Consider the following 57,671-nt stretch of genomic DNA (forward strand, 5'->3'; position numbering starts at 1 on the left):
TGAGCAAGTCATTGATGAACCAGAAGCAGAAATACAAGATATAGCGTCGTTAGAAGAAGCCGAGTCACAAGATGACATTGACGGGTTTAACGAAGACGAAGTATTAGATGAAGCACCGCCTGCTGAAGCTCAGCTAGACTTTGATGGTGATGATGAAAGGGACGATGCTCTCGAGTCTGCTGAACCCGAAAATGTAGAAGTAGACGTAGACGGTGCCCACAGCGACGATGTAAGCCACAGCGACGATGTAAGCCACAGCGACGACGAAAGCCACAGCGACGACGAAAGCCACAGCTACGACGAAAGCCACAGCTACGACGAAAGCGATAGTGACGACGAAAGCGACAGTGATGTAGAAAACGACAGTGATGAAGACGAGTTACTGACTGACGATTTACTTTCTGAGCTTGATTCTGATATTGAAACAGGTCTAGACGTTGCGCCAGATGAGCCTCATGTTGCTGAAGAAGAAGATGTAGAAGATACTTTTGACATCGAGCCAGGTGCTGATGAGCCTCTTGCCGAAGCCGAAGCCGAAGCCGAAGCCGAAGCCGAAGCCGAAGCCGAAGCCGAAGCCGAAGCCGAAGCCGATCCACTTGACGATGCGTTAGCGGCGTTTGATAAACAAATGATGGATGATATTCCTACATTTGGTGAATCAAGCGATGATGCTGAAGAGCCAGAGCCAGAGCCAGAGCCAGAGCCAGAAAGCAACGATTACGATGACAGTATTCTTGATAGCGCTTTCGATGAAATTGATGAATTTGAATTAGAGCATGAAGTTGATGGCGTGGTGCCTGAGCCTTCAGCTAATGAAGAGCCCTCAGCCAATAAAGAGCCTTCTACCGATGAAAAAGACCCTAGCGACTTCGACGAATTAGAAGATGTGCCAGGGTTAGATGACTGGTTGTCAGGAACCGAAGAGTCAGAACAAGAAGAGATATTTGACGATTTAGATGGTGCAGAATTTGATGAGTTGCTGCAAAGCATTGAATCCGAGCAAGAAGATGAACCAAGCGTTGCAGCTGACACCACTGAATCGACAGAAAGCCTAAATCTTGAAGAAGGTCCCGAGCCTGAACTTAAGCTCGACAATCCAGATTTAGATTTAAGTGCACTACTAAACGATGTGGATCTTGATGCTGAAACCGAACCACGCACTCCACCAGAAGATTTCTTGGATGTGGAAGCGCTGATGGATGATGGTGAAGACAATGAAATAGATCCAGACAGTGCAGAACTTGATTTAGACGTAAGCCTATCTGATTTTACCGGTGTTAATGATGCCGATGATGTTATTGATATTGATAAAGATGCTGGGCAAAACGCTAACCTCGACCTCGCACGGGTTTATCTAGAAATGGATGATATCGTTGCCGCTAAAGAATTACTCGAAGATGTGATGAATCTTGGTAGTGAAGAGCAAAAGCAAGAAGCTGAAGGTATTTTAAAATCCATCAGTTAATTGCATGTTGAGTGCGGTATGACTACACTTAGCGGCTTTTCAATTTAGAGGTGTTTGAAACATGGGGCGAATCGCCTTAGGCATCGAGTATGATGGTGCATCGGTACATGGTTGGCAACGTCAAAAAGACGTGGCTAGCGTGCAAGAATACCTAGAGAAAGCACTCACCGTTATCGCAAATAAGCCTATTATAGTATTTTGTGCTGGTCGCACCGATGCTGGTGTACATGCAACTGGCCAGATAGTCCATTTTGATTGCGATGTAGAGCGTCCAGAGCGTGCTTGGACACTTGGTATCAACGCTAACATGCCTGACACGATAGCTGTAACCTGGGCCAAACCTGTCTCTGATGATTTTCATGCCCGCTTTTCGGCCACCCATCGTCGTTATCGCTACGTTATTTATAACTCCCGTATGCGACCTGCTATCCTGCACAATGGCGTTACTCACGAATACCGAGAGTTAGACGCAGAAAAAATGCATGAAGCCGCACAGGCGCTGGTAGGTGAGCACGATTTCACTACATTTAGGGCTTCGCTGTGCCAAAGCAAAACGCCTCACCGAACTGTGAGTAGCGTGAGTGTACATAGGCAAGGTCGTTATGTGGTGTTAGATATCCGTGCGAATGCGTTTTTGCATCATATGGTACGGAACATCACGGGTTCTCTGCTTTGCATTGGGGCAGGAGAGCAACCTGTCGATTGGATGGCGCATCTACTTACCTTAAAAGACCGTGCAAAAGCCGCTACCACTGCCAAACCTAATGGGTTGTATTTGGTAGATGTGACTTACCCTGAGCATTTCGGTATACCAAAATCACCTCTAGGGCCTCTTTTTCTTCCAGAATCTTAAGAGCGTGAACGGTAGCAATAGGTTACCGTTCAACTTCTTAGACCAGTTTTGTTTTTTCCATTTTACTGTATTGTGGTCTAATAGCGCGCTATATTAGGTGGTTGTACTAACGTAGTGCGTATTTTTCTCTTGCGCTACAATAAAGTAACCGAAATATTCATGTAGTATTGACACAAAGCACGAATGAAAAAACAGTGTCGGTGCGCTAATAAATATAAAGGATTCCTTTTCCATGAGCTGGATTCAAAAAATTCTTCCGCGTACGCAAACATCCACAAAAGGTAATGTACCTGAGGGGATTTGGACAAAATGCGGCTCTTGCCAAGCTGTGTTGTACAAAACTGAGTTGGAAAAACTTCAAGAAGTTTGCCCTAAGTGCGACCATCACATGCGTATTACGGCTCGTCGCCGTATAGACGGTTTTCTTGATGAGGGTGACCGCGTAGAACTTGGTGCTGAATTCGAACCACAAGATATCTTGAAATTTAAAGACTCAAAGCGTTATAAAGACCGTATTGTAGCCGCGCAAAAGCAAACTAATGAAAAAGACGCCTTGGTTGTTATGCAGGGCAAACTAAAAGGTATGCCGGTGGTAGTAGCCAGTTTCGAATTTGCCTTTATGGGTGGTTCAATGGCCTCTGTGGTAGGTGCTCGCTTTGTTGCTGCAGTAAATGCTTGTCTTGAAAACAACACACCACTAATTTGTTTCTCTGCCAGTGGCGGTGCTCGTATGCAAGAAGCGCTTATGTCGCTAATGCAAATGGCAAAAACATCTGCAGCATTGGCAAAAATGAGCAAGAAAGGTTTACCTTACATTTCTGTGTTAACAGACCCAACAATGGGCGGCGTTTCTGCCAGTTTAGCGATGCTAGGTGATGTTAACGTTGCCGAGCCAAAAGCCTTGATTGGTTTTGCTGGTCCTCGTGTTATCGAGCAAACAGTACGCGAAAAGTTACCACAAGGTTTCCAGCGTAGTGAGTTCCTTGTTGAGAAAGGCGCTATTGATATGATTGTTGACCGCAGAGAAATGCGTGATAAATTACACGGCTTGTTACTTAAGCTGCATCATCAGAATTAGTGAATACACAAAAAAATCAAAATACTGGCTCAACAACCACGTTGAGTCAGTGGCTTTCTCATCTTGAATCTATACATCCAAGCGCCATTGATATGGGGCTTGAGCGCGTTAAATCTGTGGCAAATGCCATGGGTATCCATCTAAAAGACGCTTTACTTATTACCGTTGCCGGTACTAATGGCAAAGGCACGACCTGTCGCTTGTTAGAGCAAGCTATGCTTGCGCAAGGTAAAACCGTTGCGGTGTTTAGTTCTCCTCATCTAGTGAGTTACTGCGAACGTGTGCGGCTAAACGGTGAATTGGCTGAAGAAAGCGCATTTTGCCGTGCTTTCGAGCTTATCGAAAAAGCCCGAGGCGATATCACGTTAACCTATTTTGAATTCGGCACCTTAGCTGCAATGAAAATGATGCAGGATTGGGGTGTTGATGTGGCCGTATTGGAAGTGGGACTAGGGGGAAGGTTAGATGCCGCTAATATTCTTGACCCAGATTTAGCCATTATTACGACTATTGATCTTGATCACCAAGACTGGCTGGGCGATACCCGCGAAGCAATTGCTCGTGAAAAAGCCGGTATCATGCGAAAAAATGGTAAAGCTGTTATTGGCGAGCTTTTACCGCCAAGTTCACTACGTGACGTTGTGTCTGAATTAGATGTTGATGCTCGATGGGCGCAGCAAGACTTTTTCATCGTTGAGAATACCGCGCCTGACAATAGCCTTAGCGCTAGCACCAGTCGAACGTGGCAATGGAAGGGTAAGCATACTGAATTTACCCAGCTGCCATACCCGCATATTCCGCAACAAAACGTGAGTACGGCACTTGCGGCACTAGAGTTATTAAACTTACTGCCAGATGAAGCAGCGATAAAGCACATTATCGCCAACACCCGTTTGCCTGGGCGCCAACAAGAAATTAGCCATAACCCGCTAGTGGTGGTGGATGTCGCGCATAACCCCCAAGCAACCAAAGCAATGCGGGAATGGCTTAAACGTTACCCCGCAAATAAAATACGCGTGGTAGCGGGTATGTTAAAAGACAAATCTATTGTAGAAACCCTTGCGCCTTTGTCGTCGCTGAATGCACAATGGTACTCAGCAAGCACATCAGGCCCTCGAGGCTGCAATGCAGACGTACTCGCGGGGGCGCTTTTGGATGCTCAGCTTGATAAAAGCTATATCAAAACCTTCAGCGATGTGACGAATGCTTATAAAGCAGCTCGTAATGATTACCAAGAAGGCGAACTTATATTGGTCTTTGGTTCCTTTGTTACCGTGGCTGAAGTGTTAGATTATACCAACGCAAATGAACAACAATAAAATCGAACAATAAGTTCAACAGGAGATAATAGTGACGTCGGCATTAAAGAATAGACTCGTGGGCACCATCATCATTGTGGCGCTGGCAGTTATTTTTTTACCAGACTTTCTCGATGGCAAGAAGCAAACCAATAAAGAACCGTTTGTATCTGTTCCTGCAAGTCCTCCTAAGAAACCCATTGTAGAGCCCGAAGCCTTTCCTAGTGAGCGGGTAGCTAAAGCGGCACAGTTGCCCGTTACGGTAACAGACGACAAAGCGCTGGATGATGAAGGCGCACCGTCTAATGTGCCTAGTGAGACTCAAGCGTTGCCTGAGCCGGTAGAGGCTAAAATAACGCCAGAAGACACTCTTGCCAGTCAAACCATTGTTGAAGCACCAGATTCATCTACTGTGGATGACGCAGGTTGGGTGATACAACTAGGCAGCTTTCGCCATGAGAAAAACGTAAAGTCATTATTGAATAAGCTTGAGAAAGCTGGGTATCGTGCGTTTAGTCGCCGGATAATGACTAACTCTGGTCCGCTCAACAAAGTGTTTGTTGGCCCAGACTTAGAAAAACAAAAATTAGAGGCAGCATTGCCCCATTTACGTGAACTCACCGACCTGAAAGGTAAGGTCACCACGTTTAAAGTAGAATAGTGTAAACCGATAGGTACACAGCACTTTCTACACCGTGAAAATCAGAAGCTAAAAATATTACACATTGGTAATTTTTCCGGCTTCTGTTAGAATGCGCGCCATCTCGCCAACGGCATGTCGCTACTAACAACTTCCGCGACTATAACGCAATTAAGAGACAATGAACTGGGTAGACTTTTCCATATTGGGTATCGTTGCGGTATCTACCTTAATAAGCCTTATTAGAGGGTTTGTTAAAGAAGCCATCTCTCTTGTGGTATGGTTTGGCGCACTCTTTATTGCCAGCCATTTTTATGCCGACTTAGCCGTATATTTTACTGCCATCGATGATGTGTATCTTCGAAATGGCGCTGCCATTGCCGCTTTATTTGTATCAACTCTGATGCTAGGCGGCATGTTAAATTTTGCAATTGGACAACTGGTTCAGGCTACAGGCTTGTCAGGTACCGATCGCGTTTTAGGCATTGTATTTGGAGCGCTCCGCGGCGTACTTATCGTTAGCGCGCTTCTCTTTTTCATGGACACTTTCTCTGCTGCTGCCTCATCGCAGTGGTGGCAAACGTCGGTACTTATTCCCGAATTTGGTGTCATTATTGAGTGGTTTTTCACGTATGTGAAAGGCTCCTCCAGTTTCTTAAATCCCGCTTGATATAGGTAACGCACATGTGTGGTATTGTCGGAATAGTTGGTAAAACACCAGTAGCTCAGTCTTTGTACGATGGTTTAACGGTAATCCAACATCGTGGACAGGATGCTGCTGGAATAATGACCATCGACCAAAATATGTTTAATTTGCGTAAGGCAAATGGTTTGGTTCGTGATGTATTTCATACGCGTCATATGAAGCGTTTATCGGGTAATATGGGTATTGGGCATGTTCGCTATCCTACTGCGGGCACCTCAAGTTCAGCCGAAGCTCAGCCTTTCTATGTGAACTCACCGTTTGGTATTGCGTTTGCACACAATGGTAACCTTACCAATGCACACGATTTGCAAGAAGAAGTATTTCGAATTGCCCGTCGTCATATTAACACCACATCTGATTCAGAATTGTTGTTAAACATTCTTGCTCACGAGCTACAGCAAGTGGCAGGGCTAAGTGTTACCGCTGAACATATCTTTGAAGTAGTTACTAAAGTACACAAGAAAATTCGCGGTGCGTACGCGGTTGTTGCCGCTATTATCGGCCAAGGTATTGTGGCATTTCGTGACCCACACGGCATTCGCCCGTTAGCGCTAGGTAAGCGTATGACAGAGCTTGGCGAAGAATGGATGGTAGCATCGGAAAGTGTGGCACTGGATGCCGTTGGCTTCCAATTTATCCGCGATGTGTCGCCAGGTGAAGCCGTGTACATTACTGAAAATGGCGAGCTTCATACCAGACAGTGTGCCGAGAACCCCATTACTTCGCCTTGTATTTTTGAGTTTGTGTATTTTGCACGCCCAGATAGCTTTATCGACGGTATCTCAGTTTATGCGTCTCGCGTGAATATGGGCCGCCGATTAGGTGAAAAAATTGCCCGTGAATGGAGCGATTTAGACATCGATGTTGTTATTCCTATCCCTGAAACGTCTATGGATGTGGCACTGCAAATTGCCAACACCTTAGAGTTGCCATACCGTCAGGGCTTTGTGAAGAATCGCTACATTGGTCGTACCTTTATAATGCCTGGCCAAACTATGCGTAAGAAGTCTGTACGCCGCAAGCTAAACGCTATCTCGTCTGAATTTAAAGGCAAGAACGTGTTGTTAGTTGATGACTCTATTGTTCGCGGTACTACATCTGGCCAAATTATTGAGATGGCCAGAGAATCTGGAGCTAAGAAGGTATACTTCGCCTCTGCAGCGCCTGAAATACGTTTCCCTAACGTATATGGTATCGACATGCCTTCAGCCAACGAACTGATTGCCTATGGCCGAGAAATCGATCAAATAGCCGACCTTATTCAAGCTGACGGTCTTATCTTCCAAGATATCACTGATTTAGTTGAAGCAGTTCGGGAAGAAAACGATTCAATTCAACGTTTTGAAACTTCAGTTTTCGACGGCAACTATATTACCGGTGATGTAGACCAAGACTACCTTGAACGTATTGATATTTCGCGTGGCGAGAAGTCTCGTGAAGCGCCCATTCTGCAAGCAGAGTTGAGCAATTTAGATATGCATAATATCGATTCTAACGACTAGGATAATCCTCAGCAGATAGTTTCGACTATGTGCTGAAGTCATCAAAAAAGCCGCTATTAAGCGGCTTTTTTTGTGTTTATTATTTTGTGGCTGAATGGGTAAAATAATTTACTATTTTTTTATTCGCTAGCTGGCGAAAATAGGGCCTGTTGTAATACCCCACAATAGTACCGCTCCAGTCATTAAAATAACCATTAACACTAGCCCACAGGTAACCACTGAGCTGGAATAGATAAACCCTTTTTCTTGTGGCAATTGTAATAACAAAGGCACACCAGAAAAAAGTAAGTAGACTGAATAGCTTACACCTACTAATAGTGCAGCCATTACCACCCAAAGCTCTGGATACAAACCAGCAAAACCTACCATAAATAATGGGGTAGCGGTGTAAGCGGCTAACTCTAGTGATTGCGTGAAAGTGGTGGTTGATTCAAACGCTTTAGCTAGCTCATGAATGACCACTGCCAAGGCCACTACGCCTGCAACTAAGCCGAAATACATACCCGTCGCCATTAATAGCGCACTGCTTTCGCTTAATTTGATGAGATCTCCGCCCATACTCCAACCTGTGTAAACGGTTGAGTAATACGCCACAATAGTGGGTATTAACGCAATAATAGCAATGTGGCTAAATGCGTAGAAAAAAGTTTCCTGGCGTCGATCGATATTACGGCATTCTTCTTTTGGATGTGTGTACATCCCAATAACATGGTTTAAAAGCATTGTCCTTCGCCTCTGAGAAAGTCTGAAGAGTATTATTTTTTATAAGAATCAATGTTAATACTAAAGTATAAAATGCAACATTTAATTTACACGACAATTTTGCTACAGGATGATGAATCAGTCAAATAAATAGTGTGAAAAATAGGTCTTAAAACGCACTTATTAGTCTAATTGTGTAGGGTGCACCAAGATGGGTCGAAATCAGGCAGGAATTTAAACGAATTGAAGGCTAAATAGGTTAATTAATATAAGGATTATCTTAGGTAAGGCGGTGCTATCGACCCGGTTAGCCAAGTAAAGAAGGGCAATTAGCTAAGTGCAACCAAGTAAAAGTAATCAGGTAACAGTATCAGGCGAGACCAATTAGTTGAGTGCAACCAGATAAGAGCGTTTAAATAACTAGAGAAGAACATCCAGACAAGAAAAAGGGTATGAATAAAAATAAGTAAACAATACTCAAAGAGAGAAGATGGTGATAAACGATGAGTTGAAAGCGTGGCATGGCGCCACGCATTATCAACTTCCAACCCTTCATTTTAGAAAGCCTGTAAGGGCGTTATAAATACCTTAAGCTGGAAGCCCGCTATGGAATTTAAAATCGCTGTCACTGGTAGTGATTAATTCAGCCTCTACCTCACCAAAGTACGCAATTCTTTCTGAAATATCTTTGCCCGCGATATCGGTGGCCAGCGACAAGTAGTCTTGATAGTGCCTAGCTTCAGAGCGAAGCAAGGAAATATAAAATTCACCAAGCTTTGCATCTACGTGGGGCGCTAATTTTGCGAATCGCTCGCAAGAGCGGGCCTCGATATAAGCGCCACATATGAGTTTGTCGACTAACGCATCTGGCTCGTGAGTTTTAACGTGCCTAAGTAACCCTTTTGCGTAGCGCGAAGGGGTGATGCTTCGATACTCAATATCGAAATGGTCCATCATCTCCAATACCTGATAAAAGTGATGTAACTCCTCTTTAATTAGTAGCACCATTTTATCAATAAGGTCTTGGCCGTATTTTGAATCAGAGCGTGGAATAACAGATTTCGACAGTTTATTTTTCGACGGTAAATCTCGCCAGTCACCTTCACGTTTATACACGTATTGCTCGAAGGGTTGCAGCCACGCTAAAAGGGCATCACTACTTTCTTTATCGACAGCGTACTTTCTTATAAGAAACATGGCCGATTGAGATGCTTTAAGCTCGCAAATCAAATGATCTAAAAGCAGCATGGAAAAGTTTTCAGGCTTGGTAGCTTCTTCAACCCATGCATCTGGTGTTGTAGCGTGTAAAAACGTATTTATTGGGGCGAGTAATTCTGCTGTATTCACTGTCTTTAAAACTAAATTAGGGCTAACGTAAAGTATAATTATACCACATTCATCCTTCGAACCGATGGGGACGTTGCAAATACCAAAACAATATTTGATGGGGTAAACAATTTGCTAGCCATTTTACGTATAATGGAATAATGAATTATCTAGCACACCTTTTTTTAGCCCAACCTAATGCCGATTCTCACTACGGGAATTTACTTGGCGATTTTCGCAAGGGTGTAGCACTCGCCACGCTCAGTAATGGCGTAAGTAGAGGCCTAGAAAACCACTATACAGTAGATAAGTTTACTGACAGTCATGCTAGCGTAAAACAAGCAAAAGCGTTGTTTAAACCTGAGCATAGGCGTTTTGCGCCCGTGGCGATAGATATGCTGTTCGATCATTTATTAATTACGCATTGGGCGCGATTCTCTACTATTCCATTTGAAGCATTTTGTGAGCACAGCTTTTCGTTATTGGAAAAGAAGCTGCCTGTCATGCCCACCACCATGCAGCGTAGTGTTTCTCATATGATTACGCACAACTGGTTTGCAGACTATGCGGAATTTGAAGGGATAGGTTACGCCATACAGGCGGTAGCGAAGCGCATACGATTTAAAAATGATTTTGCTCAATGCGTGCAAGATATAGAAGCAAACTTCACGTCTTTGAATAGCCTGTTTCTAGGCTTTTTTCCCGCATTAATTGAACATGTTCAGCAGCACGGGCCTGAGCGCGGTACTCCTAGCGGACTCATCACGGTTTAGATTCTATCCTCGGTAAAAATACCTGCTGCCACCAACTGTTGTAATTGGTATTGGCATTGTGTCCTAAGGGTATCTCTTAGCAACCTTACGGCGGGCGTTATGGTTTGCCTACTAGGGCAAATTAGCCACAATTGGGTAGGCTTAACAATATAGCCAGGCATTAACGCGACTGCGCGGTTATTAAGTAGGTCGTCGCACATGTCCAAACTAGACTTCACCGCAAGGCCATGGCCATTCACACACCATCTTCGCACCATGTCGCCATCATTAGCAGCACGGTTACCCTGCATTTTAATTTTCACGGGTTGATTGTCGCTGGCAAGTTCCCACTCATTATAAATAATATCGTGTAGCTGATAAAAAAGGCCGTTGTGTTTAGGTAGGTCTTCTAAAGTTTTTGGTGTGCCATGCTTCTCTAAATAAGCGGGGGAGGCGACCAATAACCTAGGCACTTCACATATTTTAAAGCCGTATAAACTGGCATCGTTTGGCGAGCCGTAACGAAGGGCGATATCAACAGGGTCGCGATAAAAATCGATATTGCTGTCGCTTAAATGCAGCTTCATGGTAATACCAGAGTGCTCATCCATAAAGCGGTTGAGCCAGGGGGAAATAACATTGCGGCCTAAATCTGACGATAAGCCTATGCGTAATTCGCCCTCAATATTGCCTGTATCTTCTTGCAGGTTTTGCTTTGCGTGTTCAAGCATGGTGATGGCTTGCTCGCAAACAGGTAAGTAACGCTCACCCGCGGCAGATAGGCGAAGCGAACGAGTTGTTCGAATAAAAAGGTCGGAACCTAGCGTGCTTTCAACTCGCTTAACCGCAGCACTAGCGGTTGCTGTGCGCATGTCTAAGCTAGCTGCTGCGGCAGTAATACTGCGAAACTCAGCGACCTTTAAAATAACAATGAGATCTTCAAGTAACATAGATTATCTATTTTCTATTGATAATGTTTCAAATATTGTGCTGTTTAATTTGAAACAGTCAAGGCGTATTATATTCTCATCGCATATGAATATGCACATTCGTTCAGTATTTTACTTAAGCAGAAGGGGATTTCTCGATGAAAGCAATTGGATACACTACATCTTTACCTATAACAGATGAAAACGCACTAACGGATGTAGAGCTTGCCAAGCCTGCCGCATCGGGACGTGATGTGTTGGTGAAAATCAATGCTATTGCCGTTAATCCAGTAGATTTTAAAATTCGCCAACGTGTGTCGCCTGAAAATGGTGAAGCTAAAATTTTGGGGTGGGATGCGGTAGGTGAAGTGGTTGAAGCTGGTGATGATGTAAAAACCTTGAAAGTCGGTGATAGAGTATATTACGCAGGCGATTTAACACGCCAAGGCGCGAATGCTGAATTCCAGTTAGTAGATGAACGCATTGTTGGCCGTGCTCCGAAAAGCTTGTCTGATAGCGAAGCGGCGGCATTACCGCTTACCGCGATAACGGCATGGGAATTATTGTTCCAACATTTGGCGCTTGAAAAACAACAAGCGGGTAATACCAAGAAAACTAACGAAACCGTGTTAGTAGTAGGCGCGGCTGGCGGGGTTGGTTCAATCATGCTTCAACTGCTAAAAAGCTTAACCGGTGCTACGGTTATTGCCACTGCTTCTCGTGAAAGCTCTAAACAGTGGGTGAAAAGCTTGGGTGCAGATTATATTGTTGACCATCGCCAACCATTGGCTGAACAAATAACAGCGTTAAATATTGTACCTGTTACACATGTGGCAAGCTTGAATGCCACTGATGCATATCTCGATGCCTACGTAGAAATCATGAAGCCTATGGGTAAAATTGCGCTTATTGACGACCCTAAAGCATTAGATATTTCAAAGCTCAAGCCAAAGAGTATTTCTTTGCACTGGGAGTTTATGTTTACCCGTTCAATGTTCCAAACAGAAGATATGAGCGCCCAAGGTGAGTTGCTATCTGATGTTGCCGCGTTAATTGATGCTGGCCACGTGAAAACAACCGTAGGTAAGCATTTGGGTAAGATTAATGCGGCAAACTTAATTGAAGCGCATAAAACCCTAGAAGCAGGCACAGCAATTGGAAAAATTGTTTTAGAAGGTTTCTAACTTTTTTGTTGGGTAATTGTATATCGAGTTTGATGTGATAAAACTAGCTCAATGCAATGTTGACTAGCGAAACATCACGTATTAAACGTGGCGTACTAAGTGGTACGTCACGTTTGTCATTCCATTTACGTTTTTATTTAGCACCTGCCAATACAAGATTTTTTAGTAAAAATACTACAAGTGACTATATATTGAACAAATAGTTGGTTGTTTTTGCATTTTCTCGCAGTGGTCAGCTTTTATACCTTAGAGGTTCTGTTATTGTACTAATTCTCAATTCGCTATCTTCTTATTAACAATTTTTACCCTACACCCATTGTTAATAAATTCTAAAAAGGCGAAGTGTTAAAAACGGAACTTATAATATGAATATAAAAAAATTTACCCTAACTTTGTTAACCGTTGGTATCAGCATGTCGCCGTTTACCATACAAGCAAAAGAACACCCTAATCTTATTCTTACCGAGCCTGGTGTTGAGAAAATGAGAGAGCATTTGGGTCAAGTGCCTTTGTTTGATGAAACACTTTCCTCGGTGAAAAGCCAAGTAGATGCTGAAATCGCTATGGGCATTGATACGCCTATTCCTAAAGATTTTTCAGGCGGTTATACACATCAACGCCATAAGCAAAATTTCTATACCGCTCAAAAAGCCGGCGTACTTTTCCAAGTTCTGGAAGATGAAAAATACGCGAAATATATTCGCGATATGTTGTTTCAATATGAAGCCATGTATAAAGATTTACCCCTTCATCCGCAAGAACGTTCTTATTCACGTGGTAAGTTATTTTGGCAATGCTTGAACGACAGTAACTGGCTGGTTTATATGAGCCAAGCTTACGATGCCATTTATGATTACCTTTCAGCTGAAGAGCGTGAAACTTTAGAGACCAATCTGTTTCGACCTTTTGCCGATTTTATTTCGCTAGAAAACCCTCAGTTTTTCAACCGCGTTCATAATCATAGTACCTGGGGCATTGCTGCGGTTGGTATGATTGGCCTTGTTATGAACGATGAAGAGCTTATTCAGCGCGCATTATATGGTATTGAAGATGACGGCTTGGTAGTAGGTGGTAAAGACAACGACGGCGGCACTATTAAAGTAGAAGGGCAACGCAAAGGCTTCTTCGCTAACTTAGAAGAACCTTTCTCACCAGACGGTTATTACACCGAAGGCCCTTATTATCAGCGTTATGCCATGTATCCATTCCTTATCTTTGCATTGGCTATGGAAAATAATCGCCCAGACTTAAAAGTACTACAACACAAAGACAATGTTTTGCTTAAAGGGGTAAGTGCTTTACTCAACCTTTCTGACGCTGACGGTGAATTCTTCCCAATTAACGACGGTCAAAAAGGCATGTCGTATTACAGTAGTTCATTAGTTACTGCCGTGGATTTGGCCTATTTTTATGGTAATAAAAGTCCTCAGTTATTAAGCGTTGTAGAGAAGCAAAACGAAGTGTTACTGGACGAATCTGGTTTAGCTGCTGCTATCGGTGTTCGAGACGGTAAAGCTAAGCCATTTGTGAAAAGTTCTGTGAACCTAAGCGACGGTATCGACGGTAAGCAAGGCGGTATTGGTGTATTGCGTCATGGTGATGAAGAATTAACGTTAGTATTTAAATATGCTGCGCAGGGTTTGAGCCATGGCCATTACGATAAGCTTTCTTATTCGTTATATGAGAAAGGTGATGAAGTACTGCAAGATTACGGCTTAGCGCGTTTTGTGAATATTGAGCAAAAAGGCGGTGGTAATTACTTAAAAGAAAATACCACTTGGGCAAAAACAACCATTGCTCACAATACTTTGTCTATTAACGAGAAAAAGCATTTTAATGGCGTATATGATGTGGCCAGTCAACATCACTCAGATCTGTTTACCTTTGATGCCGAAGATGAAAACGTAAAAGTGGTTAGTGCGACCGAAGAAAATGCTTACCCAGGTACTAAGATGCAGCGCACTATGGCCCTAATCAAAGATGAAAACTTCGAAAAGCCATTCATGCTGGATATTATGCGTGTTAATTCAGATACTATAAATCAATACGACTTCCCATATTATTACATGGGGCAAGTATTAGACATGAACTTCGAGTATGAATCGCCAACCAGTTTAAACCCGCTAGGCGACGATAACGGCTATCAACATTTGTACGTTGAAGGGCGTGGTAAAGCGGAAGGCGAAAATGCGAAGTTCTCTTGGTTGAGTAATGGAAAGTACTACACGCTGACGACCGTAAATGATGATAACGACGAAATATTGTTTACTCGCATTGGCGCTAACGACCCTCAATTCAATCTTCGTCGTGATCCAGGCATTATGCTGCGTAGAACAGACACGCAAGACACCTTGTTTGTATCTGTTATTGAGCCGCATGGTTCATACAGTCCAGTAAGCGAATCATCACAAAATTCAAAAAGCAGTATTGCTAGTTTGAAGGTTGTGATGGATAGCGATGATTATACTGGTGTTTCAATTACCGATATGAAGGGTGAGAAGCAGCTGTTTATTATCTCTAATGTGGATGCGTCGAAAAATGCTAAACACAGTGTGAAGATAGACGGCAAAAAGGTTAGTTGGACTGGCCCTTATTTTTATCAGTAAGGCAGATTTTATTCGTACTTAGCTAAAGTGTTAATAAAGTATTTAGTGCGAAAAATTAAGCTATATAGTCATTTTTTAAAGTAGCAATATTAAAGGCCGTGTCTCTTTTTCGCTGAAGTTAGCAGTTACATGCTGACCAAAGTGAAATAAGAGTGCGGCCTTTTTCTTTTTCTCTGAACTTAAAATAACGCGGTAGCGTAGTTACAAAGTGAACGACAAATAACCAGCCAACTCCCTTTGAGCAGTAATGGAATGGTGGCTGTACGGTAAAGGAAAACGCCATGTCTACACTTATTGTTAATGAAGAAACTTACCCCCTTCCTGAAGATCCTAGAACCACCTTACTCGATTTTTTACATCAACACTTATCCATGTATGGCGCCAAAAAAGGTTGCGATCATGGTCAATGCGGAGCCTGTACCGTATTGCTTGATGGCGAACGTATAAATGCATGCTTGGTTTTTGCGTTTCAACTTGAAGGTAAATCGGTTACCACAATTGAGGGTATTGCTAAGAAAGCTAGCGCTACAAAAAGTAGTGATGGTGAGGTCCAATTACACCCACTACAGAAAGCCTTTGTGGAGCGAGATGCGTTTCAGTGCGGCTATTGCACATCTGGACAAATATGCTCGGGCGTGGCGCTACTGGGTGAACTAGCGGCAAAGAACCCCAGTGCGGTAACTTGTAGCTCTGATTACTCACAAAAAGAAGATATTAGCGAAAGAATGAGCGGTAATTTATGTCGCTGTGGCGCTTATCCCAATATTGTCGATGCAATACAAGATGTTATTGCTTTGGAGCCACAATAATGAATCCATTCAGCGTACAGCATATAAAACATACTCAAGATATTACGGGTCTATCAACTGAAGACGGCGCTAAGTATATTGCTGGGGGTACTAACCTTATCGACTTGATGAAACTTCAAGTTGAATCCCCTTCACAGTTGATTAATTTAAGCCAATGGGAAGATGAACAAAGTATTACCGAAGAAAGTGATCATTTTCGCATTGGTGCCATGGTTACCAACACCACACTTGCCAATTATGCCTATCGAAAACCATCACTTTCTTTGTTGTCTCAAGCGTTATTAAGCGGCGCCACGGTACAGCTTCGAAATAGAGCCACAACCGGCGGAAACTTATTGCAGCGCACGCGGTGCTACTATTTTTATGACACGACTAAAGCTTGCAACAAACGACAACCGGGCTCGGGCTGTGCCGCACTGACGAGCATGAACCGAATTCATGCCATTTTAGGCACTAGCGAAGATTGCATTGCCACTCACCCATCGGATATGGCGGTGGCCATGATGGCCCTTAATGCGCGGGTAGTGTTAAACGGTCATTCTGACGGAATACGAGAAATTCCGCTCCGCGATTTTTACTGTGAACCTGGCAGCACGCCTCATGTTGAAAATGTATTAAAAGACGATGAAGTCATTAGTGCCGTTATTATTCCTAAACAGTGCAATGGCACACAGTATTATCGAAAGGTGCGTGACCGTTCTTCCTATGCCTTCGCGCTTGTATCAGTTGGGGCAGGGCTTGTTTTAAAAAACGATACAATTGAAAAGCTGACATTAGCGTTTGGTGGAGTAGGCACCAAGCCTTGGTACCCGGCTTCTGCTATAAAAGTGCTGGTTGGCGCTGAATTTTCAGACGAAGTACTAGACCTTGCGATTGACGCAGAGTTAGCCGATGCGAAGGTATATGGCAGTAATAATTTCAAACCTGATTTACTCCGCAATACATTCAAAAGCGTGCTGAATTCACTTTATGAACATCAGCGTGAAAATGAAGATTACGAAGGAGCGCTATATGAAAATTGATACTGCAAAGAATGTATTAGGTAAGCCCATAAATCGCGTTGACGGTGTTTTAAAAGTAACTGGACACGCACGGTATGCGGCCGAGCAGCAGTTCGATGAAAAAGCGCTAGTGGGGTGGCTAGTGTCTTCGGACACTGCGATAGGAGAAATTACCCATTTATCGACACAGGAGGCTGAAAAGGCAGAGGGCGTACATGCTGTTCTGACCTATAAAAATGCTGGACCGCTAAAACCATTCAGTAAGCCTGCGAGCGAAAGCCGTTTTACGCAAAGTAGGGCGGTACTAAACGAGCCTCATATTCGTCACTTTGGTGCGCCAGTTGCTTTAGTCATTGCCGATACGTTAGAACAAGCACGTTATGCTGCGAGTTTGGTTAAGTATACGATTGATGCTAAAAGTCCAGATTTGCTTCTATCTTCAGAGCAGGCTACTACCGTGCCTGATTCCCTTGATGGCGGATTTGAAGCTGATGTCGAAAGTGGAAATACAGACCATGATAAAAAGGCAGTGGAGATAGAGGCTGACTATACCACACCTTCTCAAATATCCGCGGCCATGGAGCCACATGCCACCATCGCTAATTTCGATGGTGACAAACTTACGGTGTACACCAGTGTGCAAATTATTGCATCGGCAGTAGAGGCGTTAGCCGTAACTTTCGAATTAGATGAACAGAACATTGAGGTGAAAAGCCCCTATGTTGGGGGAGGTTTTGGTTCAAAGTTAGGTTTGCATTACGATGCTGTACTAGCTTGTTTAGGCGCGCGATATCTGAAGCGACCAGTAAAGGTTGTACTAAGCAGGCGGCAGGTATTTTATAACTCGCCCCATAGGGGAAATAGCTTTCAGCAGATGCATTTAAGTTGCGATTGTGATGGTCTGATAGGTGATATTCAGCATCATAGTGCTATGCCAAGAGCAAAAGGTTACGAGTTTGCCGAGGCTACGGGTGCTGTTGCGCGGGTAACCTATCGTGCGGAGCATATTAAAAGCACGCACCGAATTAAAGATGCAGATATACCACTTATCGATTCGACGCGCTCTCCTGGCGATGCCATCGGTTCACTTGCGTTTGAGTCGGCCATCGATGAATTAGCCCTAAAAGCGGGGATAGACCCACTTACCTTTCGAATTAAAAACTTACCCCAAGTTCATCCGGTAAGTGGTAAGCGGTTTACCACCCACAGGTTGGGAGATTGCTTGCAAGAAGGGGCACAGAAGTTTGGGTGGCAACATAAACCAGCGCCCAAGCCTGGCAAATTGATAGGCCATGGCGTGGCAAGTGCTATGCGGATGAACGTTCTGGTGCCCAGTGCAGCCAGCATAAGCCTCGACAGTAATGGTAAGCTCATCGTGCGCTCGGATATGACAGATATTGGGACGGGATCTTACACCATATTGGCGCAGATAGCGGCGGGCGCATTCCATTCACAGGTTGATAGTGTAGATGTACAGCTTGGCGATAGTAGCTTGCCACCATCTTGTGGTTCTGGGGGCTCTTTCGGCGCAGCCAGCACAGGCTCAGCATTAATGAAGGCCTGCGAGTTGTTGAAGCAATCGTTGAAAAAAGCACTCAAACAAAAGTTGCCAAACCTTACATCGGAATGTGAGTTGGTGTTAGAAGGCAACACGCTGGTGGTTTATGAAAGCGATGTGGACACCCACAGTAAAACAAATCTGGACACCCACACTAATACTAGTGAGCCGCAGCGTTTTCTTTTAAGTGAGCTTATCGACGAAAGCGAATTTCCGTTAACTGAAATAGGTGAGGTTAGCGAGGACGACACAAGTGAAGACGAGCAGTATTCTTGTGGCGCGCATTTCGTTGAAGTTGAAGTGGACACCCACACAGGTGAAGTGCGACTGAAAAGGCAATATGGCATTTTTTCAGCAGGTAAAATACTTAATGAAAAAACGGCGTCTTCGCAAATTAAAGGCGGGATGGTATGGGGGGCGGGGTATGCACTTACCGAAGCCATTCATCATCACACTGATTCGGCCAGTTTTATCAATCCTGACTTCGGTGAATATCATATTGCGGTAAACCGTGATATTGCTGAGGTCACGTTAGATTTCCTAGAAACGCCAGATTATGAAGCATCTCCTATTGGCGCCAAAGGTATTGGCGAACTTGGTATTACAGGCGCTGGAGCAGCTATTGCCAATGCGATTACAGATGCAACAGGCGTGCGAATCCGAGAATTTCCGATCACAATGGATAAGGTGATGGAAGGTTTGAAGAGTCAGCGGCACAGTTAATTTTAGGCTTGCGTATGTCTGTCCTGCAAACCAGCGCCTGAAATGTGTATGAGCTAGCACAAATAATAACAAGCACTCGTTTCTGGCGCTATCGCTTCAAGATAGTAGTTTTCTGCGAAAGCGCCTGAATATACGTTTTAAAGTAGTAGTCGTAAGCAAGCTTATGCGAGTTAGATTAAAAAAGTCTATGATGATGGTGCTTCAAGTAACGCCATCATCTGTGCTTCATCAATGGTTTCATGTTCGATGAGCGCATCGGCTAACTTCATAATATCTTGCCAGTACTTAGTGACTAATACACTGGTTTTGTCTGTAGCTTCACCAATCCATTCTTGTATTGCTTGTTCAATGTCGCTTTCAAATAGCGCTGTATTCGATTGCTTGTATAGATAATTCATGTCTAGATTATACAAATTTGGGTGCATCCCAAATCTAGTGATAGCAATCCATGCGTAGTGAGTGGCTTGGGTTAAGTCGCTACTAGCGCCGGTATCGATACCGAGTTCGCCGCTATATTCAACTTGGGCAGTACGGCCAGCCAGCGCCACGCACGTCAACGCTTCCCAGTGTGCCCTAGTTTGCTTTAACTCTTGCCCAGCCTCATAAGACACCATGCCAAGCGCTCGCTCTCTGGCAATAATACTAACCTGTTCAATGTTGCGCTCTGGCATGAGTAACTTTGAAATTACCGCGTGACCGGCTTCGTGGATTGCCGTTTCGCGCAAGCGGTCCTTGTCGTTATTTTTGTTGTTAACTACACTTTTTGCACCGTATTTAATGGTATTGATTTCTTCTAGCAACATGGTGAGGGTGATGGTTTCTACCTTGTTGCGAATAGCCGTAAGTACCGCTTCACGATGAATTTTGTTTAAATCGGCACCGGTAAGGCCGGTAGTTGGCAATAGCAGCGCGTTAACATCAATGCCGTCATCATATAATGAATGAGACAGTAGCTCAGACAGTAACCATTTTCGTGCGGCTTTATCAGGCGAGGGTACCTCAAAATTCAAATCTAATCTGCCAGAGCGTGTAAGAGCCGGGTCGAGCTTATCTTTAAGGTTGGTAGCGCCAATAATAAAAATTTCGTCTTTTGAAGAAGCAAATCCATCAATTTCAACCAGTAATCTATTAACTAAAGCGTCGGCATGTGGACCCATGGTACCTCGGCTAGGCAGCGCATCAATTTCATCGATAAATATTATACACGGCGCGTATTTACGGGCGCGCTCGAAAATACTGGATATGAAAGACTCCGACAATATATCTGTGCCAGAGCAAGCAATAAATGGTAACGACGCTTCATGTGCGAAGGCTTTAGCAAGCATGGTTTTCCCCGTGCCTGGTGGGCCGTAAAGCAACATGCCCGCGGGCATAGAAACACCGAGTTCAGTAAGCGTGTTTCGTTGTTTAAGCAAGCTGGCTACTTCGCCAAGTCTAGATTTTATGTACTTATGCCCCGCAATATCTGAAAACGCGATATTGGGGAAGTCCATATTAATACCACCGCTTACTCCTACATCTTCGGTAAACACAATCTGGTTTACTTGAGGCGCATCGATAGTCACTACCAACCGCTGCGTTTGCTCTAGATCATAAGATTTACCCGAACTGATTTTCGAATTATCTAGGGAGTTATCTAGGACACCCACACCAGTAGGGCTATTTGACCCGTCTTCATTAGGTAGAACGGCTAAGACACCCACATCAAAATTAATCGTTTGGTGTTTAAGCGCTAGCCTTTTAGGGTGCTTAATATCATCGTTTTCAGATAAAAATTGCAGTGCGCTATCACTCAACTTTACCGCTACTGACATATCCGTTCTTAGTTTGTTAGCCGCTAACCCTTCATTTGCACTATTTGAAGAAGCTTGGCGGAAAAAGTCGGTGAGCGGGTCGATAATTAAATGAGAAATACTCGATTTTATATCGCGAACATCAAACAATGGAGCAAAGTGCAGTAACAGTAATTGGCACACTTGTTCGCTTGGTGGGGTATAAGTGAGCTCATACTGCTGTGAAAAGGCTTCAATATCTTGTTTAATTTGTACCCGAGCAATATCGGTAAGTTTATCGAGCGAAAGGCGGTTAAATAAAAGAATGCTACCTTGTGAAAGTCTTGAAAGTAACTCACTTGGTATAGCTTTAACTTCTCGTTCACGCTCGAGTTTGGTCTCTTTCGCAAGATGGCTTATCAAAGCCTTTTGCCCTTGATTAGGTTGCTTTTCAAATTGCGAGAGAAACGCCTCGTTATTATAAAGTTGGGTGCCCAAATTAGACGTTAAAATAACAATGGTGTTTCTAAAATCAATCGCTTCTTCGGTATGTTCATCGGTTAGAAAGCCGGTTGAAAAAAGCTGCAGTATGCTAAGCAATACTTGGCTGTGAGCTTTTTCGAACTCATCTAGCACGATAACTGACTTTGGATGTTTTCTAACAAACTGGGTTAAACGACCTGGCTCTGAATCATCGTACGTCTTTTTACCGCCCACCAAGCCAAATGCTTCATTTGCGTTAGTATACTGAGCCATATCAAACAACTTATAGCCGTAATCATCGTCGATATGGTGAGCAAAACGCTCAGCTAAATAAGTTTTTCCGGTTGCCGGTGGGCCTAAGAAAAGAAAAATACCTTTTGGACGTTGCGCTGTGTTCTGCCAATCGTTTTTTACCAAACTATCGATTAAAGCCTCAATGGCAATATCTTGCCCAAATACTTCTTGAGTGAGCTTATTCTTTAACGCTTCAAATTTACTGAGGCGCTTAACGATTGTGGGTTCGTGAGTTTTAGGGATCTCAAAAATCTTATCAAGTAGGTTACCACCCTTAAAAGCAGGCGAATCAAGAATGGTTTCGATGGTTTTAGTGACTTCATCGGTAAAAGGCACCATAGGCAGAGCTTCTACTGTATTTAGTTTTTCTACCGTCACATCATCTTTGAATTGTTGTGCAAGATCAAAATGCAGCCTAGGGGATAAGTTTTTATTTAATATTTGTTTTACGACTTTCGCTTTATCGGTATTCAAGTCGTTAAGGCATTCAGCGGCGGCTTGGATATAGGCAAGTTCAATGTGTTTAGCGCGCAATTCAACGGCAATATATTTTGCCGTGAGTAATAGGGTCTTCACCAGTAAACTTCCTTTGTATTTAATTACTGCTATACAGGTTATCTGTTCGTTGCTGGTTTTCTAGCTTTGCCAACACACTAATACGGCGAAAAACGCCATTTTCTAGACTACGAATTGGATGCGTTATTATTCTATCTTAAGCCTGATAGTTCGGTATGTTTATCATCTTGCGATTATACAATGAAATAACTAAACAGCTTGAAAGTCAATAATTTATACTTCATATTGTGATTTTGAAAAGACTCAAATTCTTTGTAGCTCAAAACGTTTTAAGGTGTCGCCATGGATTTAATTAAAGGGATTTCAGCGCTCATCGCTGATTTTGTCGAACAACAAAATGATTGGAAGCTATCATCATCTACTCCCATCTCGATTATAAAAACTGATAATAATTCTTCATTACCTTATACGTTAGATATCTCTGAGCGAGAAGATGACACCAGCATACGCTTGTATTTACACAGTGAAGAAAGCCTTCAAAATGTGGCTCAAGCGGTTCTTGCCAAAAATGGCGGCGATGATTACCTAAATAGTGACGGGCCCTTTCACACGCTTATTGATAGCAAAGGCTTCAGTGTATTTTGTGATGTGTCTGAGGTTAGCTTCGACCAATTTTCCGAAAACTTCGAAGGTATTGTTGGGCGTTTAGAACAAATGCTTAAGGGCGCGGTAAAGCAGGCTATTGAACTAGTATCAGCTGATGATAGCGATGCTGATACTGACGACACTGAGTCAACTGCTGGGGGGAGTTCAGCATCAAGTGATGAGGTAACCGAGAGTGCGCCGTCAGACACTGATATAAGCCAAGATGAAGAAGTATCACCGAAAGAAGCTATTATTCAATTCCTTGAAAGAAAGGAATGGAAATTCAGAGATAACAGCGAAAGGCAATCTATCGAATTAGGCATGAACTTGGATAAGTACTCTGATCATGATGGAAAGAGCCTACTGCTAATTAACATCAATTACGGGAACGATGACTTAGTTCGTTTCCAAACGCCGATGATGTACAAGTTCGACTTTGCCAAAACACCGTATTCACTTATTGCTTCAGTGATTGCATGGTATCAGTTTGAGTATAAGTTTCTCTCTATGTCGCTTGACCCGTCGGATGGCGAACTAAAAATATCTATTGATATACCTTTGGCGAAAGGCGTATTACATCATACACAGGTGGAACGTATTGTTGGATTCATGATCCAGTTTACGGAAGAGACATTTGATGAAATGTTCGATGATCTGCTACATGCGCCTGAAGATGCTCAAAAGCGTATTGATGGAAAGATATCTGACTACCAACAAAATATTGAAGCGAAAAAATGGGTTCGACAGTTTGAAACCGACTTAGTCGGGTTAAGTGAAGAAAAGCGTAGTCAATTACAGCGGGCATTAGAGGAACTTAAAAGCGCTGAAGGTAGTAGTGACGATCAAGGTTCTAGTGATACTGGGGGAAAAGGGAATAGCAGTGAGAATTCTCCGCTGGAGGGAATTTGATGGCTAACACATCACCTTCAAAATCAAAGAGCCTATTTAAGCATTTTTTCGAATGGCTTGATGAGGCGCATGTTAGCCAGTTGACGCTATTTACCATTCTGTTCGGGTTTATTAGCTTAGTTTTCTTTTGGTTAACTCTTAAGTGGAACTTACTACCTGAAGATCTTCTGCCTTCGCGACTCACTCAAGAAAATACGGGATTATTTGATGCGCTAGGTGGCTGGGCATTGGGTTTTGCCGGGGCTTTAGTCGCAATTCGAATTGCGGGCTTAGCTACCAATATTCAACAGAATGACTCAATTAGAGAAGAAATTATTCACTTGAATAGCTCGGTTGAGAAGATTTCCGATATTAATTCAAAGGTCACTCGCTCTATTTACGAGGCTAAACGCGCGTGTACTGCGGTTTTACTTGAGTCTGAAGACATTCTGTTTGAATTGCCTGAGCATCTATCGAATTATCACGGTCATAAACCGCCGCCAAAATCTCTAGAGCTTTCACCTGAAGTATTGAGCAACTTAATTGGTAATCTTGATGCGCTTATCTCTACTATTGAAGAAGCATCACGTGATTTTACCTTTCGTTCGTTGTTTGAGTTTGCTCGCTCCCGTCCTTTAGACAGTGGCATATTGTTATCGGAAGAAACGCAGTTAGATAATTTTTTCACGCGACAAGATACCCGCGATAATATGTTAAGTATTGTGGCTGAAGACGCTCAAATGTACGACTTCATAGAGCAACTAAATCTTTCTTCTAAAAACTTAGGGTTAGGTATTAGTCACTTAAGAAGTAAGAATATTTTGATGGAATACACTGCTGATTTGAAAAAGCTGCTTGGCTTAGTACACAGTAATGACCTTGAGTATTCAGACGCTGCCTGGCTTTTATTAGGCATGTTCTTACTACACGACAAAGTAGATGTGCAAGGGCGAACGCGGGTTTATAACACGGGTTTCCTATTGATAAGTTTAGTACTAGGAAGCCTACCAAATAGGGTATTACTCAAAAAGTATTTGGAAGCTAAGCTTGAAGAAACCAGCATGGAATATACGCGAAGTGGTAAAAAGCGGCTAGAAGGTGAGGTAGCCAAACTTTCAGAGCAACTTTATTATTTACGCGGCGCAGAAGTGGATGGCCCGCTTTCTCATGACCCCAAACTTAAGACACCCACAGTAAATTCTGGTTCGGGAAATAAGAAACCTGAGAAGAAACCTGGGACACCCACATTTAATTCTAATTTGGTAAGTGCTGATAATGGAAACTCTTCAGATTTAGCCGATGTGATTAGTTTATTTAAAACATGCGCAAATAAAACGGATGTCCTGAGGGTGAAGTCAAAAGTCACCGGGTTGAATCAAACTGTTTATAATAATAAATATGAAGATAGCCACAGCGCTTCAAACTCTAAATCTGGAGATAATGGAAAAGAGGGGGCAAAGTCTGTAGAAAGTACTAATTGATGGTATTAGTCTCGTTCAGACTTTTGAATTTGTTAGCGAACCTTAGACATCCACAGTGTGTTGAGCAAAGCCTAAAACTGAGACACCCACCCTAGGTTTACTACAAATGAATCAAGACTGTGGGTGTCTAATGCTACTATTTCAAAATGATTTCACGGAACATATATTCCCCAGTCAAAGTGCGGATTTTTGGGTATCCGGCGCTGAGTTCTTCAGACATAGTTTGATTGTCTTCCCCCCACTTTTTCATAAAGGCTTCATATTTTTTCTTACTGGGCTCCAAATCAGAAAGTTTCTCGTAGGTAACGACTAATAGCATATTGAAGTCACCAGTTAAGGGGAGTTCACTTGCGTATATTTTCCAGTCTTTGATGTAACCCATATCTTTTTGAATTTGCACAGCTTTTGCCCAAGATTGCTGTAGTCCAGCTAAATACATGTCTTCCATGTTGGGGTCGACTTTAACCATGGTCATCGAAACAAGCTCGGTACCAATATCAAAATCTTCATAGACATCAAGGCGATCTTTGGCTTGTAGGTTTGTACAAACGCCAATTAGCGTAAGGACTAAAAGTATAATTTTCATTCATTATCTCCTGATAATATTGAAGTGAAGTAATGCCCCCTACTTCAAACTCCAAGAGACTCACGGAGTGTAACATTTTTTTCACACTATGGTTAAATTTTGTACATCGCATCTTTTTGCTTCAATCTAAGAGCGAACATCTAGGTAAAGATTCAATAACTAGACACCCATGTTTCTGCAACAATATAGGGCATTTATCTATTTAAGTTTTTTAGAAAACATCATTACCTCTCTTTAATGAAAGCGACTTATAAATGAGGTTGGATACATTACGTATATCGCTTGTATCTATTAGTTGAAATCTAGCGTTTTTATAAAATTGAACGTACGCTTGGTTACTATTAGAAGAGTAGCTCTGAGGGGAGGGGGCCTTTTAGGTTGCTGCAGTAAGTTAAGCTATTTCCAGTATTTTTTGCCTCCTTATAGCTATTGAAAGACTAATTGACGATGAAAACTGTGTTTCAATTCCTCGGCACATACCTTCCCAGTCAATATTTTGTAGACCAGTGCGAACGAGAATAGGCGAGTGAATATTGGAAATATAACCGTTTTGATCTGAACGGATTTTTTTTCCCAATTTATCGACGAGCTCAAGGTAATCATCGAGAAGAAAAGGGAGCCCCTTAAGTGCATTCCCACTACCTGAAAAAGGTTGTAAATACTGAGGTTGCTTTCCAATCTTAGCTGCAGCAACTCTTTTTTTGATACTAGTGAAATCAGATTGCTCTGGGGTTTGCGATAAACCTACACGCAACGGATTTAAATCAACATATGCCATACAGGCTGCCAGGGCAGCTTCATCAAGTAATGATTGAGATTTAAACCGACCCTCCCAAAAACGTCCGGTACATTCGTCTTCTTTGTTTGCTAAACGCGCAATAAACTCATTTAAAAGCCGCATAAACCAACTGATATCGTGCAACCTTTGGCGATATATATTTGCAGTTGCTATTACGGATTCTATTTGAGCGTCCGAAAGCAAGCTACGCTGTTTAGCTTGCATATATTGACGGGTTAAGTTTGTGCCTTTGTGAAGCGTATGCCATCGTTTCAATACTTCGTGAGTAGTCCACGATAAGGCTTCATCTCTGTCGACATGCAAAACGACGTGTGTGTGGTTGCTCATCACCGCATAGGCGCAAACATTAATAGCGAATATGCTGCCTAGTTTGATTAGCCTGGCTTCAACCCACTGACGGCGATGCTCGTAGCTCTTTTTGCTGTAATGGTCTTCACCACACAGGAACGCTCTGCGCACGCACCGCGAAATACAATGGTAGTAAGGGGTATCTTGTAAGCAGATGAGCGATTTTCGAGGGCGCGGCATAGCGTAAACTCTGTAATTTTATAAGTTTCACAATAGTGCCGTTTACATAAATATTAATATACTGAACTTGTGGCGGGTTTGTGTGGCTGTCCGAGCTTAAGTTGCTAGTGTAGGCGAGGCATCGAATATGAAATTCGGTGGGTGTCTAAGTTTTGCTTAAAGAAAGTGAATACAGCCTATCAATATAAAACAAAGAAGCCCCTAAAAGGGGCTTCTTTATGAGCTTATCTGCTACGAAATACTACTCCGCTAATGCATCGGGTTTAGGAGGAGTGGGGGCTTTTATGACAGGTGCGTTAGCAGCTGTGCCTGTTAATATTTCACTTTTGCCAGTAAGTAAGTCATCAAGTGTGCCACTTTCACTGTTCACCAAACCGACTTCACGGAGCATGGCGTCAACTACAGGTGCATTCGCTCGGTAACTTAAAGCTGCTTGTGTAACCTGGTCTGCTAAGCCGCTACCTGTAGCAACGGTTTGGCCACTACCAGATTGACCGTTCCCTTGACCGTAGCCTTGAAGAATTTTAATTCCTTCGATGTTCTCAAGAGGCTTAACTGCTTGGGCGATAAGCTCAGGTAAAACTTCCATCATAGCTAACGATTTTTGAAGTTCGATCTGTTCATCTTTAAGTGTATTTTCTGCTTCATAAAGTGCTTGTTTACCTGTGGCTTCTACGGAAAGCACTTTCTCGTCCGCTTCAGCTTGTAGCATTTTCGCATCAGCGCTGGCTTTTGCTTCCGTTAAAATGGCTTCAGCGGTATTCTCAGCAGCTTCTTTCTTCGCAGCCGCTTCTACAGTAATATTCACCGCATCACGTTCCGCTTCTTTTTGCGCATCAATGACTTCAATTTGCTTCTTACGTTCTGCGTCGGCCACCAATTTAGCAGTAATAACCGCTTCTTCTTTTTCTACTTTGGTTTTCTCAGCTTCAGCAGCTTTTGCGCGAGCCGCCGATTCTTCTTCCGATTTGTTAGCAACTGCAATTTGTTTTACTTGCTCGGCAACTTCAACTTCCTGCTGTTGACGAATACGAGCTTGCTCAAGGGCTTGGCTCTTTGCAATTTCTTGGGTTTCTATTTCGCGAGACTTTTCAATTTCAGCTGCTTCAATAGCACGATTTTTAGCAATTTCTGCTTCGCGCTCTTCACGCTCTTTCATTTCACGCTGTTTCGAGATTTCCGCTTTTTGCTCTTGGCGTTTAAATGCAAGGGTTTGTTCTTGCATCAAGCGAGCTTCTTCTTCATCGCGCTTTACTTCTAAAGACTGCTTTTCAGCAGCTAGGTTACGTTGTTCAATAAGAATACGGTTTTCTTGCTGAATATCATTGGTTTCTTTGCGTTTCTCTTCAATAATTTTAGCAAGACGAGCACGACCTTCAGCATCGAATGCGTTGTTTTCATTGAAAAATTCAAGGTCAGTTTGATCGAAGCCGGTTAAACTAACTGATTCCAGTTCCAAACCGTTCTTTTCTAAATCGTTAGCCACACTCTGTTGTACTTTTTGTACGAAATCGGCACGTTGCTCATGCATTTCGGTCATGGTCATCTCGGCTGCCACGGCGCGAAGCACGTCAACAAACTTAGACTCCATCAGTTTTTTAACTTCTTCAGCTCGGGTTGTACGCGTACCTAAAGTTTGCGCAGCCATAGAAATTCCGGCTGAATTAGGCGCTACGCGTAGGTAGAAGTCAGCTTTAACATCAACGCGCATTCTGTCTTTCGTTATAAGCGCATCTTTCTGCGTTTTTTCCACCTCTATCCGCAGTGTGTTCATATTGACTGGAATAATTTCATGTACAACAGGGAGCACAATCGCGCCACCATCTTTGATGACTTTTTCACCACCAAGCCCAGTTCGAACAAAGGCGGTTTCTTTGGTCGCTCGAGTGTACAGTTTGGCAAAAATAAGCCCAATAGTGATAAGGGCTACTACAATAATACCTGCAATAAATAGCAATGAAGGTAAGTTTGATGTTTGAAGGGTTTCCATACTCAGTCTCTTATTTATTATTGATAACGGGTGGCTAACCAGCTGTGGGTGGTTTTCTTAACAAGGATAATGCGCTCACCTTGTTTGAAGAGTTCATTGTCTTCAAAAGGTTCGACTAAAACATAGTGGGGCTGTGCATAATCATCGGTGAATTTAGCTTCAGCAGGATTTCCCTTCGATGCAATCCCAATAGTTATATGTGCTACCGCACCTATGAAGTCGTCGTTTTGAATAGCAGAAGTTTGAAATTTCGGAATAACAGCCGCAATTATCACACTGACTTTCGATGTGAGTAGGGTACCGACAATCGCGGAAAAAGGGAGCGTTACCCAAACGGGTAGGGTGATATTAGCGATAGATTGGGTGGCGAAATTAGTCACAAACCCAAGTAAACCGAAAATGGTTAAAAGCACCACCAGCCATATTAGTAGCGGGACTCTATCTAAATTGAGCCAGCTCCCAAAACTAAGAATAGAGCTACTTTCTACATCAATATTCGAGCTAGGCATATCGTCAAGCAAGCCAACCATGCTTATGCCAAAAACAAGCCCCACAATTTCTATAATAAATAGAATGGCTACCGTGGCTAACGCGATACTAAACCAAAAATTCGCATCGCTCAGCAAAATATCTAACATTTACACCGTCCCTGATGATGTTTTTATTAACCTTTTTATATCACATTCTGTTTATATATCCAGTGAAAAACGACCAAACTAGGGACAGTTTTATATGATAAACCTAAAGTTTAATGACGGTGACCTTCACCTATCGCATTCCCATTTTGGTCGTAAAATCCGCTAGCGCCTGCTTCTATAAACCCTTGATTTACCATATTGGTTAAAAATGGGTCGGTATGATCATCGCCAATGTCAGCATAATCGGTAGCTTTGTATTTATCTCGGCTTTCAAAAAATGCTTCTAAGTTTACATTGTCGTCAACTGAAACTAATGACCACTCTCGGGTAGTATTCTTTTCAATCACACGAAAATGTTGGATTAGTTTCAACTCAGGTAGCCAAGCGAGCGTCATATCCACTTTGCTATTTTGATAAGTTAAATACTCAATTTTCATACAACCTTTGCCTTCAGAACGCTCTAAAGTCATTTTGTTTAGCAAAGTATTGCTAATTAACTGATAACGAAATGAAAAATCTTTTTCTACTCGGCCGTGAATACTTTCGCCCGGCTGATATTCGATAGCGCGTTCGTGCTTATCAAAATAACGAACAGGCTTGATTAGCTTGTTTCGCACCATCGTCCAAGTTTCAGTAATGCCAACCTGTGGGTACTGATGAGCAACCGTATTGTTATAGCGTAAAAGCGAAATTTCCGTGCTATTACCGGGAGTGAATCCGCGGCGGGTAGTGACGGTATAGTCAGCTTTCAGGTTGCCCGCTTCAAGTTCGCATTTTGTGTGGGTGTCCAAATTATTCTTCGCCAGATTATTAGCATCCAGAATACTAGTTGTGTGGGTGTCCACCTTGCTGGAGTGGGTGTCCAAATCTGTGGTAACAGAGGTTGCGAGGCTAGGCGCTGCCGTTAGTAAGGCTGAAATAACATACGTGGCTAAAGCTAACGAGGGTAAAACTAGGTACTTCATGTATTTAAAACTCCGAAATAAGGGAGCGTGAACGCTCCCTTAGAACTGATGATAAACGTAATTTTTTATTCCACTACGGCGTCTGCTTGGGTAACGATGTCACCCGCGAAGTCCATAATATGGAAGATTACGCTTTGTTCGTTTGTGCCATTTACTAAGAAAGCGCCAGGGCCCTTAGCATGAATACTCACGTCTTCTCCTGAGTGAGTTTCTGAGCCCATAGGAACTAACGCTTCTTGGTGATAACCCGGGGTAGTAGTGTCGATATCAGTAAGGTCTTTGCGACCAGTATCGTACGCTGTAGCGTAACCCGCATCTGAATTGGTTTCGTCTCCAAGGTTTCTGAAGCCAAGACCATTGGTGTAACCCAACGTGGTATAGGGTGTACCATCAGACGCGGTAGCGGCTTCGTCAGCGCCAACATTTACCACTTTACCTAATATAGGATTACCACGTTTAGGGTAGCCTGCAATGGTAAACACATGGCCGTGGTCAGCAGTAACAATAATAAGTGTATCTTCATCGTTAGTCAGCTCGTCAGCCATAGCAACAGCGTCAGCAAAGGCTAAGGTGTCGTATAAAGCACCATAAGCATTACCAGCGTGGTGAGCATGGTCAATACGGCCCGATTCAACCATAAGGAAGAAGCCTTCATCGTTGTTATCAAGAATATTGATAGCCGCTTCAGTCATTTCTGCCACCGAAGGCTCACCAGCAATATCGTTGCCGCGATCAGCTTCATATTGCATGTGCGATTCATTAAACAAACCAAATACGCGTTCGGTCGTTTCAGTATCTAAGCCGTCAAAACCAGATTGGTCGACGATATAAACACCATTCTCATACATATCTTGCCATTCTGCGGTAAGGTCACGACCATCCGTTCTATCACCTTCAACTTCGCTTGCAGCATCTATACTATTAAATGCAGCATCGTTGGGAAGAAAGTGGCGGCGGCCGCCGCCCATGACTACTTCTAAGCCATCCACGTCTAAGCCTTCATAGTTAGCTTCTAAGTTGGCTTCGAAGTTTACTAGTTGATCGGCAATATCAGGGCAGCCAGCAGTAACCGCATCTTCAGGCATATCAGATACATCTTCCCAGTTACGATCGGCCGACTTGGCGTAGGTAGCGGCTGGCGTAGCATGAGTAATACGAGCAGTAGATATAATACCGGTAGATTTACCCGCTATTTCTGCAAGTTCTAATGCGGTTACGAGTTCGTTGCCAGCAACTGTACTGCATTCGCCTCGCTCAATATCTTCATCAACACCAATAACACCTACATCGGTTTTTACACCGCTAATCATGGCTGTCATGGTGCCAGCAGAGTCTGGGGTTTGTGCATCAACGTTATACGTTTTAGACAATCCAGAGAATGGGAATTTACCAAAGCTAAGCTGGTTTTCTTCGCCATCAAGCCCTTTCAATTGGCCATCTAGAATTCGTGCGGCTGTGATGGTTGAAATGCCCATGCCATCACCAACGAATAGAATCACGTTTTTCGCTTTACCGCGAAGGTCGGCTACCATAGCCTGTAATTCTTCATCGTCAGCTACTTGAGCTACTTCAATGTTAGCGTTAGATATGCTGGCTGAGGTGCCGGTAGCATCCATCCACACTTGCTTGTTGTTTTCCACTTCTGCACTGGCGGCTATAAACCAGTCGTTGTTTAAAGTAGTAAGTAGCTCACCGGTTGCAACTTCAGAGCTGCCTAGAGAACAAACGTAGCTTGTGTCGGTAATCTCGTCGCTACCTAAGGTGCCATCTGCATTGGTGTCTAGGCCAGAATCAAACTGTACACCGCTATTCGGGCAGTTGGTATCGCCTACTGCTAACGCTGTTTGCACGGTTAAGCTGTTAAGACCGTTTGAACCATCAACGCCTGCTGCGCCATCGTTTCCGTCATCGCCTTCAAGAGAGCAGGCGGTTAGGCCGGCAACTGCTAATGCAACAATACTCAATTTAAAAAGTTTCATTGTTCTTCTCCACTTATTCGTTTATCAGGCCAAGGGCTTGGTTGATTAGGTGGAAAACAACATTTTGTTCTATCACACCTTGTGCTAATTGACTTCCTGGTCCAGTTGCGTGTAATGCTATATCTTCACCAGAGTGTGTTTCAGATCCAAGTGGAATAAGTGCTTCTTGGTGATAACCGGCGGTAGTGGTATCTACATTGGTTAAGTTCATACGACCTGCCGCATTATCGTAGTTGTAACCTTCATCAGAATCGGTTTCTGTTCCAAGGTCACGAAAACCTAAGCCGTTGGTGTAACCTAATGTGGTATAAGGCGTGCCGTCAGACGCTGTAGCAGGTTCTTCTGCTCCAACATTAACCACTTTACCTAAAATGGGATTACCGCGTTTTGGGTAGCCTGCAATAGTAAATACATGGCCGTGATCAGCCGTTACTAAGATAAGTGTTTCAGATGGATCTGTGTTTTCATACGCGGCCATAACAGCGGCTTCAAACGCCAAAGTATCTGTAAGTGCACCGGCTGCATTGCCAGCATGGTGGGCATGGTCAATTCGGCCAGACTCAACCATTAAGAAGAAACCAGCGTCGTTGTTATCTAAGATGTTTACCGCAGCTTCGGTCATTTCAGCAATAGATGGCTCGCCCGCTACGTCATTGGCGCGGTCTGCTTCGTACTGCATGTGTGACTCGTTGAACAAAGCAAAAACCCGTTCAGTCGATTCAGTGTCTAAAGTGTCGAAGCCTGCTTGGTCAACAATATAAACACCATTTTCATACATCTGCTGCCATTCTGACGTAAGGTCTCGGTCGTCTGTACGATCGCCTTCTACTTCGCTAACTGCATCAGCGCTATTAAAAGACGCGTCTTTAGGTAAGAAGTGACGACGGCCACCGCCCATAACCACTTCAATACCGTCTACATCAACACCTGTATATCTGCCTTCTAGGAAGCTCTCAAAATTTACTAACTGATCGGCAATATCAATACAGCCAGCCGCAGCAGCCTCTTCTGGCATATCTGAAATATCTTCCCAGTTACGATCAGCTGATTTAGCGTAAGTGGCCGCAGGCGTAGCGTGTGTAATACGTGCAGTAGAGATAATACCGGTTGCTAACCCTTTAATTTCAGCAAGTTCAAGTGCAGTAATAACTTCATTGCCAGCAACGGTAGCGCATTCACCGCGTTCAATATCTTCGTCAACGCCAATAACACCCACATCCGTTTTTAGGCCCGACATCATCGCTGTCATCGTACCTGCTGAATCTGGAGTTTGTGCATCAACATTGTAGGTTTTAACCAACGCCGTGTGGGGGAAAGTTTCAAATGCCAAGTAACCTTCTTCGCCCAAACCGCCTTCAAGCTGCCCTTTGTGGATGCGCGCAGAAGTAAGCGTAGAAACCCCCATTCCGTCGCCTACAAACAAAATCACGTTTTTGGCTTTGAACTGGTTGTTTGTCACTAGTTTTTCAGTAAGTTTGCTTTGCGCATCTGAATACCATGCGTTATCTGTTTGGTGTTCGGGTAAAACAGCTGCTTGCAAACCAGATGAAGCAACCAGTGCAAGAGCACTAAGCTTCGTTTTCCAAGTACGATTCATCGTCGTTCCCTACATTGAATTTAAATTGTGATGGTCAGTTTTATTGTTAATTAGTACGCAAATCGACAAATGAAATTGATTCTCGTTATCATTTAAATGCGCTATTTTCAACGATATATCGTGAAAGTGACGTTTATTTGACAGATTTTTGAACGGGCTTTAACAAAGCAACTAATAGGTACAAAATTTAAGAAAAGGAGGGTAAGACTATTTGTAAGTTATCTTTACAAATTAGGGTGTTAGAAAAGCATGTTTAAAAGACAAATAATAAAATTAAATTTATGAAATTTTTAGTATGGCAGGAAGCTAAGTCTCAGATATCGCTACTTAAAAGTGTGATGTTGTAACATAACATTGGAGTGTGACACACACAATGTACTGCCTTGATCATACCAGTCACCTAACACGATTCTGGTAGCAGGTTTGCCATTGGCGGTAAGAGAATGAATGTTTGGGCGGTGTGTGTGTCCATGAATTAAGCGTTGAACATTGTGCTGCTCCATAACCTTAATCACTTCTGTGGGTGTCACATCCATAATGTCTGGCTTAAGGTGCTTTTGGTTCTCTTTACTTTCCGCTCGACCATTTCTTGCAACGCGGCGTCTGTACCATAAAGGCAAGGCTAGCATTAGCCTAGGCCACCACCAACCGCGAGATTTCTTTCTGAATTTTTGGTAAGCCACATCGTTAGTGCAAAGCTCGTCGCCGTGGGTGATAAGTGTGGGTGTCCCGTATAAGTCAATAACGGTGGGTTCGTTGATAAGTGTCATGCCCGCTTTATTTGTCCAGCCTTCGCGTATGGCAAAATCGCGATTGCCATGCATGAAATAGATAGGCACATGTTGGCTTAAAGTCTTGAATGCCTCTGCAATAGCGGTATTAAATGGGGTAACGTCATCATCGCCTATCCATACTTCAAATAAATCGCCCAGCACATATAAGGCATCGGCTTCCTTTGCATCGCTTTCTAAAAATTGCATTAGGCACGCTGTGATGTCAGGTCGATCTGCACTTAGGTGTAAATCGGCAATGAAGTAGGTAAATGACATAGAAATGGACAACTTTGAAAGGCGTTTGGAAAAAAGAGGCCGCTTTGAATGAGTACGGCCTTTGCTTAAGATGTAGCGATAGTGAGCATTTAAGGTTTGAAATGCTCACTTAACAGCACTAAGCGACAACCGCTTTTTCAATAACAACTGGCTCAACAGGTACATCTTGGTGATAACCGCTTGAACCGGTTTTAACGCTTTTAATTTTCTCAACTACGTCCATACCGTCGGTAACTTTACCGAATGCGCAGTAGCCCCAGCCATTCACTGATTCGCTAGTATGGTTAAGGAAGCTGTTATTACCCACGTTAATGAAGAACTGCGCAGTTGCTGAATGCGGATCGTTAGTACGTGCCATCGCAATAGTACCAATTTCGTTAGCAACGCCGTTGTTTGCTTCATTTTCAATAGTATCTTTGGTGTCTTTCTGATCCATATCTGCAGTGAAACCACCACCTTGAATCATGAAACCGTCAATTACACGGTGAAAAATAGTGTCATCGTAAAAACCTTCTTTAACATAAGCTAGAAAGTTCTCTACAGTTTTAGGGGCTTTGTCTTCAAATAATTCTAGGGTGATATCACCAAAGTTTGTTTTGAGAGTAACCATTTCTTCGTGTCCTGCCTTTAAATAAGTAAATACTTGGTAATATTACCGCATAACCAGCCATGCGGGGAAGTAGCGATGCTAAAAAGCATCGCAAAATCTTACCATTTGGCAACATACAGTGCTAAACTTTGCGGCCATTTTGATACTTAGGAATTCACTTTATGCTACACCTTTACAATACCCGTACCCGTGACAAGGCGAAATTCGTGCCGCTTCAAGAAGGGAAGGTGGGCTTGTATGTGTGTGGTATTACCGTGTACGACCTAAGCCATATGGGGCATGCTCGCACTTACCTTAGCTTTGATATCTTAGTTCGATACCTGCGTCATTTAGGTTTTGATGTGAAGTACGTTCGTAATATCACAGATATTGACGACAAAATTATTGCCCGTGCTAATGAAAACGGAGAAACCTTCGAAGCGTTAACTAAGCGCACCATTGGCATGATGCATGAAGACTTTGCTGCTATCAATTTACTTGAGCCAGACGTAGAGCCAACCGTTAGCGGCCATATGGATGAGATCATCGATATTATTAAGATATTGATGGATAAAGGCTTTGCATATCAGGCCTCAAATGGCGATGTATTATTTGATGTAAGCAAATTCCCTGAATATGGCAAGTTGAGTAAGCAAGACTTAGATCAGCTTCAATCTGGGTCCCGTGTTGAAGTGGCATTGGATAAAAACGACCCACTGGATTTTGTATTATGGAAGCCCGCTAAAGCCGGTGAGCCTGCATGGCAATCGCCGTGGGGTGAAGGCCGCCCTGGCTGGCACATTGAATGTTCTGCCATGAACAAAAAGCATTTGGGAGCACATTTTGATATTCACGGAGGAGGTTCTGATCTTACGTTCCCGCACCATGAGAACGAAGTGGCGCAGTCATGCTGTGCATTTGATACACCGTACGTAAACGTATGGATGCACGCTGGCATGGTGCAAGTAGACGACGAGAAAATGTCTAAGTCGTTAGGTAACTTTTTTACCCTTCGTGACGTATTACAAGAGCACGATGCTGAAACCTTGCGCTTCTTCTTAATGTCGGCACATTACCGTAGCCAGCTAAGTTACTCGCAAGATAACATTACCCAAGCAAAAGCGGCATTAGAGCGTTTATACACTGCGCTTCGTGGTGTATCAATAGATGAATCTACCGACCTTAGCTACGGCGGTTATTTAGCGCGCTTTGAAGCTGCCATGAATGACGATTTAAACGTACCTGAAGCATTTTCAGTATTGTTTGATGTGGCGCGTGAAATAAACCGTAATAAAGATAATGCCGAAGAAGCGAGTAAATTAGCGGCGGTACTTAAAGGTTTAGGTGCTATTTTGGGCATGCTGCAAAGCGACCCAGATGCTTACCTTAAAGGCGGTAGCGAAAACGATGATGAAGCCGCTGAGATTGAAGCGCTGATAAAACAGCGTAACGATGCGCGTGCAGCTAAAGATTGGGCAGCAGCAGATGCTGCGAGAGATGCACTTAACGCTAAGAATATAGTGTTAGAAGATGGGCCTGCAGGTACGACTTGGCGCAGAGGCTAGGTGCTCAAAACAAAAAAGGGCTTAGCTGACATCATCGGCTAAGCCCTGATTATCAAAAAACATTCGCTTAAAAACGCTTTTCAATACCAACTTCAAATCTACGTTGTGCACCATACCAACAGTTATTCGTGTCGTAACATGCACCAACATACTCTTTGTCGGTCAAGTTACTTACACTGCCTGTTAGTTTTAAATCGTACTCTGGCATGTCGTAAGACAATACCGCATCAACCAAGGTGTAAGAAGGCACAGTGTCGGTGTTGTACTTATCTGCTTGTGTTTCACCCACGTAGCGAACACCTGCACCTAGCATTAAGCCGTCTAGCGCATCATCGAAGAAGTAGTTCGCCCATACTGATGCACTTTCTTCTGCAACCCAAACTGGCGTTTTACCTACTACGTCTGGGTCCAATGTGTCTTCAGTTACTTCTAAATCTAACAAAGTAGCATTTGCTTGCAGTGAAAGGGCGTTGGTTACTTTAGTAGAAAGCTCTAGTTCAACACCTTTCGATTCAACTTCACCATTTTGCGTATATTGCGCAAAGTCTGACGTATTGACCACTACATTTTGTTTCGTCAGTACGAAGTACGCACCGGTAAACGTGGTTGCGCCATCACCGCTAATATACTTGGTTCCCACTTCAACTTGGTCAGCTGTAGTAGGTTTGAAAGCTTCGCCAGTAACTGAGTCGGTACCTGAAACTGGTTCGAAAGATTCAGCGTAGTTCGCATACATGCGCCAGCCTGAGTCAAACGTGTACATAGCGGCTACACGGCCTGAAAACTCATTTTGGTCAATTTCTGTGGTGCTGCCGTACTCAAAACCCGCATATACATTCTCTGCCACATCAGTGCTTTCAAATTGATCATATCGACCATTTAGCAAGAACGTGAAATTATCGATACGTATTTCATCTTGAAGATAAAAACCAATTTGCTCAATGTCGATAACGTGATCTTCTTGGTAGAAGTCGAGTGGTAGAGAATCTACATCGAACAAGTCATTATCGATATTGCTTAAATCTAGTACTGGCGTGTCGGTAGTTAATGTATCTCGATACGCAACGGTTGAGTCGGAATTTTGGTAATCGACACCGAACAATAGGTTGTGTGCCACATCACCGATTTGAACAAACCCAGCCACCTGCGTATCAACAGTCACACCGTCAATTTCTTCATCGGTAAGGTATGCTGAACGAGTTAGGTAAATATCGTCTGTAGGCGTACCTGAGTGATAGGTATTTTGTTGCAGGGCGTCAGCATCGGTATAGCGAAACTTTTGTAACACTGACCAGTTATCATTAAATTCATGGTTCAGTTTATAGCCAAGCATAAGTACTTCGCGAGAATAGCTGTTCCAGTTTTCATCACCTGCATAAACGCTGGCGTCAAGCTTTCCATAAGGTGCTTCGTAAAGGGTACCAACGCCTGGAAGTGGGGTAGAGGGCACCATTTGAGGGTCGTCTTGATAATAGGCAGATAAGGTAAGCTCCGTTGCCTTGCTAAGATCAATGGTAACTGAAGGCGCAATGGTATAACGCTCGTTTTCAGTAGTGTCCTGAAATCCATCTTGTTTTCTACCTAGTGCCACAACACGATAGCGCGCGTTGTCGGTAAGTTGGCCGGTAGTATCTACACCAAGCTCAAATAAGTTATCTGAACCTACCGCTGCACGAATTAAGGTTTCGTTTTCGTCTTTAGGGTATTTGGCAACTTGGTTAATCATGCCGCCAGGAGGAACGAGGCCATAAAGCGATGACGCAGGGCCTTTTAATATTTCTAAAGATTCTGTTGCGAAAGAATCAACTTGCGGATAAAGGTTCCAGCTGTTGTTACTTAAAAGAGGTAAGCCATCGTAAAAGGTTTGGTAGGTATCGAAGCCACGAATGGTAAATTGGTCAAAAATAGTGATGGTTGGGCGACTTTCAGTCGTTACTCCAGAGCTATAGCGCAAGGCTTCTGATACCGTTTGTGCTTGGCGCAATTGTAAAAGCTCTTGATCGATAACACTGATACTGACAGGCGAATCGATAGGGCGCAAAGAAGACTTAGTGGCCGTACTTCTGTACGACTGCATAGGGTTAACTTCAATGTGCTCAAGGCTTTCATCTTCTTGTTCTTGTGCAACTGGTGATGTAGCTACCGCTACCGCTATCGCTAATGCGGTTAAGGAAGGGTAAAACCAACCTTTACGACCGTTCGACATTCTTTATTTCCTCAAAATGTAAGACTAACAACCATTGGTATTGGTCAGAAGTCTACCATATGAGTATTGAAATAATAATAGTTATCATTAAGTTTTAATTTTTTGAGCGTGTACCTACAAGTTCTTCTCTATTGTTGTTTCTTCTGAAGGTTCTGTTACTGGCATTGTAGATTCCTTTTTAGCGAGCTCTGATTTCCAGCGCTGCTGTGCAATGTGTCCTTTCATCAATTCTAAGCATTCATTTACCACCTGTAATACTTCCTTATCTAAAGCATCGGCTGTAGGGGTGTAATCGTGCATACCCACTGAGATGAAATGGTCGATGCGCTCAGCATCTAAATCAGACAATAAGTTTACCAGCGACATGGTGACAATATCAGTTACTGATTCTTCCAGCGTGTTCTCAATTGTTTTACCAATTATGGGTAAGTAATTAAGCGTAGACACCTGAGAGTTTCCGCGCACCGCTTTGCCTACACTTTTGCGAACATGTTCACGTATCACTTCGCCATGTTCATCGTTACTTATAGATTGCCCTAAGTGATTAATAACACCCGCCATCCATTGGGTAATAACAGGGCGGCGTGGTGCAAGGACTTGCTCGGTAATCTCATCTACCAAGGGAGAGCCTGCGGCAATGTCTTTTTGTGCATCGCTCAATACTTTTACCACAATTCTGTCGCTGAGCTCTTCAACAAATACATCGTAATAGAAGGCGAAGAACCGAAATATGGCGGTGCGGTTTAAATCAATAATTTGATATTTGTGCAGCCGGTGCAAAATTGAAAATATGCGTAGGAAGCGGAACAGCCGCGTAGCCCCAAGAGGAATTAGCCCGACTAAATCGTACCAATGTAGAAAAGGGAAAAAATACCAACGCAGGTGCTCTTTGCGCACGATGGCAACAATCCACCTAAAACAAAACTCAGTAAGAAAAATGCCAATGAAGACTAAATCAACCAACAAGAAGTTGTGGTGAATGGGGTCGTAAGCGTTAATTAAAGCGGGGAAGAAGGCATCTATTTGAGAATAGATAAAATCGGTAGCGTACAAGGCATCGAAAATTAGCCATGCTAGGTTTAAAAATAAAATACCCAGCATGACTAAATCTAAGATTAACCAGGGCGTTTCATGACTGTTACGTAAATTGTCCCGGTTAATCCTTAGCATTGCTCTTATCCTTTGCTATTTAGCCTGTGCTATTTAATCTAGTGACGTCTACAAACAGCTTTAGCTTCTGGCCCGGCTGTAAGTAACGCGATGTATTAATGTTATTCCATTTGCCAATATTACTGATGCTGACATTGAATTTACTCGCTATGCGCGACAGGGAATCACCGTTTCTAACCGTATAGGTTACGCGTTTGGTTATAGCATCTGCGTTTTTTGAGTTGCTTTTGTTATTCTGCCAAACCACTAATTTGTTCCCAAGACGGAGCATGTCGCCAGGCGCCATATTGTTCCAACTCGCTAGTTTTTTAGTCGTAACACCATATTTACGCGCAATATCCCATAACGTATCACCTGAGCGAATAGTATGGGTAACTTTATATGCACCGTGCTTTTTGTTTTGCACACTGGCTAAACGCTGGCCTTGTGATAGGTCGTAATTGTCTAGGGCTTTCAAAGCCACAGGTACCATAATAGGTTGGCCAATACGAATAACGTTAGAGTTAAGCTCGTTAACTTGCTTAATCACTTTCACAGTGGTGTGATATTTATTCGCAAGTTTCCCTAAGCTATCACCTGGCTTCACCGTATGACGTACCCAATTCAATCGGTCGGTACGATCAATTTTAGCAAGCGCATCACTAAAGTCAGCGGCTTTGGTTAACGGTAACACTAATCTATGCGGGCCCTCTGGAGCAGTAGCCCAGCGGTTAAAGCCAGGGTTCAATGCATGTAACTCTTTAAGCGTCATGCCCGCAAGGTCGGCAGCAAAGGCCAAATCTACCTGTGAACCAATATCAACCACTTCGATAACGGCGACGTTTTCAACTTCAGGCCATGCAAAAGCATATTCATCACGATGTTTTAAAATGTCTGCCAATGCTAATAATTTCGGTACATACGCACGGGTTTCACGAGGTAAGTTTAACGACCAAAAATCGGTAGGCTTACCGGCTTTTTTATTTGCGCGAATGGCTTTAGATACACGACCTTCGCCACTGTTATACGCCGCTAGAGCATGTAGCCAATCGCCATCGAACATGTTCGATAAATAGGTTAGGTAATCTAAAGCACCTTTGGTGGACGCTATAACGTCACGACGCCCATCGTACCACCAGGTTTGCTCCATTCCGAAACGCTTGCCCGTACCGGGAATAAATTGCCACATACCAGCGGCTCGGCCATGAGAGTAGGCAAAAGGGTCGAAAGCACTTTCAACAATGGGCAATAACACCAATTCCATTGGCATATCACGCTTCTCTATTTCGTCAACAATGTAATAGAGAAACGGCTTGGCACGAGTAACCACACGTTTCATGTACTCTGGATGCTTTAAATACCAGTTTTTTTGTACATCAACGCGACGATCATCAGGAATATATAAATTAAGCCCGTCACTTACTCGCTGCCATACATTGGTAATAATGGCTTCGGTTTCTACTGAAGGGTCGTCAATAAGTTCCTCTGCTTCCGACAGCAGATTATCTTTAGGGTGCACTACATCAATAACGCCTTCGCGCGCTATTTCACAGTCTTCAATTGCTTCTGGTGTGTCGTGTAATGTGTTGCAAGGTTCAGTAGCGCCTTCAACATTTTGTACATTCACCACGTCTTCTTGTATTTGTTCTTCGGTGATTTGGCACCCACTTAGCCCTAACGCTAATAAAACGGGTGACAAAACAAACAACTTCAACTGCATGTAGAAGGGACCTCTCGAATACCTGCAAACCGCACATTCTACCTTCAGTGCGTTAGTTTTGCATTAAAACTCATCTTTCCAGCGCCGAACTGCAGCAAATACCGCTACATCGTCGCCCATGTTTTTTTCGCAATAAGCTTCGGCAGCAGTTTGTACAGAAAGTTCATGAGAACGTAAGAAAGGGTTAATTTGTTTTTGTTCAGCCAAATTTGAGGGTAGGGTTGGCATACCCATTTCTCGCTTTTTATCTACCCAAGATGAATAGTTTTGAAGGTTTTGATTTTCTGGTTCTACTTCTAAAGCAAAGCGTACGTTCGATTGAGTATATTCGTGAGTACAGTAAACCAGAGTGTTGTCGGGCAAGCGCTTCAGCTTGTTCAGCGAGTGCAACATTTGTTCAGGCGAACCTTCGAACAACCGACCACAACCTGCTGAAAATAAGGTATCGCCACAAAACAAAACGTTATGGCCAAAAAACGCAATATGATCGAGCGTATGACCGGGCACTTCCATTACTTGGAATTCTAAATCTAATACTGGAAGCTGTAAGGTATCGCCTTGCGAAACGGATTTAGTGATGCCACGAATATGACCCCCTCTTGGGCCAATAACGGGAAGGCCTGGGTTTGCTGAGACTAATTTGGCAATGCCACCCGTATGGTCATGATGGTGATGGGTTATTAATACGGCCGCTAAATGTAAATTTTCACTTTTTAAAAACGAGAGTACGGGCTCTGCATCGCCTGGGTCGACAACGATCGCTTGTTCGTTATTGTGAATACACCAGATGTAATTGTCGCTAAATGCTTCTATTGGAAAAATTGAAATGCCGTGAGGAAGAACGTTAGTCGTCATTGTGCACCTGCTTGTGTAGGTATAATTATGCGATACTATAAGAACTTGTTGTACACAGAGCAACCTTAAGGCACGCTTAGCAACTATGAGATCAGCATTTCATTCCCAAGCCCCTCGTTATCCTGAAGACTGGACCGACTTTCCAGCAGGAGAGCAAATTAAGCAAGCCATCACGCAGGTGTGCGACGACTACACCCAACGCATTTTTGGGTATCACTTCGTGAAACTCGGCAGTTTAAGTGCGCAAATACCGTTGAAGCAAAGCCCTATACGCAACATTATTAGCCAAGTGCCATTTAGTGCTATGCATTTAGAGCACGATGAAATAAGTGAAAGTGCGAATAATAGTGGTGAGCGGACAGAAAGCGTTGATAGTTCAGCAAGCCCCAAAATAGTAGGACAGTCACATCAGCTGCCATTTTCTGAAAACAGCATAGATGGCTTTTTACTAGCCAATGAATTGGACTTTGCGCAAGACCCTCACGAAATTTTACGGGAAGTAGACCGAGTTATTACTCAAAGTGGTTACGTTATTATTAGCGGGTTCAACCCGTTGAGTTTAGCCGGCATCGCCAAGTACTTACCGGTCAAGCGCGACAATAAACTGCATGACGCTCGTTTTTTTACCTCATATCGCATTAAAGATTGGTTGCAGCTGTTGGGCTTTGAAATTGTAGAACAGCGCCAAATTATGTTTTCTACATTGTTTTTTGAACAGCGGTGGGGTTACGCGAAAAACATTCAGCAATACCTTTCCACTTACTTCCCGTGGTGCAGTGCCGTTTACGTAATACTGGCCAGAAAGCGAGTAATGCCTATGACGGCTATTCGGCCAAAACTTCAACTAAAACGCCAGTTCTCTCCTGTCGGTGCCGCCAGCGCCAGAACTTCTTCATACAATAAAGCCAAAAGCTGAGACACCCACAGTTTTGGTCTAAGCCGAAACTTGGACACCCACAGTTTAGCTAACCGAACCTAACCATGGACACCCACGATATTTCTGGGTGCTTAAACGTGGACACCCACGTTAATTTGGAATTTTAATCAGTGGATATCCATTTTTTGATTGGGGTTAAAACATGGATGTCCACTTTTATCACCGATTTGACGAGAGCCAAAAACAAGAAGCCAAAAACAAGACACCCACAACTCAGTTGGTCAATATAAAAGTGGGTGTCCGCAATAGAACTGGGATTTTAATAAGTGGGTGCCCATGTTTTTAGTGGCGTTAATACATGGATGTCCACTTTTAAACTAGGCAGAGAAACAAGAAAATCTACATCATTTTCCCATAAACAAAAAAGCCGCGTTGAGACTATCAACACGGCTTTCAAATTTTCTGGCGGTTCGTTTACCTAAAAAGTCAGCAACCCAGTTTTACTTAACGCGCATACCAGGCAATGCACCTTCGTGTGGCTCTAAGATATAAAGCTCATCACCACCAGGGCCGGCAGCTAATACCATGCCTTCAGACATACCAAAGCGCATCTTACGCGGTGCTAGGTTAGCCACCATTACGGTATGCTTCCCGATTAACGCCTCAGGCGAGTAGGCAGACTTAATACCTGCAAATACCTGCTTTGTTTCGCCGCCTAAATCTAGCTCTAAACGTAGAAGTTTGTCGGCCTTTTCAACATGCTCAGCGTTGGCGATACGTGCAATACGTAAATCTACTTTAGCGAAGTCGTCGAACGAGATTGTCTCGCTAATAGGATCTTTACCTAACGGGCTGTCTGGGTTAACCGTTGGCTTTGCTGGCTCTAGGTTTTCTTTTGAATCATCAACCATGGCGTCTACTTTCTCCATTTCTACACGTTGCATCATTGGCTTAAACTTGTTGATAGCGTGGCCCGTTAGCACGGTTTCAAGAGACGACCACGTAAACTCATCGTTCAAGAAGCCTTCCGCTTTTTCTGCCAATACTGGAAGCACAGGTTTTAAGTAAATGACCAACAGGCGGAACATATTAATACCCAACGAACATACATCGTGAGTGAACTGCTGTTTGGTTTCGTCTTTAATAGTTACCCAAGGGGCGTTGGTATCAATGAACTGGTTGGCTTTATCGGCCAATGTCATGATTTCACGTATTGCTTGATGGTAACGACGGCGCTCGAATAAATCGGCAATAGTGTCGGCTGCATTTTGGAACTCGGTAATAAGCTCGGGCTCTAACACGTTGTCAGACAATTTGCCGTCAAAACGCTTAGTAATAAAGCTGGCACAACGGCTAGCAATGTTTACTACCTTACCTACTAAGTCTGAATTCACTTTTTGAGCGAAATCGGTAAAGTTTAAGTCGATGTCGGTTACGCTATCGCCAAGCTTAGACGCAAAGTAATAACGTAAGTACTCTGGGTTTAAGTGGTCTAAATAAGTGCGCCCTTTAATAAAGGTGCCGCGAGACTTAGACATTTTCGCCCCATTCACCGTAACAAAACCGTGAATATTTACACCAGTAGGCTTACGGTAACCCGCACCTTCTAGCATGGCAGGCCAAAATAGGCAGTGGAAGTAGGTAATATCTTTACCGATAAAGTGGTAAAGCTCGGCGTCTGAATCGGCTTTCCAGAAATCGTCGAATTCCAAGTTATTTTGGTCGCAGAAGTTTTTAAAGCTGGCCATGTAGCCAACGGGGGCATCTACCCATACATAGAAAAACTTATTCGGCGCACCTGGAATTTCAAAGCCAAAGTAAGGTGCATCGCGGCTAATATCCCACTGCTGCAAACCTTCGGTAAACCACTCTTGAAGTTTGTTGGCCATTTCTTCTTGCAGGGCACCCGAGCGGATCCAGCCTTTAAGCATGTCTTCAAACTTAGGCAGGTCGAAAAAGAAATGTTCAGATTCTTTCAATACCGGCGTAGCACCCGATACCACACTGCGAGGGTTTTTAACCTCAGTAGGGCTGTAGGTTGCGCCGCACACATCACAGCTATCGCCGTTTTGATCTTCAGCACCACAGCTAGGGCAGGTACCCTTAACGAAGCGGTCTGGCAAAAACATTTCTTTTTGCGGATCGTATAATTGATTAATCGTACGCTTGCTAATGTAACCGGCGTTATCTAAACGAGTGTAAATTTCTTCACACAACGCCTTGTTTTCAGGCGAATGGGTTACATAGTAGTTGTCGTACTCTACGTGAAAATCGAGCAGGTCTTGGTGATGCTCTGCACGAGTTCTGGCCACCATTTCTTCTGGTGTAATGCCCAGTTCCTGCGCTTTAAGCATAACAGGTGTACCGTGTGCATCATCGGCACAAACACTGTAACATTCGTTTCCACGCAGACGCTGAAACCGTGTCCAGATATCGGTTTGAATGTGTTCAAGCAAGTGGCCTAAGTGAATAGAGCCATTGGCGTAGGGCAACGCACTGGTTACCAGAATGCGGCGATTTTCAGACATAATAACGTATAGATTCTTCGCGTTTCAAAATGGCTGCAAATACTAGCGGAAATCCGCGTTTTTTGCATTACGAAATTCACAAAATACCCCGTAGACAGGATAATTTATGTTCTTTTCCCGTAAAGCTAAGCCACTCATCGACAGAGTTGCGGCTATTTTAGCCAGCTATTTCAGTATTGAAGCCGACATTACCGCACGATGGTGTGCAGATAAGTTAGATTCAAATCAAGCCATTGGTGACAAAAAAGCTGACAACACGAAAGCTGATCACGAAACTCCTTCCAACACATTCACCATCAACTTACCGTTTTGTTATAAAACTCAGCAAGCAACAATTAAAGCTTACGTGCTAGAAGCACTAAAAGGCGAGCTTACCGATCAGCAATTGATTGTTACCCAGCACATAGCATCGGGTGAAACTAAAAATACTGCCGTTAATAATATTAAAAACATTATAGCCGTGGCATCAGGCAAAGGCGGGGTAGGCAAGTCGACCACCAGTATTAATTTGGCCTTTGCACTTATGCAAGAAGGGGCAAGTGTAGGCATTTTAGATGCTGACATTTACGGCCCATCTGTGCCTATTATGTTGGGCAATACTGACGCACATCCTCATAGCACTGATAACAAACACATGCAGCCGTTAAGCGCTCATGGATTGGTGGCAAACTCTATCGGCTACCTAGTGCCACAAGAAGACGCCGCTGTGTGGCGCGGCCCAATGGCGAGTAGGGCATTAAAACAGCTTATTGACGAAACCTTGTGGCCAGTGCTCGACTACTTAATTGTAGACATGCCGCCGGGTACTGGTGACATTCAGCTTACTATGGCGCAGCAAGTGCCGCTAACTGCTGCGGTAGTAGTAACCACACCCCAAGACTTAGCCCTAGCCGATGCCCAAAAAGGCATTAGCATGTTCGAAAAAGTGGGTGTGCCAGTATTGGGGCTTGTTGAAAACATGAGTTATTACCAATGCCGTGCCTGTGGCACCAAAGACTATGTGTTTTCAAAAGATGGCGGCGAAATCTTAGCTGAGCGACATGGCTTGCCACTACTAGGTCAATTACCACTCGATATCACCGTGCGCGAACACGCCGATGCAGGTACGCCATTGCTGGTAAGTGCACCTGAGAGCCCATTAAGTGAAAGCTACCGCGAAGCCGCTAGAGCGTTGTCGATGCAATTAGCGTTAACCGTTGTGCCCAGAACGCAGCAAAGCAAGCATATTAAAGGCGACCCCATTGGCGTTAACAGTAAGCTGTAAATGATAAATTTAAACAGAAATTAGTCACTTTTAACCGTCTCAGTTATTAATTTTGGTATTTAAAGTAAATAGAGCTTATAGCCAGTTGATTGGCGAGTGCTACATACGCATAATACCGCACACTTTATAGTAAGGACTTACCGCTTATGCGCCTTTGCGATCGCGATATATACGAACATTTAAAAGCTGGGAAAATAAAAATAGACCCAACTCCCGACTACGAAGAAATTAGTGGGGTGACGGTAGATATTCGCCTAGGTAATAAATTTCGCGTATTTGAAGATCATCAAGCACCTTACATCGATTTAAGCGGCCCTAAAGCGCAGGTACAAGAAGCGCTAGACCATGTAATGAGTGATGAAATTGAATTACCTGAAGGCAAAGCATTTTTCTTGCACCCAGGCGAGCTTGCACTGGCAATCACTCACGAATCTGTGACGCTGCCAGATTATATTGTAGGTTGGTTAGATGGGCGTTCATCGCTAGCACGATTAGGCCTGATGGTACATGTAACCGCACACAGAATCGATCCAGGTTGGTCTGGCAATATTGTGCTGGAATTCTACAACAGCGGAAAATTGCCGTTAGCTCTTCGCCCCAAGATGAAAATTGGAGCGTTAAGCTTTGAAGTGTTATCGAACCCCGCCGAAAAGCCATACAATGCCCGCGTAGATGCCAAATACAAGGGGCAAGACGGCGCAGTCGCCAGCCGTATATCGTCAGACGATAAAAACAGCGCCTAAACTCTACGGCGCAAAAACTCTATAAAGCAAAACATGTAACAAAACATGAAGTAAAGTATAAAAAGGATGCGCAGTGAGTGCCAATAAGCCGTTCGACAAAAGCTCGTTTATTATTCTTGTTGCCCTTCTTACTTCGCTTGCGCTTGGCTCAGGAATATACTTTTCAGATCTAAGTGCTGATATTGCACTTACCGCAGGCATTACCTTGTTTGTGGCTATATTATGGGTAACGGAAGCGCTGCCCATACCAGCCACTTCACTTATCCCGTTTGCACTATTTCCTCTTGCCGGGGTATTGACCCATGCCGAAGCGGCTTCATCGCTAGGTAGCCACGTTATTATCTTGCTAATGGCGGCGTTCATGCTATCGAAAGGGTTAGAGAAAGCTAACCTACATCAACGGTTCGCTATTTATATGCTACGAGTCACTGGGGCGGGAAGCCCGCTAAAGCTAATATTAAGTTTTATGCTGACCACCGCTATTTTAAGCATGTGGATAAGTAACACAGCCACCATTTTAATGATGCTACCTATGGCCATGGCCATTATTAATGCTATGGAAAACCCACGATTTGGTGTAGCCCTTATTTTAGGTATTGCTTATGCCGCAAGTCTAGGCGGCGTGGGCACGCCCATTGGCACGCCGCCCAATATTATTTTTATGAGCGTTTATGAAGAAACGCAAGGGCATGAATACAGCTTTATTGAGTGGATGAAAACTGGGGTGCCCATTGTACTGGTCTCTATTCCGCTAATGGCGTTGTGGCTAGCACGGGGGTTAACGCAAGTGGGTAACATTGCTTTACCTCAACCAGGCAAATGGACAGTGGCCGAAAAGCGCGTTTTGGCGATATTCGGCACCGTCGCCATGGCGTGGGTATTCAGGCCGTTCTGGAGTGCGTGGTTAGGTATTACCACTATTAGCGATAGCACCATTGCGGTAGCCGGTGTTGTGGCCATGTTTATGACCAATAACGGTGAAACAACGCCTGCCACTGAAACGCGCAAAGGCCAACACGACAAATTACTCGACTGGAAAACCGCCAATAATATTCCTTGGGGCATGTTGTTATTGTTCGCTGGTGGTATTTGTATTGCTAAAGCGTTTAAATCATCGGGCTTGAGCGTGCTAATGGGGGAGTGGCTTACCGGGCTTTCAACCCTACCGGTGATTTTCCTTATTCTGGGTATCTGTTTATTTGTAACCTTCTTGACCGAAATTACATCGAATACCGCCACAGCCACACTACTTATGCCAATATTAGCGGCAGCAGGCTTTGCGGTAGGTGTAGATCCTAAACTACTAATGATACCCGCCGCTATTAGCGCTAGTTGTGCGTTTATGCTGCCAGTAGCTACCGCGCCAAACGCAATTGCTTATTCCACCGAGAAGTTTGATATAAAAACCATGGCACGAGAGGGCATAGTGCTTAACGTAATTGTTGCCTTAGTGGTAACAGGTGTGTGTTATTTAACGTTATAAAAACGGCGTTGTGCACCGGAATTTGCAGTTTTATATTACAAACTGATTAGCAATTAAGCGCTTAATCAAGGATTTGTGTAATTGTCGTTGCATTGTGACTAAAAATAAGTAGACTTATCGGCTCTTTCGGTCGGTGTGTGGCGCAGCTTGGTAGCGCACTGTCATGGGGTGTCAGGGGTCGGAGGTTCAAATCCTCTCACACCGACCAACTATCTTCCTGATATCCTTGCAAAAATCCATTTTTCAAATGTCTAAACCCCAATTTTGCACCGTTTTGATATTTTGGTGCGAGTGAGACGCCACAAAGGGGCTCTACCCCATAAACGGTTCAAAGTCATCATTGCAGACGCATGGCCTAATTGCTGACTCACCCAGTGTATCTTCGCTCCCGATTGCAAAGCCGTAGTACAAAACGTGTGTCTTGTTTGATAGCTATTACGATGGCGAATACCACAGGCTTTTAACCCTTTATTCCACATCAATCTCGGCGAAGCGTTATTAGTAAAAGGTTCTCCTGTAGACGGGTGAACAAATACTTCGCTATTTTGTAAAAACGTCCACTGTTTCTGCCGTAATAATGCTGTTTTTGAGCGGGCATTAAACTCTACGTCTCTTACTTTGTAAGTTTTAGTATGTTTGCGAATTTTTTTTTTGATTTTGCTTCGTTCAATCCGTGAGTAACCACGATTAAAGTCTACACTATCCCAACACAATGCAATTTGCTCACTCGGTCTAAGGCCGCTAAAAAACGCATACTCAAAGTAGTTATGCCATAAAGGATGCTGTGTCCGTTCTACCCAATTTAGAAAAGTGTCTATTTCTTCAATGAGCAAAGGGTCTGCCTCTGGCTGCTGATGTCTACCATTCTCAATACCCTCAACAGGATTAAATTGAATAGCTCGATCTCGCAGAGCGAGTTTGAACACACCTCTTAGTGGAATTAACGCATTGTTACGAGTTTTATTATGCTGAAAATCGAAGCTTCCAAGCAAGGCCAGTAATTCAGAATGCTTAATCGACTTAACTAACCTGTCTGCCAAATTCGGATAATAAAACCGTTCTAATGCCTGAGTATATTTTTCCTTAGTGTTTTCAGTGCACGTTAACGTATTCAAATATAACTGCCCGTAATCTTTGAATGTCTGTGCACCCGTTTCTTCATTGGCATGTTTCGAGTCAGGGAAAAACTCTTGCCACGTGAAGGTTCCCCATTTTATCGCTTCCTGCGCTTGTTGCCGTAGTTTTCCTGCCTTTTTAATGTTTCCCGCAGTGGGACGCCAAGGCAGGCTCACATAGTGGCGTTTGTCGTTGTAATTCAAACGAACTTCAATCGACTGATTTCGAGGAACTATCCCCGTTGGCCATGTCGAACCCATTTCTCATACTCCTGTATGTTCCAGTGGATCCTCCCGTCAGGCGACTTTACAAAGTGTACACCTTGTCTGAAGATCCCGTCATGGATTTTTTTACGGAGTGCGCCAACTGAATACCCCGTCAACTCGGCTAGCTTTTTAGTTGTTATCAAATTAATTAGATAGTTCATTTGGACACTCCCAACTAATTATTAATTATGAGTTACTGAATTCAGTAACTTCATGGCCAATGATGCGTGATCAGACCTGGCCGGCTTTATAGAGATTATTTTTAACGGTAAGTCTCCTAGGCGTCCAAGCGTTCCCCTATAAGCTTGCCAAGATACAAACGATGATATTCCCTTATCCCAGCTTAAGTAAAGTCTTGAAAATACCAAGCCTTTGCCAAAATTTTGAATGATTAAAACGAGAGGTTCATCGGTCTCAACGTTTGAATAGTGGGTTAAGAGAACTTCATTACACACTTTAGCTAAAGTGCCTTGGTGAAAAGATGCTCCAACAGCAGAAATTAACGCTCGTTCCGCGATAATATTTACTGAGACTTCTTCACGTGTAACAGCTTTCTGAAATACAAATGCGGAATATTCAGTTAACGCTTCGATCGGAGTGAAAACTGTTTTCATTAGAGTAGCCATATGCCCGTCCTTAATAAATTGATTTGAAATAGCCATAATCGGCAAAGATAAAGTGTATTAGGTGCTCGTTTCGCAGAGAGATGCGTCTTCCTTCCAAAGTCAAATATGAAAGCGTCGATGCCTTTCGCGCTAACCTTTTAGCTATTTCACTAGATGGGCAAAGGTACAGAATCTTCTCCCAATGACCTTTTTTACGCATAGACAAATGTGAGGCAAATATTGTTCGCAATCGTTTGCTGCTCTTTATTTCACGCTCAACTTCAATGCAGTAGGTGATATTTGCAGGGGAGGAGGCAATTGCATCTGGGTATTTTGTAGCTTGGAGTCTTGTCCCCAAATGTTTTGCATTCCGCCAATCCTTCCAGTTGTTTTGGATTGCACTAATTCGCAGCTTTTGCAGATCATTCTCATGAGCAAACATAGCTGGCGAAATCTTACTTGAGTTGAACACACGGCGATTTGTTGGGCATTCATCGAGTTCCCAAGCATAAGCGTGCCCCAGTTCTGTTATGCCTACTAACTTTTGCGGGCGACCAAAACTTGCAGCAATATTGCTCGAAGCGATGAGGCCTTTGGCTTCTGCTCGTTTCAAATACTGATGCGTAGCCTGAATTGATTTTTGTTTAAGAGCGAGTTGAACATTAACGACCGTAGCCCAAGTATCTTCTCTAAGAAACATCAATAATGCTTTATCAAGAGGTGACAATGTCATAGCAGAGCATCCTCCAAACTTTCATTATTTAAACAATCGGTAGTGTTAATGGGAGACGCTTTATAGGTCTCTAGGTATGTGCTTTCACAATGTAAGATTGGTACAAAAATATAAGTTGGTCTCTCAAATATGCCGATAGCGATGGCGCATGACTGCGGTAGATTTTGAACAATATTTGGGTGAACGTACGGAACTTCTTGCCGACTTATTCTGCGTTCTAAAAAGTTGGTTTGCGACGCAATTTCATTTACCGCCGTGTGGCGAACCTCTTCATTTTTCATAACGGTACCGCAAAGGTTGCTAACCCTGAGAGCAGTTTCGTAGTTATTCGAACGAAATATAATTTTGAATGGGAGGTTATCCAACATTGATTCACGCACAGCATCTGGTGGCATTCTGAGCTGAACCGATTCGAAATCCGCCAGGCTTTGCTGGGTAACATGAAAACAACCGCCGAAGCTACGGATGTTCCCCATATAATTGATGACAGAAGTAGTTATGGTATATTTAACTTCGTCTAGCGCAATACACACCTTACGAGAACAGTCTGCTCGGCTAGTTGTTAATTGCGCTACTCTATGTAGCAACAGTTTCATTACTAACAAAATACTTTCGTCTTCCGTATTTCCCTCTATTACAACGCACCCACCTTTTTGAATAACTTCTGTTATGCATTTACCGTCAAGGGTTGCAACGCAGGGCAGAGCAGCAATTTCTTTTAGTTTTATGAATAGGCCGAGAGCGTCTTTCGATATCGTATCTCGTAGTGTATTCGCGAAATGAAGAAGGCCAGGAAGTGATGGGTTATCATCACTATCAGCATAGGCAGACAATGTTTGCGCCAGTTCTCGCTCGACATCTTTGTAATATCCTAGTCCTTCGGAGCTTGATTGAAGTTCGAATGTCATTTTCAGTAAAACAAACAATTCTCTGGCAGTAATATTGAATAATGGGTTAACTACAGGATGTGAAGCACACAGATTTAAATAAAAGAATGGTTTTTCCGAAGTCTTGGCCGAAAATCTAAGTACATTTTTTAATGGCTTATCTTCTTTGGGGCAAAATACAAAGCACGCGCATTTTTTTTGTATAAACTGAAGATAAAACAACCCCAAAAATTGCCCCTTTCCCGTGCCAGTCAGGCCTAAAGTCTGATAGTTTGGATGAGTCGCAACCTTAAAATCTATCAAAATAGGTTTATCAGCAGATGATAGGCCCACACAAATCAGTGACTTCCCCTTTGTTGACTTCAGTACCCTTGCAATAAAGTTTTTACTCTTAGGCCGCTTGGGTAGAAGTTTTACAACATTGTCGAAATCTGGAAAATCGTAATATTCGTTTACGGTTTTAGACACACTTTCTATGAGAGACGAGAACCAAGGCTCTATATAACGCTTAATGCAGAAATAGATAACAAAGGCACCAATGGAACCGATCAACATCCCCAGCGAAGCGTTATTCAGTATTGCTATGCAAAACTCTTTGTAAATGTTCCATGGTTTACCAGTATTGATATAGCTTGAAAGTAAATATTTACTAAACAAGAGGACAATTCCAACACTAGCTAAAAGTGTAGTAAACGATAGTGCTGAAAAGACAAAACGGAGTGCTCTGGTTATGAGGGTCTGGTCTGCCCTTAAAAAAGATTTACCTGCAACAATTAATGAAATCGCAAACAAATAGCCGGACACGAGAAGCGTCACAGTTAACTTGTCAGATGTCGCAATAGATAAGCATTGCCACAATGCATCTCGGGTTAAAGAGTTAATTTCACTGACTTGGAACAGAAGTAATTTGTTTGTCCCGATTGATAGTGGTTTCTGTTGAAATAACGCTTCTAGCATAATTAGAACCTCGATAGTTTTCAAAAATTGCGTACATCACTTAATGTGCTAGTTTTTTTGGCTGATAAGCTTAAAATAGTAATTTTTTCTTGTTTTTATTTTAACTGATTGAAAATTAAGTGTATTTTTATTGTGATGTAACGTTCATTAGCCGCGCATTCAGCGCTCTAGATGAGATCTACATTCTTTTGTGCAGGAGAAGCGCTCCCAAGCGCTGATAGAGAGATTGTCACCCCAGTGACAGACGAAAGGTCTGCAGGCCGCCGTCGGAGGGAGTGAAACGAGCGGCAGACCAACTGTGTTTTAAATGATGCAATCAGCCGAAGGCCGGTCGAAATTCCCGTCAGTTTCGGAGCGTAGCGACTCGACCGTTTCAAACGCAGTTGGTCGGGCGGCACGACCGGCGGCGGCATCGGGTGAATTTTGTTGAAACGGAATGTCCAGTGAAGTGCAGACAAAAGAGGGTGGGGGTCATAGGCCTCGCGTGTAATTTACCCTCCATCATTGCATGAATCGTTCAGAGAAAAGCGATGATTCTCCATGTATTCATGTTTAATAAATATATTTAAAAAGTCGGTTGATGTGCGTAACGTTCTAATTAAATGGCTTCAACCGCACGAATTCATATTTATTTTTAAGTGGTTAAACCAAGGATTTAAAAAAGCAATTTAACGCACCGGTTCTGTAGGTTTATGGTTTTATACTCACTACTAAAGTATAGTGAAATTAAGTATTTGTGGTAGTCTCTTCTTTGCAATACACACAGAATAAAAAAGTACTACTGAGTTCTGATTGAACCAGCGTCAATGTGAAATGGAGTTTCTTAAACATGGCATCCTCTATCCAGCAAAGTAACTTTGGGTTTCTACAAGAGCATGATTCACTTTTAGTGGAAATTGCCTCCTCTGCTGAAAAAGCATTCTCAAGCGATCCCAATACAACATTAATGAAGCTTAGGCAACTGGGTGAGGCACTGGCACAACACATTGCAGCATTGGTTGGAATTGAGTTTGACGATAAGACTTCCCAGGCTGATTTAATCTACAAAATAAACCGTGAGTTACAGCTAGAGCCGGTAGTCAGAGAGTTATTCCATACTCTTAGAATGGAAGGTAACAAAGCAATCCATACATTTAGAACTCAGCACAAAGAAGCCATGAATGGTTTAGTGGTTGCACGTAAACTAGCCATATGGTTTCACCAGTCTTTCGGAAAATCAGGGGTTCAATTTAAACCTGGCCCTTTTATTCCACCTACAGACCCCAGCGAACAGTTACGTCAGTTACAGTCTGAAATTGGAAAGTTAAAAAGTGATTTAGAACAAGCCAATGTTGACTTGGATTCCAGTAATCAACTTCATACGCTCGTAGCCAAAGAAAAAGCAGAATATGAAGTATTGGCAATGGCAATGGACGAGGAATCTCGGTCTTTGGCGAAGCAAGCGTCTGAACATGAAGATGCCTTACAAGCACAACGTAAGGATTACGAAACAAAAATAAAGGCACTTCAAGCTCAGCTAGCGGCGGCTGATGAGAAAACGCAAACTGCCCAACGCAGTCAGATAAACAAAAATACACAGGCGGCAACGCAACACATTGTGTTGGATGAAGCGCTAACCCGCATTTTAATCGATCAGCAACTGTTAGAAGCGGGTTGGACAGCCGATAGCGAAGCGCTTACTTATAAAAGTGGGGCTCGACCAGAAAAAGGCAGGAATATTGCTATTGCTGAATGGCCTACTGAACATAATGGCGAAAAAGGTAGAGCAGACTATGTACTGTTTTACGGTTTAACGCCCATGGCCGTGGTTGAGGCGAAGAAAGAAAACACCAACGTTGCAGGAAAAATTTCGCAAGCGGAACGATATAGCAAGGGTTTTAGTGTTTCACCCCCTATGCTGGGCGCATGGGAACTAGCAGGTTTAACAATTGCCTGGCCTAATGAGCAAGAAAGCCATTATAAAATCCCGTTTGTCTACTCCTGCAATGGTCGCCCATATGTTCCTCAGCTGGCTGAACAGTCTGGAACCTGGTTTCGTGATGTGCGCGAACCTGCCAATACTAAGCGTGCACTCCCTAAGTTTCATACGCCGGAAGGCTTAATCGACAAACTCAAACGCAGTAAAGAAGAGGCTGAGAAAAAACTAAAAACTGAGCCATTCGGCTATTTAAAAGTGCGTGATTATCAGCAAAAAGCCATTATTGCGGTAGAAAATACGTTAGCAAAGGAAGTACGCACGGCGCTGTTAGCTATGGCAACAGGAACCGGTAAAACGCGCACCATCATTGGTTTGATGTACCGGTTTCTAAAGGCTGAGCGATTTAAGCGTATTCTATTTTTGGTAGATCGCACCGCACTTGGTCAGCAAGCCATTGATGCTTTTAATGAAGCACCACTAGAACAAAACCATACCTTATCTAAAATCTATAATGTTGCAGAGCTGGGAGATATGGCTGCTGAGGCTGAAACGCGTGTGCAGGTAGCAACTGTACAGGCCATGGTAAAGCGCATATTTATGAGCGATAACCCGCCACCGTTAGACCAGTTTGATTGTATTATTATTGATGAAGCCCACAGAGGGTATACGCTCGACCAGGAAATGACCGAAGGCGAAATCGCTACGCGGGATACGAGTCAGTATCTTTCCAGTTACCGCCGAGTGCTCGACTATTTTGATGCCGTCAAAATTGGCTTAACGGCAACGCCAGCAAAACACACCAGCGAAATTTTCGGCACACCTGTTTATACCTATTCATACAGAGAAGCGGTAGCGGATGACTGGCTAA

Annotated in this window: 43 protein-coding genes and 1 tRNA gene (2 of these 44 running past the window's edge); 22 read left to right on the plus strand and 22 right to left on the minus strand. The window is 43.4% G+C overall.

What is annotated here, in order from left to right; all coding sequences use genetic code 11:
• The 7 genes from C7Y69_RS00530 to purF form a co-directional block, all read left to right on the plus strand.
• On the plus strand, nucleotides 1-1,465 hold the end of the coding sequence (locus C7Y69_RS00530; RefSeq protein ID WP_126871454.1) for a FimV/HubP family polar landmark protein. Its footprint begins 3,020 nt before the window's first position; only the last 1,465 of its 4,485 coding nucleotides appear in the window; its start codon lies off the left edge, out of view; its stop codon occupies nucleotides 1,463-1,465.
• A 61-nt stretch (nucleotides 1,466-1,526) separates the two neighbouring features.
• Entirely contained in the window at nucleotides 1,527-2,318 is a 792-nt protein-coding gene (gene truA, locus C7Y69_RS00535; RefSeq protein ID WP_126871455.1) for a tRNA pseudouridine(38-40) synthase TruA, read from the plus strand.
• Between the two features lie 232 nt (nucleotides 2,319-2,550).
• Nucleotides 2,551-3,396 (plus strand): acetyl-CoA carboxylase, carboxyltransferase subunit beta, encoded by an 846-nt coding sequence (gene accD / locus C7Y69_RS00540; protein WP_013783502.1) that lies wholly within the window; start codon nucleotides 2,551-2,553, stop codon nucleotides 3,394-3,396.
• A complete protein-coding gene (gene folC / locus C7Y69_RS00545; protein ID WP_126871456.1) occupies nucleotides 3,396-4,715 on the plus strand; it encodes a bifunctional tetrahydrofolate synthase/dihydrofolate synthase in 1,320 nt (439 codons plus the stop codon). The genes accD and folC overlap by 1 nt, the downstream gene beginning before the upstream one ends.
• Nucleotides 4,716-4,746: 31 nt before the next feature.
• The gene (locus tag C7Y69_RS00550; RefSeq protein ID WP_126871457.1) at nucleotides 4,747-5,355 is read left to right on the plus strand and encodes an SPOR domain-containing protein; all 609 of its coding nucleotides are present in this window, start codon (nucleotides 4,747-4,749) and stop codon (nucleotides 5,353-5,355) included.
• 160 nt (nucleotides 5,356-5,515) lie between these two features.
• On the plus strand, nucleotides 5,516-6,004 hold the full coding sequence (locus C7Y69_RS00555) for a CvpA family protein (RefSeq protein WP_126871458.1): 489 nt from the start codon (nucleotides 5,516-5,518) through the stop codon (nucleotides 6,002-6,004).
• Between the two features lie 14 nt (nucleotides 6,005-6,018).
• Nucleotides 6,019-7,542: an amidophosphoribosyltransferase gene (gene purF / locus C7Y69_RS00560; RefSeq protein ID WP_013783506.1), complete on the plus strand. Its 1,524-nt coding sequence runs from the start codon at nucleotides 6,019-6,021 to the stop codon at nucleotides 7,540-7,542.
• 126 nt (nucleotides 7,543-7,668) lie between these two features.
• On the opposite strand, the gene C7Y69_RS00565 is transcribed toward purF, so the two are convergent.
• Complete coding sequence (locus tag C7Y69_RS00565; RefSeq protein WP_013783507.1) at nucleotides 7,669-8,265, minus strand: Yip1 family protein; 597 nt, start codon at nucleotides 8,263-8,265, stop codon at nucleotides 7,669-7,671.
• Nucleotides 8,266-8,832: 567 nt separating this feature from the next.
• Entirely contained in the window at nucleotides 8,833-9,591 is a 759-nt protein-coding gene (miaE, locus tag C7Y69_RS00570) for a tRNA isopentenyl-2-thiomethyl-A-37 hydroxylase MiaE (RefSeq protein ID WP_126871459.1), read from the minus strand.
• Nucleotides 9,592-9,731: 140 nt separating this feature from the next.
• Between miaE and C7Y69_RS00575 the strand changes: the two genes are divergently transcribed.
• On the plus strand, nucleotides 9,732-10,343 hold the full coding sequence (locus C7Y69_RS00575; RefSeq protein ID WP_126871460.1) for an ACP phosphodiesterase: 612 nt from the start codon (nucleotides 9,732-9,734) through the stop codon (nucleotides 10,341-10,343).
• Here C7Y69_RS00575 and C7Y69_RS00580 read toward each other — a convergent pair.
• Complete coding sequence (locus C7Y69_RS00580; RefSeq protein WP_126871461.1) at nucleotides 10,340-11,272, minus strand: LysR family transcriptional regulator; 933 nt, start codon at nucleotides 11,270-11,272, stop codon at nucleotides 10,340-10,342. The genes C7Y69_RS00575 and C7Y69_RS00580 overlap by 4 nt on opposite strands.
• A 137-nt stretch (nucleotides 11,273-11,409) precedes the next feature.
• Here C7Y69_RS00580 and C7Y69_RS00585 point away from each other — a divergent pair, with 137 nt between their 5' ends.
• The 5 genes from C7Y69_RS00585 (at nucleotide 11,410) to C7Y69_RS00605 (ending at nucleotide 19,132) form a co-directional block, all read left to right on the plus strand.
• On the plus strand, nucleotides 11,410-12,435 hold the full coding sequence (locus C7Y69_RS00585) for a zinc-binding alcohol dehydrogenase family protein (RefSeq protein ID WP_126871462.1): 1,026 nt from the start codon (nucleotides 11,410-11,412) through the stop codon (nucleotides 12,433-12,435).
• A 365-nt stretch (nucleotides 12,436-12,800) separates the two neighbouring features.
• Nucleotides 12,801-15,041 (plus strand): heparinase II/III family protein, encoded by a 2,241-nt coding sequence (locus C7Y69_RS00590; protein ID WP_126871463.1) that lies wholly within the window; start codon nucleotides 12,801-12,803, stop codon nucleotides 15,039-15,041.
• A 281-nt stretch (nucleotides 15,042-15,322) separates the two neighbouring features.
• Nucleotides 15,323-15,850 (plus strand): (2Fe-2S)-binding protein, encoded by a 528-nt coding sequence (locus C7Y69_RS00595; protein ID WP_126871464.1) that lies wholly within the window; start codon nucleotides 15,323-15,325, stop codon nucleotides 15,848-15,850.
• Nucleotides 15,850-16,872 (plus strand): FAD binding domain-containing protein, encoded by a 1,023-nt coding sequence (locus C7Y69_RS00600; RefSeq protein ID WP_126871465.1) that lies wholly within the window; start codon nucleotides 15,850-15,852, stop codon nucleotides 16,870-16,872. The genes C7Y69_RS00595 and C7Y69_RS00600 overlap by 1 nt, the downstream gene beginning before the upstream one ends.
• Complete coding sequence (locus C7Y69_RS00605; RefSeq protein WP_126871466.1) at nucleotides 16,862-19,132, plus strand: xanthine dehydrogenase family protein molybdopterin-binding subunit; 2,271 nt, start codon at nucleotides 16,862-16,864, stop codon at nucleotides 19,130-19,132. Before C7Y69_RS00600 ends, C7Y69_RS00605 begins: the two co-directional genes overlap by 11 nt.
• Before the next feature lie 185 nt (nucleotides 19,133-19,317).
• On the opposite strand, the gene C7Y69_RS00610 is transcribed toward C7Y69_RS00605, so the two are convergent.
• The gene (locus tag C7Y69_RS00610) at nucleotides 19,318-22,257 is read right to left on the minus strand and encodes an AAA family ATPase (RefSeq protein WP_126871467.1); all 2,940 of its coding nucleotides are present in this window, start codon (nucleotides 22,255-22,257) and stop codon (nucleotides 19,318-19,320) included.
• A 282-nt stretch (nucleotides 22,258-22,539) separates the two neighbouring features.
• Between C7Y69_RS00610 and C7Y69_RS00615 the strand changes: the two genes are divergently transcribed.
• Together C7Y69_RS00615 and C7Y69_RS00620 are read left to right on the plus strand one after the other, a co-directional pair.
• Entirely contained in the window at nucleotides 22,540-23,751 is a 1,212-nt protein-coding gene (locus C7Y69_RS00615; RefSeq protein WP_126871468.1) for a hypothetical protein, read from the plus strand.
• Nucleotides 23,751-25,211: a hypothetical protein gene (locus tag C7Y69_RS00620; RefSeq protein WP_126871469.1), complete on the plus strand. Its 1,461-nt coding sequence runs from the start codon at nucleotides 23,751-23,753 to the stop codon at nucleotides 25,209-25,211. Before C7Y69_RS00615 ends, C7Y69_RS00620 begins: the two co-directional genes overlap by 1 nt.
• Nucleotides 25,212-25,347: 136 nt before the next feature.
• Here the strand turns inward: C7Y69_RS00620 and C7Y69_RS00625 are convergent, their stop codons facing one another.
• The 9 genes from C7Y69_RS00625 to C7Y69_RS00665 form a co-directional block, all read right to left on the minus strand.
• Nucleotides 25,348-25,797 (minus strand): hypothetical protein, encoded by a 450-nt coding sequence (locus C7Y69_RS00625; protein ID WP_126871470.1) that lies wholly within the window; start codon nucleotides 25,795-25,797, stop codon nucleotides 25,348-25,350.
• Between the two features lie 391 nt (nucleotides 25,798-26,188).
• On the minus strand, nucleotides 26,189-27,124 hold the full coding sequence (locus tag C7Y69_RS00630) for a transposase (RefSeq protein ID WP_126871471.1): 936 nt from the start codon (nucleotides 27,122-27,124) through the stop codon (nucleotides 26,189-26,191).
• 241 nt (nucleotides 27,125-27,365) lie between these two features.
• On the minus strand, nucleotides 27,366-29,114 hold the full coding sequence (locus C7Y69_RS00635) for a flotillin family protein (protein ID WP_126871472.1): 1,749 nt from the start codon (nucleotides 29,112-29,114) through the stop codon (nucleotides 27,366-27,368).
• Between the two features lie 17 nt (nucleotides 29,115-29,131).
• Complete coding sequence (locus C7Y69_RS00640; RefSeq protein ID WP_126871473.1) at nucleotides 29,132-29,752, minus strand: OB-fold-containig protein; 621 nt, start codon at nucleotides 29,750-29,752, stop codon at nucleotides 29,132-29,134.
• 110 nt (nucleotides 29,753-29,862) lie between these two features.
• Nucleotides 29,863-30,717 carry a hypothetical protein gene (locus C7Y69_RS00645; protein ID WP_126871474.1) on the minus strand — a complete coding sequence of 285 codons (855 nt, stop codon included), beginning with the start codon at nucleotides 30,715-30,717 and terminating at the stop codon, nucleotides 29,863-29,865.
• 65 nt (nucleotides 30,718-30,782) lie between these two features.
• Nucleotides 30,783-32,696, minus strand: coding sequence for an alkaline phosphatase (locus tag C7Y69_RS00650; RefSeq protein WP_126871475.1), 1,914 nt, complete (start codon nucleotides 32,694-32,696; stop codon nucleotides 30,783-30,785).
• Between the two features lie 13 nt (nucleotides 32,697-32,709).
• On the minus strand, nucleotides 32,710-34,293 hold the full coding sequence (locus C7Y69_RS00655) for an alkaline phosphatase (protein WP_126871476.1): 1,584 nt from the start codon (nucleotides 34,291-34,293) through the stop codon (nucleotides 32,710-32,712).
• A gap of 323 nt (nucleotides 34,294-34,616) precedes the next feature.
• Nucleotides 34,617-35,342, minus strand: coding sequence for a UDP-2,3-diacylglucosamine diphosphatase (gene lpxH, locus C7Y69_RS00660; RefSeq protein ID WP_126871477.1), 726 nt, complete (start codon nucleotides 35,340-35,342; stop codon nucleotides 34,617-34,619).
• A gap of 118 nt (nucleotides 35,343-35,460) precedes the next feature.
• A complete protein-coding gene (locus tag C7Y69_RS00665) occupies nucleotides 35,461-35,952 on the minus strand; it encodes a peptidylprolyl isomerase (RefSeq protein ID WP_013783527.1) in 492 nt (163 codons plus the stop codon).
• 161 nt (nucleotides 35,953-36,113) lie between these two features.
• Between C7Y69_RS00665 and cysS the strand changes: the two genes are divergently transcribed.
• A complete protein-coding gene (gene cysS / locus C7Y69_RS00670; protein ID WP_126871478.1) occupies nucleotides 36,114-37,496 on the plus strand; it encodes a cysteine--tRNA ligase in 1,383 nt (460 codons plus the stop codon).
• Between the two features lie 67 nt (nucleotides 37,497-37,563).
• Here cysS and C7Y69_RS00675 read toward each other — a convergent pair whose 3' ends face one another.
• The 4 genes from C7Y69_RS00675 to gloB all read right to left on the minus strand — a co-directional run bounded on the left by C7Y69_RS00675 (nucleotide 37,564) and on the right by gloB (nucleotide 43,426).
• Nucleotides 37,564-39,702 (minus strand): TonB-dependent siderophore receptor, encoded by a 2,139-nt coding sequence (locus tag C7Y69_RS00675; RefSeq protein WP_126871479.1) that lies wholly within the window; start codon nucleotides 39,700-39,702, stop codon nucleotides 37,564-37,566.
• 114 nt (nucleotides 39,703-39,816) lie between these two features.
• Nucleotides 39,817-40,872: an ion transporter gene (locus C7Y69_RS00680; RefSeq protein ID WP_126871480.1), complete on the minus strand. Its 1,056-nt coding sequence runs from the start codon at nucleotides 40,870-40,872 to the stop codon at nucleotides 39,817-39,819.
• Between the two features lie 19 nt (nucleotides 40,873-40,891).
• On the minus strand, nucleotides 40,892-42,571 hold the full coding sequence (locus C7Y69_RS00685; RefSeq protein WP_013783531.1) for a LysM peptidoglycan-binding domain-containing protein: 1,680 nt from the start codon (nucleotides 42,569-42,571) through the stop codon (nucleotides 40,892-40,894).
• A 63-nt stretch (nucleotides 42,572-42,634) separates the two neighbouring features.
• Complete coding sequence (gene gloB, locus C7Y69_RS00690; protein ID WP_013783532.1) at nucleotides 42,635-43,426, minus strand: hydroxyacylglutathione hydrolase; 792 nt, start codon at nucleotides 43,424-43,426, stop codon at nucleotides 42,635-42,637.
• A gap of 85 nt (nucleotides 43,427-43,511) precedes the next feature.
• On the opposite strand from gloB, the gene C7Y69_RS00695 reads away from it, so the two are divergent.
• Nucleotides 43,512-44,342, plus strand: coding sequence for a class I SAM-dependent methyltransferase (locus tag C7Y69_RS00695; RefSeq protein ID WP_013783533.1), 831 nt, complete (start codon nucleotides 43,512-43,514; stop codon nucleotides 44,340-44,342).
• 461 nt (nucleotides 44,343-44,803) lie between these two features.
• On the opposite strand, the gene metG is transcribed toward C7Y69_RS00695, so the two are convergent.
• Nucleotides 44,804-46,831, minus strand: coding sequence for a methionine--tRNA ligase (metG, locus tag C7Y69_RS00700; protein ID WP_126871481.1), 2,028 nt, complete (start codon nucleotides 46,829-46,831; stop codon nucleotides 44,804-44,806).
• 106 nt (nucleotides 46,832-46,937) lie between these two features.
• On the opposite strand from metG, the gene apbC reads away from it, so the two are divergent.
• The 4 genes from apbC (at nucleotide 46,938) to C7Y69_RS00720 (ending at nucleotide 50,529) form a co-directional block, all read left to right on the plus strand.
• Nucleotides 46,938-48,095, plus strand: coding sequence for an iron-sulfur cluster carrier protein ApbC (apbC, locus tag C7Y69_RS00705; protein WP_126871482.1), 1,158 nt, complete (start codon nucleotides 46,938-46,940; stop codon nucleotides 48,093-48,095).
• Between the two features lie 146 nt (nucleotides 48,096-48,241).
• Entirely contained in the window at nucleotides 48,242-48,838 is a 597-nt protein-coding gene (dcd, locus tag C7Y69_RS00710; RefSeq protein WP_057791038.1) for a dCTP deaminase, read from the plus strand.
• Between the two features lie 73 nt (nucleotides 48,839-48,911).
• Nucleotides 48,912-50,321, plus strand: coding sequence for an SLC13 family permease (locus C7Y69_RS00715; protein WP_126871483.1), 1,410 nt, complete (start codon nucleotides 48,912-48,914; stop codon nucleotides 50,319-50,321).
• A gap of 131 nt (nucleotides 50,322-50,452) precedes the next feature.
• A tRNA-Pro gene (locus C7Y69_RS00720) sits at nucleotides 50,453-50,529 on the plus strand.
• Nucleotides 50,530-50,572: 43 nt separating this feature from the next.
• Here C7Y69_RS00720 and C7Y69_RS00725 read toward each other — a convergent pair.
• The 4 genes from C7Y69_RS00725 to C7Y69_RS00745 form a co-directional block, all read right to left on the minus strand.
• Nucleotides 50,573-51,697 carry a site-specific integrase gene (locus tag C7Y69_RS00725; RefSeq protein WP_013783554.1) on the minus strand — a complete coding sequence of 375 codons (1,125 nt, stop codon included), beginning with the start codon at nucleotides 51,695-51,697 and terminating at the stop codon, nucleotides 50,573-50,575.
• A gap of 188 nt (nucleotides 51,698-51,885) precedes the next feature.
• On the minus strand, nucleotides 51,886-52,329 hold the full coding sequence (locus tag C7Y69_RS00735; RefSeq protein ID WP_013783556.1) for a hypothetical protein: 444 nt from the start codon (nucleotides 52,327-52,329) through the stop codon (nucleotides 51,886-51,888).
• 10 nt (nucleotides 52,330-52,339) lie between these two features.
• The gene (locus C7Y69_RS00740) at nucleotides 52,340-53,041 is read right to left on the minus strand and encodes a hypothetical protein (RefSeq protein ID WP_013783557.1); all 702 of its coding nucleotides are present in this window, start codon (nucleotides 53,039-53,041) and stop codon (nucleotides 52,340-52,342) included.
• A complete protein-coding gene (locus C7Y69_RS00745) occupies nucleotides 53,038-54,885 on the minus strand; it encodes a type IV secretory system conjugative DNA transfer family protein (protein WP_013783558.1) in 1,848 nt (615 codons plus the stop codon). Before C7Y69_RS00745 ends, C7Y69_RS00740 begins: the two co-directional genes overlap by 4 nt.
• 829 nt (nucleotides 54,886-55,714) lie before the next feature.
• On the opposite strand from C7Y69_RS00745, the gene hsdR reads away from it, so the two are divergent.
• Nucleotides 55,715-57,671, plus strand: the 5' portion of a protein-coding gene (gene hsdR, locus C7Y69_RS00750; protein WP_126871484.1) for a type I restriction-modification system endonuclease. The gene runs 1,565 nt beyond the window's last position; the window shows 1,957 of its 3,522 coding nt (coding positions 1-1,957); its start codon is at nucleotides 55,715-55,717; the stop codon falls past the right edge of the window.

The sequence above is a fragment of the Alteromonas sp. KS69 genome, from assembly GCF_003989595.1.
Taxonomy (GTDB): Bacteria; Pseudomonadota; Gammaproteobacteria; order Enterobacterales; family Alteromonadaceae; genus Alteromonas; species Alteromonas naphthalenivorans.

Bases quoted from the DNA above. Each gene is read 5' to 3' on its own strand.
- dcd (WP_057791038.1), top strand. From the start codon at position 48,242: ATGCGCCTTTGCGATCGCGATATATACGAACATTTAAAAGCTGGGAAA.
- C7Y69_RS00605 (WP_126871466.1), top strand. From the start codon at position 16,862: ATGAAAATTGATACTGCAAAGAATGTATTAGGTAAGCCCATAAATCGC.
- C7Y69_RS00555 (WP_126871458.1), top strand. From the start codon at position 5,516: ATGAACTGGGTAGACTTTTCCATATTGGGTATCGTTGCGGTATCTACC.
- cysS (WP_126871478.1), top strand. From the start codon at position 36,114: ATGCTACACCTTTACAATACCCGTACCCGTGACAAGGCGAAATTCGTG.
- C7Y69_RS00600 (WP_126871465.1), top strand. From the start codon at position 15,850: ATGAATCCATTCAGCGTACAGCATATAAAACATACTCAAGATATTACG.
- C7Y69_RS00650 (WP_126871475.1), bottom strand. From the start codon at position 32,696: ATGAAACTTTTTAAATTGAGTATTGTTGCATTAGCAGTTGCCGGCCTA.
- C7Y69_RS00725 (WP_013783554.1), bottom strand. From the start codon at position 51,697: ATGGGTTCGACATGGCCAACGGGGATAGTTCCTCGAAATCAGTCGATT.
- truA (WP_126871455.1), top strand. From the start codon at position 1,527: ATGGGGCGAATCGCCTTAGGCATCGAGTATGATGGTGCATCGGTACAT.
- C7Y69_RS00615 (WP_126871468.1), top strand. From the start codon at position 22,540: ATGGATTTAATTAAAGGGATTTCAGCGCTCATCGCTGATTTTGTCGAA.
- lpxH (WP_126871477.1), bottom strand. From the start codon at position 35,342: ATGTCATTTACCTACTTCATTGCCGATTTACACCTAAGTGCAGATCGA.
- C7Y69_RS00580 (WP_126871461.1), bottom strand. From the start codon at position 11,272: ATGTTACTTGAAGATCTCATTGTTATTTTAAAGGTCGCTGAGTTTCGC.
- gloB (WP_013783532.1), bottom strand. From the start codon at position 43,426: ATGACGACTAACGTTCTTCCTCACGGCATTTCAATTTTTCCAATAGAA.
- C7Y69_RS00585 (WP_126871462.1), top strand. From the start codon at position 11,410: ATGAAAGCAATTGGATACACTACATCTTTACCTATAACAGATGAAAAC.
- C7Y69_RS00620 (WP_126871469.1), top strand. From the start codon at position 23,751: ATGGCTAACACATCACCTTCAAAATCAAAGAGCCTATTTAAGCATTTT.
- C7Y69_RS00685 (WP_013783531.1), bottom strand. From the start codon at position 42,571: ATGCAGTTGAAGTTGTTTGTTTTGTCACCCGTTTTATTAGCGTTAGGG.
- apbC (WP_126871482.1), top strand. From the start codon at position 46,938: ATGTTCTTTTCCCGTAAAGCTAAGCCACTCATCGACAGAGTTGCGGCT.
- C7Y69_RS00595 (WP_126871464.1), top strand. From the start codon at position 15,323: ATGTCTACACTTATTGTTAATGAAGAAACTTACCCCCTTCCTGAAGAT.
- purF (WP_013783506.1), top strand. From the start codon at position 6,019: ATGTGTGGTATTGTCGGAATAGTTGGTAAAACACCAGTAGCTCAGTCT.
- C7Y69_RS00625 (WP_126871470.1), bottom strand. From the start codon at position 25,797: ATGAAAATTATACTTTTAGTCCTTACGCTAATTGGCGTTTGTACAAAC.
- C7Y69_RS00575 (WP_126871460.1), top strand. From the start codon at position 9,732: ATGAATTATCTAGCACACCTTTTTTTAGCCCAACCTAATGCCGATTCT.
- C7Y69_RS00745 (WP_013783558.1), bottom strand. From the start codon at position 54,885: ATGCTAGAAGCGTTATTTCAACAGAAACCACTATCAATCGGGACAAAC.
- C7Y69_RS00635 (WP_126871472.1), bottom strand. From the start codon at position 29,114: ATGGAAACCCTTCAAACATCAAACTTACCTTCATTGCTATTTATTGCA.
- C7Y69_RS00740 (WP_013783557.1), bottom strand. From the start codon at position 53,041: ATGACATTGTCACCTCTTGATAAAGCATTATTGATGTTTCTTAGAGAA.
- C7Y69_RS00675 (WP_126871479.1), bottom strand. From the start codon at position 39,702: ATGTCGAACGGTCGTAAAGGTTGGTTTTACCCTTCCTTAACCGCATTA.
- C7Y69_RS00640 (WP_126871473.1), bottom strand. From the start codon at position 29,752: ATGTTAGATATTTTGCTGAGCGATGCGAATTTTTGGTTTAGTATCGCG.
- C7Y69_RS00565 (WP_013783507.1), bottom strand. From the start codon at position 8,265: ATGCTTTTAAACCATGTTATTGGGATGTACACACATCCAAAAGAAGAA.
- accD (WP_013783502.1), top strand. From the start codon at position 2,551: ATGAGCTGGATTCAAAAAATTCTTCCGCGTACGCAAACATCCACAAAA.
- C7Y69_RS00630 (WP_126871471.1), bottom strand. From the start codon at position 27,124: ATGCCGCGCCCTCGAAAATCGCTCATCTGCTTACAAGATACCCCTTAC.
- C7Y69_RS00665 (WP_013783527.1), bottom strand. From the start codon at position 35,952: ATGGTTACTCTCAAAACAAACTTTGGTGATATCACCCTAGAATTATTT.
- C7Y69_RS00590 (WP_126871463.1), top strand. From the start codon at position 12,801: ATGAATATAAAAAAATTTACCCTAACTTTGTTAACCGTTGGTATCAGC.
- C7Y69_RS00695 (WP_013783533.1), top strand. From the start codon at position 43,512: ATGAGATCAGCATTTCATTCCCAAGCCCCTCGTTATCCTGAAGACTGG.
- C7Y69_RS00655 (WP_126871476.1), bottom strand. From the start codon at position 34,293: ATGAATCGTACTTGGAAAACGAAGCTTAGTGCTCTTGCACTGGTTGCT.
- C7Y69_RS00645 (WP_126871474.1), bottom strand. From the start codon at position 30,717: ATGAAGTACCTAGTTTTACCCTCGTTAGCTTTAGCCACGTATGTTATT.
- C7Y69_RS00735 (WP_013783556.1), bottom strand. From the start codon at position 52,329: ATGGCTACTCTAATGAAAACAGTTTTCACTCCGATCGAAGCGTTAACT.
- C7Y69_RS00680 (WP_126871480.1), bottom strand. From the start codon at position 40,872: ATGCTAAGGATTAACCGGGACAATTTACGTAACAGTCATGAAACGCCC.
- metG (WP_126871481.1), bottom strand. From the start codon at position 46,831: ATGTCTGAAAATCGCCGCATTCTGGTAACCAGTGCGTTGCCCTACGCC.